At 60.5% G+C, this 57,041-nt stretch carries 55 protein-coding genes (1 of these 55 running past the window's edge); 38 read left to right on the top strand and 17 right to left on the bottom strand.

What is annotated here, in order from left to right; translation table 11 throughout:
- The 10 genes from NL64_RS06305 to NL64_RS06260 all read right to left on the bottom strand — a co-directional run.
- Window positions 1-211: the 5' portion of a hypothetical protein gene (locus tag NL64_RS06305; RefSeq protein ID WP_034147294.1), read on the bottom strand. The gene continues 134 nt to the left of window position 1, outside the view; only the first 211 of its 345 coding nucleotides appear in the window; the start codon lies at window positions 209-211; its stop codon lies off the left edge, out of view.
- On the bottom strand, window positions 212-403 hold the full coding sequence (locus tag NL64_RS06300; protein WP_034147293.1) for a hypothetical protein: 192 nt from the start codon (window positions 401-403) through the stop codon (window positions 212-214).
- A complete protein-coding gene (locus NL64_RS06295; protein WP_034147292.1) occupies window positions 394-807 on the bottom strand; it encodes a phage protein NinX family protein in 414 nt (137 codons plus the stop codon). The genes NL64_RS06300 and NL64_RS06295 overlap by 10 nt, the downstream gene beginning before the upstream one ends.
- Window positions 804-1,106 (bottom strand): hypothetical protein, encoded by a 303-nt coding sequence (locus NL64_RS06290; RefSeq protein WP_034147291.1) that lies wholly within the window; start codon window positions 1,104-1,106, stop codon window positions 804-806. The genes NL64_RS06295 and NL64_RS06290 overlap by 4 nt, the downstream gene beginning before the upstream one ends.
- The gene (locus NL64_RS06285; RefSeq protein ID WP_052321208.1) at window positions 1,103-1,456 is read right to left on the bottom strand and encodes a hypothetical protein; all 354 of its coding nucleotides are present in this window, start codon (window positions 1,454-1,456) and stop codon (window positions 1,103-1,105) included. Before NL64_RS06285 ends, NL64_RS06290 begins: the two co-directional genes overlap by 4 nt.
- A 118-nt stretch (window positions 1,457-1,574) precedes the next feature.
- The gene (locus NL64_RS06280; RefSeq protein ID WP_034147290.1) at window positions 1,575-1,970 is read right to left on the bottom strand and encodes a hypothetical protein; all 396 of its coding nucleotides are present in this window, start codon (window positions 1,968-1,970) and stop codon (window positions 1,575-1,577) included.
- A 496-nt stretch (window positions 1,971-2,466) separates the two neighbouring features.
- Complete coding sequence (locus tag NL64_RS06275) at window positions 2,467-2,859, bottom strand: hypothetical protein (protein ID WP_155292721.1); 393 nt, start codon at window positions 2,857-2,859, stop codon at window positions 2,467-2,469.
- 270 nt (window positions 2,860-3,129) lie between these two features.
- A complete protein-coding gene (locus NL64_RS06270) occupies window positions 3,130-3,519 on the bottom strand; it encodes a hypothetical protein (protein WP_034147288.1) in 390 nt (129 codons plus the stop codon).
- Window positions 3,520-3,583: 64 nt separating this feature from the next.
- Window positions 3,584-4,975: a hypothetical protein gene (locus NL64_RS06265; protein ID WP_034147287.1), complete on the bottom strand. Its 1,392-nt coding sequence runs from the start codon at window positions 4,973-4,975 to the stop codon at window positions 3,584-3,586.
- A 160-nt stretch (window positions 4,976-5,135) separates the two neighbouring features.
- Complete coding sequence (locus tag NL64_RS06260; RefSeq protein WP_034147286.1) at window positions 5,136-5,495, bottom strand: hypothetical protein; 360 nt, start codon at window positions 5,493-5,495, stop codon at window positions 5,136-5,138.
- A 444-nt stretch (window positions 5,496-5,939) separates the two neighbouring features.
- Here NL64_RS06260 and NL64_RS06250 point away from each other — a divergent pair, with 444 nt between their 5' ends.
- The 6 genes from NL64_RS06250 to NL64_RS06220 all read left to right on the top strand — a co-directional run bounded on the left by NL64_RS06250 (window position 5,940) and on the right by NL64_RS06220 (window position 12,400).
- Window positions 5,940-6,254, top strand: a complete 315-nt coding sequence (locus tag NL64_RS06250; RefSeq protein ID WP_034147284.1) for a hypothetical protein — start codon at window positions 5,940-5,942, stop codon at window positions 6,252-6,254.
- A gap of 78 nt (window positions 6,255-6,332) precedes the next feature.
- The gene (locus tag NL64_RS06245; RefSeq protein ID WP_034147283.1) at window positions 6,333-6,857 is read left to right on the top strand and encodes a hypothetical protein; all 525 of its coding nucleotides are present in this window, start codon (window positions 6,333-6,335) and stop codon (window positions 6,855-6,857) included.
- A complete protein-coding gene (terL, locus tag NL64_RS06240) occupies window positions 6,854-8,638 on the top strand; it encodes a phage terminase large subunit (RefSeq protein WP_052321207.1) in 1,785 nt (594 codons plus the stop codon). Before NL64_RS06245 ends, terL begins: the two co-directional genes overlap by 4 nt.
- A gap of 47 nt (window positions 8,639-8,685) precedes the next feature.
- Complete coding sequence (locus NL64_RS06235; RefSeq protein WP_052321206.1) at window positions 8,686-10,848, top strand: hypothetical protein; 2,163 nt, start codon at window positions 8,686-8,688, stop codon at window positions 10,846-10,848.
- A gap of 5 nt (window positions 10,849-10,853) precedes the next feature.
- Window positions 10,854-11,894, top strand: a complete 1,041-nt coding sequence (locus NL64_RS06225; protein WP_052321205.1) for a hypothetical protein — start codon at window positions 10,854-10,856, stop codon at window positions 11,892-11,894.
- A complete protein-coding gene (locus NL64_RS06220) occupies window positions 11,891-12,400 on the top strand; it encodes a DUF2829 domain-containing protein (protein WP_034147280.1) in 510 nt (169 codons plus the stop codon). The genes NL64_RS06225 and NL64_RS06220 overlap by 4 nt, the downstream gene beginning before the upstream one ends.
- Window positions 12,401-12,435: 35 nt before the next feature.
- On the opposite strand, the gene NL64_RS06215 is transcribed toward NL64_RS06220, so the two are convergent.
- Window positions 12,436-13,554, bottom strand: a complete 1,119-nt coding sequence (locus NL64_RS06215) for an HNH endonuclease (protein ID WP_034147279.1) — start codon at window positions 13,552-13,554, stop codon at window positions 12,436-12,438.
- Between the two features lie 286 nt (window positions 13,555-13,840).
- Between NL64_RS06215 and NL64_RS06210 the strand changes: the two genes are divergently transcribed.
- From NL64_RS06210 to NL64_RS06100, 22 genes are all read left to right on the top strand, one after another.
- Window positions 13,841-14,989, top strand: coding sequence for a phage capsid family protein (locus NL64_RS06210; protein WP_034147278.1), 1,149 nt, complete (start codon window positions 13,841-13,843; stop codon window positions 14,987-14,989).
- Window positions 14,990-15,041: 52 nt separating this feature from the next.
- On the top strand, window positions 15,042-15,425 hold the full coding sequence (locus NL64_RS06205; protein ID WP_034147277.1) for a hypothetical protein: 384 nt from the start codon (window positions 15,042-15,044) through the stop codon (window positions 15,423-15,425).
- A gap of 2 nt (window positions 15,426-15,427) precedes the next feature.
- Window positions 15,428-16,126 (top strand): phage adaptor protein, encoded by a 699-nt coding sequence (locus NL64_RS06200; RefSeq protein ID WP_034147276.1) that lies wholly within the window; start codon window positions 15,428-15,430, stop codon window positions 16,124-16,126.
- On the top strand, window positions 16,123-16,740 hold the full coding sequence (locus NL64_RS06195) for a hypothetical protein (RefSeq protein WP_034147275.1): 618 nt from the start codon (window positions 16,123-16,125) through the stop codon (window positions 16,738-16,740). Before NL64_RS06200 ends, NL64_RS06195 begins: the two co-directional genes overlap by 4 nt.
- A complete protein-coding gene (locus NL64_RS06190) occupies window positions 16,740-17,156 on the top strand; it encodes a hypothetical protein (RefSeq protein ID WP_034147274.1) in 417 nt (138 codons plus the stop codon). The genes NL64_RS06195 and NL64_RS06190 overlap by 1 nt, the downstream gene beginning before the upstream one ends.
- On the top strand, window positions 17,153-17,809 hold the full coding sequence (locus NL64_RS06185; RefSeq protein WP_034147273.1) for a hypothetical protein: 657 nt from the start codon (window positions 17,153-17,155) through the stop codon (window positions 17,807-17,809). Before NL64_RS06190 ends, NL64_RS06185 begins: the two co-directional genes overlap by 4 nt.
- A gap of 10 nt (window positions 17,810-17,819) precedes the next feature.
- On the top strand, window positions 17,820-18,353 hold the full coding sequence (locus tag NL64_RS06180; RefSeq protein ID WP_034147272.1) for a hypothetical protein: 534 nt from the start codon (window positions 17,820-17,822) through the stop codon (window positions 18,351-18,353).
- A 13-nt stretch (window positions 18,354-18,366) separates the two neighbouring features.
- Window positions 18,367-20,088 carry a hypothetical protein gene (locus NL64_RS06175; protein WP_034147271.1) on the top strand — a complete coding sequence of 574 codons (1,722 nt, stop codon included), beginning with the start codon at window positions 18,367-18,369 and terminating at the stop codon, window positions 20,086-20,088.
- Window positions 20,089-20,153: 65 nt separating this feature from the next.
- Window positions 20,154-27,458, top strand: coding sequence for an ImmA/IrrE family metallo-endopeptidase (locus NL64_RS06170; RefSeq protein ID WP_034147270.1), 7,305 nt, complete (start codon window positions 20,154-20,156; stop codon window positions 27,456-27,458).
- A 64-nt stretch (window positions 27,459-27,522) separates the two neighbouring features.
- Entirely contained in the window at window positions 27,523-27,927 is a 405-nt protein-coding gene (locus NL64_RS06165; RefSeq protein ID WP_034147269.1) for a phage tail fiber protein, read from the top strand.
- 54 nt (window positions 27,928-27,981) lie between these two features.
- Window positions 27,982-29,181 carry a hypothetical protein gene (locus NL64_RS06160; RefSeq protein WP_034147268.1) on the top strand — a complete coding sequence of 400 codons (1,200 nt, stop codon included), beginning with the start codon at window positions 27,982-27,984 and terminating at the stop codon, window positions 29,179-29,181.
- Window positions 29,182-29,190: 9 nt separating this feature from the next.
- Complete coding sequence (locus tag NL64_RS06155; RefSeq protein WP_034147267.1) at window positions 29,191-29,508, top strand: phage fiber-tail adaptor protein; 318 nt, start codon at window positions 29,191-29,193, stop codon at window positions 29,506-29,508.
- Window positions 29,505-31,241 carry a hypothetical protein gene (locus NL64_RS30465; RefSeq protein ID WP_034147266.1) on the top strand — a complete coding sequence of 579 codons (1,737 nt, stop codon included), beginning with the start codon at window positions 29,505-29,507 and terminating at the stop codon, window positions 31,239-31,241. Before NL64_RS06155 ends, NL64_RS30465 begins: the two co-directional genes overlap by 4 nt.
- Before the next feature lie 227 nt (window positions 31,242-31,468).
- Window positions 31,469-31,810, top strand: coding sequence for a DUF4376 domain-containing protein (locus NL64_RS06140; protein WP_253277059.1), 342 nt, complete (start codon window positions 31,469-31,471; stop codon window positions 31,808-31,810).
- The gene (locus NL64_RS06135; protein ID WP_034147265.1) at window positions 31,807-32,205 is read left to right on the top strand and encodes a DUF1353 domain-containing protein; all 399 of its coding nucleotides are present in this window, start codon (window positions 31,807-31,809) and stop codon (window positions 32,203-32,205) included. The genes NL64_RS06140 and NL64_RS06135 overlap by 4 nt, the downstream gene beginning before the upstream one ends.
- A gap of 53 nt (window positions 32,206-32,258) precedes the next feature.
- Entirely contained in the window at window positions 32,259-32,444 is a 186-nt protein-coding gene (locus tag NL64_RS06130; RefSeq protein WP_034147264.1) for a hypothetical protein, read from the top strand.
- Entirely contained in the window at window positions 32,441-32,857 is a 417-nt protein-coding gene (locus tag NL64_RS06125; protein ID WP_034147263.1) for a glycoside hydrolase family protein, read from the top strand. Before NL64_RS06130 ends, NL64_RS06125 begins: the two co-directional genes overlap by 4 nt.
- Complete coding sequence (locus tag NL64_RS06120; protein WP_052321204.1) at window positions 32,857-33,210, top strand: phage holin family protein; 354 nt, start codon at window positions 32,857-32,859, stop codon at window positions 33,208-33,210. Before NL64_RS06125 ends, NL64_RS06120 begins: the two co-directional genes overlap by 1 nt.
- Window positions 33,191-34,831, top strand: a complete 1,641-nt coding sequence (locus tag NL64_RS06115; protein ID WP_034147262.1) for a hypothetical protein — start codon at window positions 33,191-33,193, stop codon at window positions 34,829-34,831. The genes NL64_RS06120 and NL64_RS06115 overlap by 20 nt, the downstream gene beginning before the upstream one ends.
- On the top strand, window positions 34,831-36,009 hold the full coding sequence (locus NL64_RS06110) for a phage tail tip fiber protein (protein ID WP_034147261.1): 1,179 nt from the start codon (window positions 34,831-34,833) through the stop codon (window positions 36,007-36,009). The genes NL64_RS06115 and NL64_RS06110 overlap by 1 nt, the downstream gene beginning before the upstream one ends.
- Window positions 36,006-36,344 carry a hypothetical protein gene (locus NL64_RS06105; RefSeq protein ID WP_034147260.1) on the top strand — a complete coding sequence of 113 codons (339 nt, stop codon included), beginning with the start codon at window positions 36,006-36,008 and terminating at the stop codon, window positions 36,342-36,344. Before NL64_RS06110 ends, NL64_RS06105 begins: the two co-directional genes overlap by 4 nt.
- Window positions 36,341-37,165: a hypothetical protein gene (locus tag NL64_RS06100; protein ID WP_034147259.1), complete on the top strand. Its 825-nt coding sequence runs from the start codon at window positions 36,341-36,343 to the stop codon at window positions 37,163-37,165. Before NL64_RS06105 ends, NL64_RS06100 begins: the two co-directional genes overlap by 4 nt.
- Before the next feature lie 34 nt (window positions 37,166-37,199).
- Here the strand turns inward: NL64_RS06100 and NL64_RS06095 are convergent, their stop codons facing one another.
- The 3 genes from NL64_RS06095 to NL64_RS06085 all read right to left on the bottom strand — a co-directional run bounded on the left by NL64_RS06095 (window position 37,200) and on the right by NL64_RS06085 (window position 40,620).
- On the bottom strand, window positions 37,200-38,129 hold the full coding sequence (locus NL64_RS06095) for an alpha/beta hydrolase (RefSeq protein WP_052321203.1): 930 nt from the start codon (window positions 38,127-38,129) through the stop codon (window positions 37,200-37,202).
- Window positions 38,130-38,309: 180 nt separating this feature from the next.
- Window positions 38,310-39,308 (bottom strand): NAD(P)H-quinone oxidoreductase, encoded by a 999-nt coding sequence (locus NL64_RS06090; RefSeq protein WP_034147258.1) that lies wholly within the window; start codon window positions 39,306-39,308, stop codon window positions 38,310-38,312.
- Window positions 39,309-39,405: 97 nt separating this feature from the next.
- The gene (locus NL64_RS06085; protein ID WP_034147257.1) at window positions 39,406-40,620 is read right to left on the bottom strand and encodes a YbfB/YjiJ family MFS transporter; all 1,215 of its coding nucleotides are present in this window, start codon (window positions 40,618-40,620) and stop codon (window positions 39,406-39,408) included.
- Between the two features lie 112 nt (window positions 40,621-40,732).
- Here NL64_RS06085 and NL64_RS06080 point away from each other — a divergent pair, with 112 nt between their 5' ends.
- Window positions 40,733-41,629: a LysR family transcriptional regulator gene (locus NL64_RS06080; protein WP_034147256.1), complete on the top strand. Its 897-nt coding sequence runs from the start codon at window positions 40,733-40,735 to the stop codon at window positions 41,627-41,629.
- 74 nt (window positions 41,630-41,703) lie between these two features.
- Here the strand turns inward: NL64_RS06080 and NL64_RS06075 are convergent, their stop codons facing one another.
- The gene (locus tag NL64_RS06075; protein WP_034147255.1) at window positions 41,704-42,426 is read right to left on the bottom strand and encodes a pirin family protein; all 723 of its coding nucleotides are present in this window, start codon (window positions 42,424-42,426) and stop codon (window positions 41,704-41,706) included.
- A gap of 304 nt (window positions 42,427-42,730) precedes the next feature.
- Between NL64_RS06075 and NL64_RS06070 the strand changes: the two genes are divergently transcribed.
- A complete protein-coding gene (locus NL64_RS06070) occupies window positions 42,731-43,681 on the top strand; it encodes a GlxA family transcriptional regulator (protein WP_034147254.1) in 951 nt (316 codons plus the stop codon).
- Between the two features lie 160 nt (window positions 43,682-43,841).
- Entirely contained in the window at window positions 43,842-45,326 is a 1,485-nt protein-coding gene (locus NL64_RS06065; protein WP_034147253.1) for an ATP-binding protein, read from the top strand.
- Here the strand turns inward: NL64_RS06065 and NL64_RS06060 are convergent.
- Window positions 45,291-48,095: an ATP-binding protein gene (locus NL64_RS06060; RefSeq protein ID WP_034147252.1), complete on the bottom strand. Its 2,805-nt coding sequence runs from the start codon at window positions 48,093-48,095 to the stop codon at window positions 45,291-45,293. The two genes, NL64_RS06065 and NL64_RS06060, sit on opposite strands and share 36 nt — an antisense overlap.
- Window positions 48,096-48,461: 366 nt before the next feature.
- On the opposite strand from NL64_RS06060, the gene NL64_RS06055 reads away from it, so the two are divergent.
- The 3 genes from NL64_RS06055 to NL64_RS06045 all read left to right on the top strand — a co-directional run bounded on the left by NL64_RS06055 (window position 48,462) and on the right by NL64_RS06045 (window position 51,415).
- A complete protein-coding gene (locus tag NL64_RS06055; RefSeq protein WP_034147251.1) occupies window positions 48,462-49,037 on the top strand; it encodes a flavodoxin family protein in 576 nt (191 codons plus the stop codon).
- A gap of 36 nt (window positions 49,038-49,073) precedes the next feature.
- A complete protein-coding gene (locus tag NL64_RS06050; RefSeq protein ID WP_034147250.1) occupies window positions 49,074-49,898 on the top strand; it encodes an alpha/beta fold hydrolase in 825 nt (274 codons plus the stop codon).
- A gap of 74 nt (window positions 49,899-49,972) precedes the next feature.
- Window positions 49,973-51,415: a catalase gene (locus NL64_RS06045; protein ID WP_034147249.1), complete on the top strand. Its 1,443-nt coding sequence runs from the start codon at window positions 49,973-49,975 to the stop codon at window positions 51,413-51,415.
- 77 nt (window positions 51,416-51,492) lie between these two features.
- Here NL64_RS06045 and NL64_RS06040 read toward each other — a convergent pair whose 3' ends face one another.
- Entirely contained in the window at window positions 51,493-51,894 is a 402-nt protein-coding gene (locus NL64_RS06040; protein ID WP_034147248.1) for a helix-turn-helix domain-containing protein, read from the bottom strand.
- A 157-nt stretch (window positions 51,895-52,051) separates the two neighbouring features.
- Here NL64_RS06040 and NL64_RS06035 point away from each other — a divergent pair, with 157 nt between their 5' ends.
- The 4 genes from NL64_RS06035 (at window position 52,052) to ycaC (ending at window position 56,970) form a co-directional block, all read left to right on the top strand.
- A complete protein-coding gene (locus NL64_RS06035; protein WP_034147247.1) occupies window positions 52,052-52,972 on the top strand; it encodes a LysR family transcriptional regulator in 921 nt (306 codons plus the stop codon).
- An 840-nt stretch (window positions 52,973-53,812) separates the two neighbouring features.
- The gene (locus NL64_RS06030; protein ID WP_034147246.1) at window positions 53,813-54,424 is read left to right on the top strand and encodes an antibiotic biosynthesis monooxygenase; all 612 of its coding nucleotides are present in this window, start codon (window positions 53,813-53,815) and stop codon (window positions 54,422-54,424) included.
- Complete coding sequence (locus NL64_RS06025) at window positions 54,421-56,259, top strand: amidohydrolase (protein ID WP_034147245.1); 1,839 nt, start codon at window positions 54,421-54,423, stop codon at window positions 56,257-56,259. Before NL64_RS06030 ends, NL64_RS06025 begins: the two co-directional genes overlap by 4 nt.
- Before the next feature lie 84 nt (window positions 56,260-56,343).
- Window positions 56,344-56,970, top strand: a complete 627-nt coding sequence (ycaC, locus tag NL64_RS06020) for an isochorismate family cysteine hydrolase YcaC (RefSeq protein ID WP_034147244.1) — start codon at window positions 56,344-56,346, stop codon at window positions 56,968-56,970.
- Window positions 56,971-57,041 lie beyond the last annotated feature (71 nt).

Genomic DNA, 57,041 nt, shown 5'->3' with positions numbered 1-57,041 from the left:
TGCTGTTGCTGGTTGGGGTGGTGCTGAAGCTGAAGCGATACGCGTGCGGCTTGATCGCAAGCAGTGGCCCGCGTTTGTGGTGGCGCAGCGGTTCGTTCGGGTTCATCGAGCCGCGACGATCGAGCTCGCCCCGGGCTTGCAAGGCGGTGATGCGTTGGCCAATGGCCTCGGCCGATTGACGGATGTCCTGGAGCTGGGTGGAGAAATTCATTTACTTGGTGTCCTCTTTCATGAGCCGTTCGCACACCGTAGCGAGCGGTTTGTCCTTGGTGATGGTCACGCCGCACACGCTGGCTTCCATGAGGTAGAAAGTCAGTTGGTTTAGGCTGATCTCGGCGAGGTCGAGGGTGAGCTGCTTGCCTTGGGCGCCGTCGTAGCGATCAAGGGTGATGATCACGCGCACGTGAGCAACTCCTCTGGCACCTGCACCGTGTCGCCCAGCTTGCTGGCAACGATGGCGCGACAGGCGGCGATCAATGCGGTTTTCCCCCTACCGGAGTAGCGAATTAGCCCGCCGAAGTTCTTCGGGTGGTCCGCGCGCCAGTCGTGGAAGCCGGTCACTGCACAACCGCGCATCTCGATCGGGCGTTCGATGGTCAGGTTGTGTTTCTCGATCAGCGGACCACCTTGCTGCCAGTCGGTGGACGGGGCAAACACGTCGTGAGTCGCTGGGCCTACGTTGATCCAGCACTGTTTGATGCCGGATCGGCCCGGGAACGGTGGCAATGAATGCCCCTCGACTCTGGCCACTGCCCAATCCAGCGCGGGGCCTTCGAGCTCGGCGGTCGGCCGAGTGACGAGGGTCATGATGCGAACGCCAGTTGGTTGAGTTTGCGGATCTCGATGTGGCCGCTGGCCATACAGCCGCCGCCGCTTCCAGACCAGCGATTGGATTTCATCTTGCCGGTGGGGATGAACAACGTGGTGCCGTAGTGGCTGCGGACCCGATCAGGCTCGGCATAGTGCGCGTTGATCGTGCTGCGCAGCAGGTCGAGGTCGGTGCTGGCGATCAGCAGGCGTTCACTGTCGCGGCTGTCACCGCCGTCGTCGTGATAGAACTGACGGGTCATCAGGTCATAAGCGATGTAGATCGGGGGCAGGCTCATTGAATCTTCACCAAGCGAGTGACGGCGACGATGCGGTTGTTTTCTTTCACCGCGGAGTCGTTTGGGCCGGTGCCAGGGGAAAGCACATCGGGGCGCTCAATGCCTTGCTGCTTGAGGGCGTGCTGGATCAGGGAGCTGACGATGAAGGTCACACCGTCCTGGGGCTCGGGCAGGCCTTCAATTTCCTTGTACGCGGTGGTGTAGACGGGGATGCCGCCGACCGGGTCGAGGGCCACCTGTTCGTGGCGCACGCGAGCGATGTTGCCGGACTGGTGCACGCGCTGCGTGCCGGTGACACACAGCAGGACAAGCGGGTGAGGGGTCAGGTTAATCAGGGTCTGTGATTGCATTCGTCGATTCCTTGAGTTTGAAGCGGAGGCGATCGTACTCGCACAGCGATTAATACGCAATGCGTGTTTTATTTTGCGTGGAGCCGCCTAGTGAGTAACCGGGCGGATGCAGAGCGTGTTAGCGACGGATGAAGTGTTCAACATCCAGGTCGACGTACATTATCCACGCGGCATTCATAGCAGCGGAAAAGTAGCGTCCATCACTCGGGTCTTTCGCGAGGTCCACGGCGCCATTTTCCTTGCTGAGCAGTATCATGGCCCGATTTTCAAAGCGCTCTTGGGTTGCCAGAATGTCCATGCCGAGGGGCAATGGAGTATGCGTCCAGATACCTGGGGTGATGCCCTCGGGGCCTTCTTCGAAATAGATGCCCTCTCCAACGCACGCGAAGACGCTGTGCATCGGGTGCGAGGACACATAGCGGTCGAGCCATTCGGTGATGGGACCGATGCTTCCGTCGGATGGATAATTGAGATAGAAGCGGGCGTGTGGGGTAGTGATGTTGATGCGAGTCATGGTAGGACTTCCTTACTGGATCGGAGGGCAAATGATCCTCGACTGGCTTCCAATAACCTTAAGATCGGGACAGTTGTCCCGTACTTTGGGGGGTGTCCCGATCTTGAGGTGAACCGTTTTGAAGATCGGGACAGCTGGAGGCCGCGTGTTCCATGGCTTGTAGCTTTCTTGTCCCGTTGTCCCGTTCTTTTTAGGGGGGGTCAGAGTTTATAAAATGATTTGTGTATTTGTAGCATGCAATAGGGCACAGGGTGCTACCGCCTACCGAGCCCGTGGTTTAGGGCGCAAATAATCACAAAACATTAACAAATCATTTTATAGGTGCAGAGCGGAACTCAAGATCGGGACAGCGCCTTAAAATGGCTGGAAGCCACGGATTACGTGGCCTGTAGCCGATTTGGTCGAAAAACAAGATTGGGACAGCGTTTAAAGATCGGGACAAAACCCCCTGCCGACCGCCCTTCGTCACTCGCCATGCGACTTTTTACCCCGACGGCTAGCCCTCGTCCTCGATGTAGAACACCCCACCTTCGACACAGAACGAGCTGTCTTGGACCTGGAGCGTGGGCAAAGGCCGCCCTTTGGTGTGACGAGGGGCACGAGGTCGCAGGTCCAGGGAGCCGGGCAGGCGGCCACCCAACCCACGTCGCTCGCTGATCAGCACGTCGATGTCGGCCACCTCGACCGGGTGCCCGGTAGGATCGACCGATGCCAGGTGAGCACACGTCGCGTGCCAATCGCCGCGCAACCTGCGCCACAGCGCCGGGGTCAGCCCGACCTCGGTCAAGGCATCCGGGACACTGGCCCCATGGCGCAATGCCTTGTGTATTGCCGCCAAGTGCTCCCAGCGAATGTCGTTGAAGCGCATAAATCCTCCTTTGAATCGCATTGCGAGTAACTTTCCCACCCACCTCGGCTCGTGTCCAGTAACGGCCGACTTAGGGCTTTTGCTCAGTGCCCTTGACCTGTGTCGATTGACCTTCGACCTTCGACACCTCACAGCGTGCAATCACTCGTCATTGGTCCGACCACACACGACCACTCACGACTGATAGCTCTTTGAAGACCCAACACCCACACCACGACGCAGACGCAGAAGCGGTCGCGGACGCAGGGGTAGCCGCAGACGCAGCTTTCAGAGGTTATTCGGCGGGGTTAATCAGGCCGTGACGACCCAGCACACCGGCCCGGCGCCGCTCAGGCGTTTATTCAGGAAGCCCAGGTCCTTGAGATCCAAAGTGCCTTTGCCGTTGCAGCGAAAGCAACGCTCGTTGCGCGTGCTGTCAGTGTGGAAACGGTAGCGCCCGGTGCCCGAGCAATGCGGGCAGGCGCTACCGTTGCTGTGTTGCTCAGCCTTGGACTCGGTCCAGCGGGCGAGGGTGACGGCGGCTGTTTCCAAGCCCATGGCGATCTTCATGGCGAGGGCAGTGACCAGCCCGCCCATGTACACACGCAGGCGTGGTTTTGGTGCAGTGGCAGGGGCCTCAACCTGAGTGGCGAGGGCTTTGATGCGCAGTGCCGAGGCAGCGCGACGTTCGGACATTTTCATGGCTAGTTCTCCATAGTGCCCGGGGCAAATGCCCCGGGCTGATGTGGTTTGAATTTACTTGGTCTTACAGGCCCAACATGGCCTCGACCAAGGCAGCTGCTTTGACCAGCGCATCACCTTCAGCTTCACGCATACGTTGCTTGGCCATGGCGGCCTCGACACGGATGGCAGCGAGGGCATCAGCTTCGTCGAAGATCGGCCCTTGCTTGTTCCAGTACACCGGCGGCTGAGCCGGCATGGTGTCGGTGGCGAACAGCTCCCACAGCTTGAACAGCTCCAGGTCCATCATCCGCAGCTCGGTGTACAGCGACTTCAACCCGTGCAGCAGGGACTCGATGGTTTCCAACTGAGCGGTGGCCCAGCTGCGCTCGCGCTCGATCTGTGTGTCGTGGATGGCTTTGCCGGCGGCCTCCGCTTCCAGCAGCTCGGCGTAGTAGAGGAACGACTTGCGGTCGTACTCGCTTTCTTCACCGGTACCCATGCGGGTCAGGCTGGCGGGCACACCGTAGCGTTCTTCGTTCATGGCCTGGCGCTCCAGGTGCGCGAGGCGATCGCTGATCTCTTCGGCACGGATGGCCAGCATCGCTTGGTCACGGAACACGCGACGGGTGACGTGGTTGATGACCCAGCGAGCCATCATCGGCTTGGCGTGCAGGTCCTCGATCACCGCTTCACGACGCTCGACTTTCTTGGCCGCGGCCTCCTTGTCATCGGCGTACTCGATGCCGGCTTCCCAGCTATCGGCGAGGCGGTCGAGCAGGGCATCCCACAGTGGGTTGTTGACCGGCCATTGCATCCCGATCAGGGCTACGCTGGCGGCGCTGGATTCGCTGTACTTGATGTCGACCAGCTCCATGTCCCACAGCTGGCTCGCAGTGTGCACTGAGGTGCGGAACTCGCCCTCGCTCTCCGACCAGCTACCGTCACTGTCCATCATGTCGGCCTGCCCGGTGGCCTGCTTGGCCTCCTGCATGTCCATGATCTCGTCGATCGATTCCCACGACAGACTGCCTTCGCGGGCCAGCTCCTCCAGCTCCTCGCGGGTATAGGCATCGCTGGTCGATTGCAGCTCGTCGAACACACCGTCCTTAACGGCCAGGGTGACCTCGGCCACGGTCAGCTCACGGTGCGCCTCGTTACGCACGCCGGCGAACGCACTGCGCAGACCATCGAGCATGTTGTAGATACGGTTGGTCTCCTGCACCGCGCGGGTGTACGGCACCTTGCCCAGCTCAGTGGCTGATCGCAGCGCCATCGCCACGTTGGTCATAGCGAACTGAGCACCGTTGAGTGCCGAACGGGCAGCGCTGATTTCGCGACCGTTCTTGGTGGTCACGCTGTCCAGTGCAATGGACTGCGCCCACTCAGTGATGCTGGTTTCGCCATTGAGCAGCGGTAGCAGGATCTCGGTGCCACGAGCGGTTGCAACGATGTCTTTGATGGTGATAGTTTTCATGGTGTAGTTTCCTTTTCTTAGCGGATTGGGTTATTGCGAGTGGCCTGCTCACGGGTGCAACCGTGAGTGGGCTTTTTATTGCGTGCGCGTTCGATCCATGCAAGGACGAAGGCGCATGTAGTCAAGATGCAGAGCACCTGGAACAGCAGGGCTTCAAGGCTCATTGTTTGGCCCCTTTGGCAGCGACTGCGGCCTGGGCAACAGCGAGCTCATCGAGGAACGGTTGACGCATGGCGTGCAGTTCAGCCACCCGTGCCTCATACCGTGCCTGTGCGTAGTTGCCTGCCGCATGCTGCCGTGCAGCCAATGCCAAGGCGTTGTCGTAGATACCAACGATGGGCGTGACACGCTCGATGGTCTGCTCTGGTGTCTCCCGCATCACGTACATCATGAATGGCATGAGCACCATGAAGATGAATGCCATGAACAGGGCCATCGACAGGGGTAGCAGGTGCGTTGCGTTGTACTCAGCGTTGAAGCTGATGACGGTGCTGATGAGAGCGAGGATGTAGTCGATCATGGGTACGTCTCCGAAGCCCCCCGGTGGGGGGTTAAACAAGGTTCCTTGGGTTTGAAACTGGAGTCGGCCGGAACAGAAAACCGAATCCCTTTGGGAGTCCCTGACCGCGAGCCCCCCATACCCCCCTGCCACCCTCGACCTGTGTCACTTGCCATTGGGCTTTTGTCCCGCTACCTTTCGCGCATGGCAAAGCGCCACTCGCTAAAAAGCGAAAGGAAAAAATTTCTATAAAATTCAGGAGCTAGGTGCGCGAGCTATGACGTCGATGAAGGAACGCAGGGAGAGGGCGCAAAAGCGCATTGACGAGTTACTCGAACGGGCGCCTGATGGCGTCGACAGAGAAACCTGGCTCCGTGACCAACTAGGTCTGGAGGATGTCGATTCGCCCGATGGCGTCGAATTCGACATAGCTGAAAGCTTGAAGCGCGCTCATTAGGAGGCCGTATGAATAGGATCGCACTGCTCGCCGCACTGGCCCTGGCTCCGCTGGCGAACGCCGCAGGCCCCATTCCCATGACGGTGGGACTACCAACTCCGAGGGCGATCGAATACGCCCCGATGCCTCAGATGGCGACTTACACACCGCTGCCGTCGATGGAAGACATGACCCCTGGCCCTGACCAAAAGACCCTGGGCATCTACAACATGGGCAACGGCGAGCTTCAGTTCCAAGAGACCTACGGGGATGGCAAAGGCGGGGTCGAGTACTACGACTACAGCGGCTACGACGCCGACTATCACGACCACCACGACTACTGAGCCCTTAACGGGGCTTCTTTTTGTGATTAAATAATCGCATTGCGTATAATTGCAGTATCTCTCTATCCCGGAACTGCCATGACACGCCCCTTGATGGACCTCGATGCCCAAGTTGCATCGATCGACGCGGATGAGCGCACGGGGGCGCTCGACCTACCGCGAATTACCAGTCAGCAGAAGATGTTTGTCGCCGCCTTGGTGGGCGGACTGCCAGTGCGCGGGGCCAGTGAACAGGCCGGATGCAGCTACAACACAGGCCTTTTGTGGGCCAAAGACGAGGTGATCGTCGGCTACCGGGAGAAATACGAGGCCGAAATGGGCCGTTCGCTCCAGCGAGTGAAGTTCGGCATCGATGACGCCCATGCGATGTACATGCAGGCGTATCACATGGCCGGCACCTCGGCGGAAATGACCAAGGCCACGGACTCACTGGTGAAATTGCACCGGGTGAATGAGGCGCCAGTGGTTGAGGTGCCGAAATCGGTGACGGCTCGCCAGTTGGCGGACCTGCCGGTGGCTGAATTGCTCCGACTTGCCGGGCTGAAAGTGGATCAGCTCGCCCCTGGCGCCATCGACGGTGAATTTGAGGAAGTTCACCCTTGATCAATGCCCGGTCCAAACCGCTGATCCTGCGCAAATGCGCCAAATGCTCCAAAGAACATCCCGCGACACTCTTCAACGCCGCCGGCACCTGCGTTTATTGCCAGCAGGGCGAGGCCTTGGCCCGCCAACTCGCGGCAGCGCCCCGGGGGCAGGCGGAGGCGCAGAAAGACGACCCGTTACGGGCCAAACGCCGTGAAATGCAGCGCATCCGCAGCGAAAAAGCCAAGGCGCTGGGCAGGGTCGAGGCGGCCAAGCTCGAAAAAACTGCGCTCAATGAGGCGATGGACGCTGTTTCGGCGGCCAAACAGGAGCTAGCTCGCCGTGAATTGGCGAAAAAGCACCTGTTGGCGTTCATCCTGCGATTCAACGACAAATACGAGGCCGGCTGGGTCCATAAAGACCTGTGCGACAAACTCGAATGGTTCAGCGCGGCAGTGGCGGCCAAACAATCGCCGCGGTTGATGGTGTTTATGCCTCCGCGACACGGGAAAAGCGAAATCGGCTCTCGGTCGTTCCCAGCTTGGCACCTGGGCAACTATCCAGATCATGAAATCATCGGTTGTTCCTACGGTCAGGACCTGGCCAACGGCTTTTCACGCAAAGTCCGTGATGTGGTCAAGGACACGTCGTACACGGCGGTGTTCCCGGACTGCGCGGTAAACAAGGACAGCCAGTCGGTCGAGCAATGGCTGACCACGGCCGGCGGCGGCTATTCCGCAGCCGGTGTAGGGGGGCCGATCACAGGTAAGGGGGCGCACGTACTTACCATCGATGACCCCATCAAAAACCGCACGGACGCTGAGTCCGCGACCAACCGTGAAGCGATCTGGGACTGGTACACCTCGACGGCGTACACCCGTCTTGCACCAGGTGGTGGTGTGCTGGTGATTCTGACCCGCTGGCACGACGATGATCTGGCTGGCCGACTGCTGAAAAAGCAGGCCGAAGGCGAGGGCGATGAGTGGGTGGTGGTTGAGTACCCGGCGCAGGCCATCAGTGACGAGCTGTTTCGCAAGAAGGACGACCCGCTGCACGCCGAGCGCTATGACAACGACGCCCTGGAGCGGATCAAGCGCGCCGTCGGCCCGCGTGACTGGCAGGCCCTGTACCAGCAGAACCCGACCCCGGACGACGGTGACTACTTCGAGAAAACCATGTTCCAGTGGTACGGCCCTCAGGACATCCCGGCCTACTCGGAGCTGAACTTCTACACCGCGTGGGACTTTGCGATCGGCCAGAAAGAGCAGAACGACTTCTCGGTCGGCATCACCGTGGGCGTGGACAAGAACGACAACACCTACGTGGTCGACATCCAGCGCGGGCACTGGGGGACGATGGAACTGGTGGACAAGGTGCTGGAGGTCTACAAAACCTGGCGTCCATCGATCACCGGCCTGGAGCGTGGGCACATCGAAATGACCCTGCGGCCGTTCCTCGATGCGCGTATTCGCGAGGAGCGTCTGACCAGCTTCTATATCGAGGAGCTCAACCCGGGCAAACGTGACAAGGTCGCCCGCGCCCGCTCGATTCAGGGCAGGATGCAGCAGGGTCTGGTGTTCTTCCGCAAGAATTGCAACGCCACGGCAGCACTGGTCGCGGAAATGATGCGCTTCCCCAACGGCCTGCACGACGATGGCGTTGATGCCATGAGCTGGATCGGCCAGATGCTCTCGCTGCTGGTGCGCCCGCGTGAGTCCAAAGCGCCGCCGAAGAAGAGTTGGAAGGACAAGCTGGGTAAATTGGTGAAGGGGGGCGGGCGAAAGTCGCACTTGGCTTCATGATGGGATAGAATAAACGCATTGCGTGTATTAATGAGGTTCAACCGCCCGTGTCCGCCGCCAAAGATCCCGCTTCTGCTGCCCGGCTCAACCATGCCCGGTATGTGCGCGCCCGAGACAATGGGCACTCTGCCTACGTCGTACAGGCCGACAAATTCGACGGTTTTTACACCGGCGAGAAACAGTGGGACGAGAAGACCATGGCGAAGCTGGAGGCCGAGGGCCGTCCGGCTTTGACCTTCAACATGATCCTGGCCGTGATCAACACGGCGCTGGGCGATCAGCTCAGCCGCGAAGTGCAGGTGGCGTTCAAACCACGCCGCGATGCCAGTCGTGAGGTGGCGTTCACCCTCAACAAGCTGACGATGCAGATCATGCACGCCAACCGATACCGCTACGTGGAAATGAGCGTCTTGGCGGACGGCCTGATCCAAGACCGCGGCTTCTTCGACGTGCGCATGGATTTCAGTGACCACATGCAGGGCGAGGTCAAGATCAGGTCTCTAGACCCGCGCTCGGTGGTCCTCGATCCGGACGCCAAAGAATACGACCCGAACACCTGGTCCGAGGTGATGACCAGCGAATGGCTGAGCCTGGACGAAATCGAGGGCATGTACGGCAAGGACAAGGCGGACCAGCTGCGCAGCGCCACCAGTGCCGGCGACAACATCCGCTACGACTCGGTGCGCTTCGAGGAAACCACCTTCGGCGGCAAGAACGGCGCCGGTGCGCCGTATGCCTATGGTGGCTCGGACGCGGACAACCGCGACATCAAGTCGATCCGGGTCGTCGAACGTCAGTATTACAAATGGGTCAACGAGCGCATGTTTGTCGACCCAGCGACCGGCGACATGGCCGAAGTGCCGAGCGGCTGGGACGACGCCAAGATGATCGCGTTTGCCGAGAAGATGCAGCTGTCGATCCACAAGCGCCCGGGTCGCCGCGTGCGCTGGACCGTGAGTGCCGACTCGGTGACGCTGTATGACGACTGGTCGTTGTACCGTACCTTCAGCATCGTCCCGTTTTTCCCGTACTTCCGCCGTGGCAAGCCGTTCGGCATGGTCCGTAACCTGATCAGCCCGCAGGAATACCTGAACAAGACCCGTAGTCAGGAGCTGCACATCGTCAACACCACGGCCAACAGCGGCTGGACGGTTGAAGAGGGCACCCTGACCAACATGACCGAAGACGACCTGGAGGAGCGCGGTGCCGAAACCGGCCTCGTGCTGGTGCATGCCCGTAATTCGAAACCACCGCAAAAGATCCAGCCCAACCAAGTCCCGAGCGGTCTCGACCGCATCAGCGAGAAGGCAGCGGTTTCTATCCGCGAAATCTCCGGCGTCAACAATGGCATGCTCGGTCAGGTGGCCTCTACGGTATCGGGCGTCGCGATCGATCGCCAAACGGCGCAAGGTTCGGTGCAGCTCCAGGTGCCGACCAAGAACATGGAACTCACGCGTCGCATCGTCGCCGAGAAGATTCTGGAGCTCATTCAGGACTTCTACACCGAGGAGCGCGTGGTCCACATCACTTATGACCAGGACCCGAAGAAAGCGGATGAGCAGGTACTGATCAACACCATGAATGCCGCCGGCCAACTGGTCAACGACGTGACCCGCGGTGCTTACGATGTGGTCATCACCACCTTGCCGAACCGCGACAACTTCGACGAATCACAGTTTGCCGACCTGATGGGTATGCGCGAGAACGGTATCGCCATTCCGGACACCGTGATCATCCGCCACAGCAACCTGGCCGAGCGCGACAGCATTGCCGACGCCGTGGAGAAACTGCTGGGTCAGGCCGAGCCGTCCGAGCAAGAAGTGCAGATGATGCAAATGCAGCAGCAGCTGGCGATCCAGACCACGCAGGCCGAGCTGCAAAAACTCATGGCCCAGGCCGAAAACTTCCAGTCCGCCACCGCACTCAACGTCGCCAAGGCCAGCCAACTGGCCGGCGGCGAGCGTGCGCCGACCATGGATCTGGAGCGCGACCGCCTCGAATCCCAGATCGCCCTCAAGCGCGAAGAACTGCAAACCCGTATCGCTTTGGCCCAGCTCACGCATCAGGCCCGCGCGCAGGGCGAGCAGCTGCGCACTGCCACTGATTTGGCCCGCACCCGCTTCCAGGGTGAGGTCCAGCTGGAGTCGTCGCAACACAAAGCGACCCGGGACAACAAAACCAAACCTACCCCCCGTAAAAATCAGGAGTAATCCACATGCCCCGCGGTGAACTAAGCCTGGACGAATACACAGGCGCCCCTAGCTCACTGGAAGCTCTACCCGACGGACTCGATTTTGGTAATGACTTTTCGGAGACGGAAGATGAAAGCGATGCAACGGATGTGGCGGATCTTCCAGACGTTGATAGTGATGCCGCTGATGATGCCGGTGATGGCGACGGTACTGATGGGGCTGAACTGGATGACGCCGCTGACGGTGACGAAGCAGCCGACGAAGCTGACGACGCCGATGCAGATGACGCCGACCCGGAACCAACGCCGGCTCCAAAAGAAAAGGGCTCGAAAGAACCTAAAATCCCAAAGTCTCGCCTAGACCAGTCGATTCGCAAGCAGCGTTTGGCCGAACAGCGCGCCGCCGAGCTGGAGACCGAACTCAACGCATTGCGCCGCAGCACCGCCGAGGCAGCACGTCCGAAGCCACTGACCGGCGAGCAGATCAAGGCGAAGATGATCGAGGCGAATAACGCCCTGATCGGTGGTGACACCGACCTTGCTGCCGCGCTGCAAGCCGAAGTGTTCAGCGCCTTGACCCCACAGCCCGCCGAAGTACCGGTCGAGTCCGAACCGGTGGATCTGGCGTCGCAGGTCGAGGAGCGCCTTGAGTTCCGCGCCACGATCAAGGAGCTGTACGCCCGTTTCCCTGAGCTGGACGAGAACCATGAGTCGTTCAACGAGGAGCTGGGCAGCGAGTCGGTCGAGCTGCAAAAGAGCTACATGAAGCGTGGCTTCACGATGGTTGAAGCGACCCGCAAGGCTGCCGAAGCCGTGGCCAAGCTGCACGACCTGGAGGATCAGCAGGCTGAGAAGGAACCAACGCCTGTACCAAACCGTGAAAAGGCCCTTCAGGCGACCAAAACCGCTGCCAAAGTGGCCAAAGCGACGAAAGCACCGCCGGTGCTGTCCGGCAAGGCCAACGGCGAGGGCAGCGACAAAGTGAACATCAACGAACTGAGCCCTGACGAATTCATGGCCCTACCACAGTCCGTCATCGACAAAATGCTGGGGAACTCGGTATGAGCCGCACCTATATTGGCACCAAGCTAGTCGTCGGCACGCCCATGAGCCGCATCGACTACAACCACTACCGCGGCTGGGAGCTCCCGGCCGATGAGAACGGCGCCGACGAGGGTTTCCTCGTTGAGTACCTCGATGGCGGCCAGAGCAACCACCCGGGCCATGACGGCTACATCAGCTGGTCACCGGCGGACGTGTTCGACAAATCCTACCGCGACACCGAAGGCCTGCCGTTCGGCCTGGCCATCGAGGCCCTGAAATCCGGTGCCAAAGTGGCCCGCGCCGGATGGAATGGCAAAGGTATGTGGTTAGTACTGATTCCAGGAACACGCGAAGCACAGCTTCGTGATGGCAGTCCCTACCATACTGCGCTGAACATGGAATCGTGCGAGATCCTGCCCCATATCGATATGTGGACAACGAATGCCGAAGGGCGTCGAGCAATGCTGCCCGGTTGGCTAGCCTCGCAAACCGATATGCTGGCGGATGATTGGCAAATCATCACGTGAATCCATAAAAAGCCCCTTTTTCAGGGGCTTTTTACTTAGCCTCGCCGCGCGGTTACTCGCGCTAGCATGTAGTCTTCAATTGCGTATTCTTGTCCCTTGTTCAAGGACTTGAAGAGTGTTATCACCTTGCCTTCCCCGATTTTGGCCTTGTCGGCGTCGGTTAGCTCCGCCATTGGAGCCATTTCGATGCTCCAAAAGTGCTTCTGATGTATGCACAGGTTTAGCGATAGCTTGTCATAGTTTGGCATTACCACTACGGATACAGCACCTGGTTCGCAGAGAAACTCTGACAGCATTGGTTCCGGTTCAGAATTATACGGGCGCGCCCCGCTTATTGCTGGCGGTTCTCCCTCACCTCTGTACCACATGCCTTCTTTCAATTCCCTTGCATGAGGGCTGTCAAAAACCCTGTCTCCAAACAATGCATAAGAAACCCCTAGCGCGAGTTTGCACATGAACCTTGTGTCGAAGTCTTGGCGGTTTGCAAGCTTACTGTTGAGTTCGACCCCAGACATCGCATTCGCCCAAAGGTACTCGATCGTGAGGGCGTCACTAGCATCAGGCGATGTAAAACCGTGCTGTGTGACATCTACACCAGTAACGGTCGTAGCCATGACCTTGCGAACTTTCCTGTCTCGAAAAGATGCTTTGAATTCCGATAGTGATTTGCCGTGGTCGGCGCCGTCCATGAGAAAAAAGTACGCCCGTGCATTGGCCGATTTTTCTTTCATAGTCCTTGGGTTGCCACCCATATACCAATAGAGATTTTCGTCCGCGGGCCGTATCAAAATCACGTGCTCGCCTTGCGACCCCATCCACCATTCACAAAGCTCTGTGTCAATCATGCCTGGCGGGGAAATTTGTACGTTCCCCATGCTAACGAGAGGGGAAATTATCTCAGGGTTGGACTCGGCTAAAAATCGTGTTGCTTGAGCCAGCGCCAGCGATGTTATCCACGATTTTTCAAAGCTGGCATCTACAAACAGACCCAAATTACTGTTGCATTGCTTGCAGGCGTTTCGAATTTTATAGTTGTCCGGAGCATGAGCCCCACCGAGACATTGCGGTATCGCATGTTCGAGAGTCATTTCCGAAACGGCCTTCGGATACCAACAATAAATGCACTTTTTTAATGAATCTGTCTGATTTTCCATTTCACTTCTTACTTAGGTGGTTTTCCAGGGCTACGCTGGGCGCATGAACCTTACGCGTATGGCATGGGTTTGAAAATGGCATCGCCCGAAGGACTTTTCCTTGCCTATAAATAAACGCAATGCGTATAATTGGGCATCGCTCGCTTCTGCGACATGAAGCACAGGGTCGTCCCCTTCAACAGCGGTTTTACCTTCGGCGCTCCCACGACACGGGGCAAGGCAATCGATGAACACACCATTCGACTAGCCGCGCCCGAGGTGCGGCGAATAAGGGGACACAGCCACCATGGCTAAGACCAATTTCGCGGCCCTGACCGACGAACAATACACCGCGTGGGGTATGGCCTTCTGGCACCACGCTCGCAACAACGCTTTCATTTCCCGCTATATGGGCACCGGCCCGAACGCACTGATCCAGCACATCACTGAGCTCACCAAGAGCAAAAAAGGCGTCCGCGCCGTGATGACCCTGCTCGCTGACATGACCGGTGACGGTGTGGTCGGTGACGCCCGTCTGGAAGACAACGAAGAAGCGCTGAACAGCTACGACACCGTGATCACCTTCGACCAGATGCGTAACGCAAACCGTCTTGAAGGTCGCATGGCGGATCAACGTTCGATCGTCAACTTCCGTAACGCTTCCAAAGACGCACTGGGCTACTGGCTCTCCGATCGTATGGACCAACTGGCGTTCCTGTCGCTGGCTTCCATGCCGTACACCCTGAACACCAACGGTTCCAAGCGCCCGGTTCTGGCCGCAGGCAAGAACTTCAACGACCTGGAGTTTGCACCCGATGCAGGCACCGTTGCGCCATCTGCGCGTCGCGGCTACCACCTTAAGTCCTCGGGTATCACTTCCGGTACCGGTTTTGACGCGGCCGACGGCTCGCTGGTCCCGATGGACTACGCCGCTCTGGTTCGCCTGAAAGCGCTGGCCAAGGACAACTACATCCGCCCACTGAAAGGTGCCGGCGGCTCTGAAACCTACCAGGTCTTCGTCACGCCTCAGGGCATGGCCGACTTGCGCCTCGACCCGGACTTCCTGGCCAACATCCGTAATGCCGGCGTGCGCGGTGACAGTAACCCGCTGTTCGCAGGCGTGGATTCGGTCAACGTGGATGGCCTGATCGTCACCGAGTACCGCCATGTGTTCAACACCGTCGGTGCAGCAGCGGGTGAAGGCTTCGGTGCGGTCACCGGTAACGGTAAAGGCCAGCGCGCAATGCTCTGCGGTGCTCAGGCACTGGGTATGGCTGACATTGGTAGCGCTGAGTGGGTCGAACGTGACTTCGACTACGGTTCCGAAAACGGTGTCTCGATCGCCAAGATGGTTGGCTTCCTGAAGCCACAGTTCAAGGGCAACCTGTCCAGCCCGACTTCCAAGGAAGACTTCGGCGTCATCACGCTGGACACCGCGCTGTCCTTCTACAACTAACGAAACGGGGTTTGGGTGGTCCTTCGGGACCACTCCTTTTTAGGAGAAACAGATGGACCTTTACGTTTCCGATGAGCAGATGGTGATTGCCAACAACGGCGTTTCCGCACTGTTCCAGCCCGGTGTCCCGCGACCGATCCGAGAGTCGCTGATCGGCCCTGCTTTGACCCGTGGCGCTCGCCTGTATGACGAAGCTGCCGAAACCGGCGCTGCCAAAGAGCCGGTGAAAGAGCTCGTTAAAGAACTTGTGGAAGCCCCGGCGCTTGAGCTGGTGGTCGCTGCAATCAAAGAATTGATGGTCGAAGGTGACGCGAAACTGTTCGCGGTGACCGGCGAGCCGAAACTGACCCCGTTGCGCGGCAAAGCCGGCAAAGGCGTGACCGAAGCCCTGCGCGACGAAGCTTGGGCATTGATCCAAGCAGAACCTGAGGTCTAAGCATGACTATTCTGGCCAGCGACATCATCACCCGAGCACAGACGATTGTGCAGGACACCACGGGCGTTCGTTGGCCGTTCAGTGAAATGCTCCAGTGGCTGAATGACGGCCAGCGCGAAGTGGCGATCTATAAGCCGAGCGCAACCGCCGTCAACGTGGCACTGACCCTCACACAAGGCACGCTCCAGAGTATTGGTGCCGGTGGCTTGGCGCTGCTGCGGGTGATGCGCAACCTGAAAACCCCAGTCACCACGCCTCGTGTGGGTACCCGGGCGGCTCGGGTAGTGGACCGTGAGGTCCTCGATTCGCAGCACCCGTCGTGGCATGACCCGTCGGTGTTTACTTACGCCAAAGAGGTCAAGCACTTCTGTTTCGATGACGTGGACCCGACCAATTTCTATGTTTTCCCAGGTAACGACGGCACCGGTGCCATCGAGGCAGTGATCTCCCGTGCGCCGGCGGATGTCGTGGCCGTGGGTGACCCGAACGTGCTGACGTCGTATCGCCAGGCAATCTCCATCCCGGACATCTATTCCAACGTCCTGCTCGATTACGTGCTGTTCCGGGCGTACTCGAAAGATGCCGATTTTGCCGGCAACGGCGAACGCAGTAGCGCGCATTACACCTTGTTTGCCGGTTCGCTGGCCGCCAAGGCGCAGAACGAAGCGGTGGTCAATCCGAACGTGCGGGCCAAGGCATGAATTACCTCGAAAGCCTACTGGCCGAAACCCTCATCGCGGCGCCGGGTTGCCCGGAAACTCTGGTGGAGCGCGCACTGCGCGTCTCTGCCACCGAGTTCTACCGCGACAGCGAGTCGTGGCGAGTGACCCTCGACCCGGCCCCGGTGATCAAGGGCCAACGCGACGTGGAGCTGGAATACCCGGCAGGTACGTTCCCTGTCCGCACCTTCTGGGCGCGACTGGACGGCAAGGTGCTGGAAGCGATCAGCGAGCGCAACATCACTGATGGCACTGGCACCCCACGTGGCTATGCGATTCTTGGTGCTTCGGCGGTTGCCCAGCTCGATGTGATCCCGACTGAAACCTACCTGCGCAACGGCCTGGTGATGCACGTCGCCGTGGCCCCGGGTAATGAACTGACTGAACTGCCGGACGAGCTGTTCGCCATGCACCGCAACGGCATTTTGTTTGGTGCGCAGGCGGTATTGCTGGCCATGCCTAATGTGTCGTGGGGCGACCTGCAACTGGCCTCGGTGTATTCCAGCATGGCCAACGCAGAAAAAGCCCAGGCGATGCGCACCTCGAAGGCCCAGCAATCGCCGGTGGTGCGCAAAGTACGTTATGGGGGGATCTGATGGAGGTGGCAAAAGTCACCAGCGCCGAGGCGCTGCGTGAGCATTACTGGCTCCTGGAAGAAGCCTGCGAACGACTGACGGCCCGCGAGGGTCGTTTGCACTTCGCCCCGGATATTTACGGCACCTTGATGCGCGGCGATGCCCAGATGACGGTCATGGTCGAGGACCAGCAACTGGTGGGACTGTTCACCACCAAAGTCAACGGTGATGCCCTGCACGTATGGCATGCCTATGTGCGCCCCGGAGCTGCCCGCGACACCTTGCAGCGTGGGCTGGCCGAGTGCGAACTGCAAGCTGGCGAGCGGGGCTGTACCCGCCTGACCTTCGGCACCCAACGCCGTGGCTGGCTCCGACTGGCCCCCATGCTCGGCTATGAATTAGCCGAGTTCAAGTTCACCAAAGAGGTCCGGTCATGAGCAGCGAACCCGATAAACCCGATGCCGTTGAGGTGTCTGAAGGGGAAAAAATCCAGACGGCGTTGGCCAAGGACCAGATCAACTACTACCGCTCGACGTACGCGCCGCTTGAAGGCCAGTTTGCCGACGAAGCAGGCCGTGATTATTCGTCCCGACTGTCCGCGCAGGCGGGCAGTGCCGGTATGCGTGAAGCCACTCCAGGCCTCCAGCGTATGGCCCTGAGTTCTGCCCCGGTGGACACGGCCGCGATTGGCGGCGCGGTGGCTTCGGCGCGCAACGATGCAACGGCCAAAGCGGTGCGCACCCGCGATGACGGACGCCTGAGTGCGCTTGGTGTGGGTCTTGGGGTCACCGCGGATGCGGGCACCAGCTTGTCCACCGCCGCGCGCAGCCAAACCAGTGCAGCGATTGACACCGTCCGCACGCAGATGACGAAGCAAGAGGCCGAGTTGAGCAATCAGGCGGCGTATGCCGGTGCTGCGGGCACCTTGGCGGGAGCAGGACTGACGTATTACGGGATGTCGAAAGGCGGCGCAACTCCGGTGACCACTACTCCACAGCAGTCGCCTGCTGGCAACACGCAGCAGTCTCCGGCCAGCTTGAACAACACGCAGCGGTTCCTGGCCAGCCGCGTCCAACCCATGTTTCGGTAAGGAGTAGCCCATGAGTACCACACCCCTTGCCGACGAGCTGGCGACGATCTCCAAAGAGGAGTTCGACCGCTACCTCCAGCAGTTTCGCCCGTTGGAACAGACCACGATTGCCTCGCTGAGTGATTCGACCGTTGGCCAGGCCATGGATCGCGCGGGGACGGATGCGGTGTCCGCACGAGCTTCGTTGTCACGAATGCGCGAGCGCTATGGCACCACGACCACACCTGATCAGGCGGCAGGCGAAGCTCGCCAGAATGCGTTGTCGGGCTCGCTGTCTCAGCTGTCGGCGGGCAACAACGCCATCGTGACGGACCGGGACAACCGTACCCAGACCTTGGCGGGTTTGATGAACGTCGGTGGCACGATCCGCAAGCAGGCACTGGGCACCTACAGTTCGGCTTCCGGACTGGAAAGTGCGCGAACCAGCGCGGATACGGCGAACCAGAGCGTGTACACGCAGCAGAAGGCCACGACGAAGAACAACAACATGCAGGCGGGCGCGTCCCTGGCTGCCACGGCGGCAATTGCCGCCATGATGATGTGATTAGGGGTACGACATGTCTGATTCGTTAAGTGGGTTGCTCGCCGGGCTGAACCAAGGTGTTCAGTCGGGGCTCGACCTCTACAAAACCGTGGAGGGCGAGAAGCGTGCCCGCCGGCAGGAAGATTACCAGCGCGAGCGTGACGCCAAGGCAGACAGCCAGTGGGACAGCATGTACTCGTTTAACCAAGACAAATTTGGTGAGGAAAAACGCCAGTACAACGCAACGCTGGGGGAGAACCAACGTCAGTTCGATGTCAATTCGACGCAGGCTAAAAATGAACTGGCCTCACGGGATCGCTACCAGCGTGGCGCGCTCGCCAATCAGGCGGCATCGGTAGCCAACGACACTCGCCGGATCAATATTTCTGAAGAAACCTACAAAGACTCGAAGTTGGCCGCACAGATGCAGCGTACCCAGCAAGCAGTCATGACTGCCATGTACAGTCCAGATGGGCAACTGCGGGGCACTCCCGAGGAGATCAACCAGCGTCTGCGCGACTCTGGGCTGGACAAGGATGCCGGTAAGTTGCTGGCCTATCTGGCGCCTGAGCGGTACGGCAAAGGCAACTACACCGACGTGCGTGCGGTAGCCACGCCGAAGGGCCTTGTTCCGTTGGTTGACGGCCATGACATGGAAGGCCAGCCGATCAAAGCTGGCGGTGCACCGGCGACGGCGAACGGCTCGGCGAAAGACACCGATGTCACGGCTATCAGCTTCGACAACGCGGCCTTGGCCCTGTTGAATCCACACCTGATCTCCGAACGCCAGGCTGATTTCCTGGCCAAAACGCAGACCGAAAAGGCGGCCACCGACACCCGCGGCTATGTCGACAGCGGTGTTCGTGCCGCCAAAGGCACCGATGCGGACGTTGCGGCGCTCAGCAATGAGCTGAGCAAATCCGAAGCCCGTCTCACCGAACTGAAAACCCAACGCGAAGCATTGACCGCCGGGCTCGATACCCAAGCACCCAAAGAGCAGTCATTTGGCGACTGGCTGACGACGCCCAATGCCAGCCTCGGCGGTGCCCAAGGCGGGGTTTCGTTGGCGGATCAGAAAGAAGCACAGCGGTTGGATAAGGAGATCAAATCCCTGAGCCAAGGGCTGGACGGTCCCGGCGGCCTACACGAGAAGATGCGTGCCACAGCGTCGGTCAAACCGGGCTATCAGGCACGCGGCAACGCCATGTTCGGCGCGCAAGCCGATGCGATCGAGCGGTCGCGTAGTACCCAGTCCGGTGCGCAGTACCTGAGCAACGCGGCTGGTGCGCCGGCCGCGCAGGTGAAAGCCCAGGAGGCCAGCCAAAAGGCGTGGGACGCATTCGAGAAAGACGCAACCGGCGTTGTTGAGCTGCCGAAGATCAAGAATTCCAAGACCGGCAAGACGGACATGCCGGTCACCAAGGCCCATTTGACGGCCCAGTTGCGTAACCTGCCGCCGGAGATCAAGGCTCGGGTGGCCAGCGATCCGCGAGCGCAGGCGGCGTTGATGTCGACCTTGCAGACCATGGCTAATAACGGGCAGTCCACCGGGCTGGCACGTTTCGCCGATGCCGCCTCGAAGATCGACGACCTGGAGCTGTACTCCAAGCTGGTCAATGACCCGGCGATGAGCAGCGGGGCCAACGGGCAGGTGATGACGGACGATCAGCGGCACCAGTGGGCTATCAACGCAGTGCAGCAACGCGAGCTTGGCGAAAGCTCGGCCATGTCGCTGGGGCGTACTATGCCAAGGTAAACGCAATGCGATTAAACCCCGTGTGCCGGTGATATACTGACCAGCATCTAACACGGGGTTTTTTCATGCCTAACAGAAATGAGTGGTACGACGCGGATACCTTCTATGACGAGCATGGCGTCGGCCATCGTCTGTACGGCGCGGATGCCCCTGAGAAGAAAGCCAACCAGCCGGGTTGGTCGCAGGCCTTGGACGCGACCGAGTTGGCGAGCGCGGAAGGCTACAAGCTCGGCGAGGCAGACCCCCGCGAAACCTACGGCCGGCAGATCCAGCCGATGCGTGATCCAAAGGGCACCGGCCCTTCGTTCGAAGCCGAGCTGTTGGGGGCAGGGCTGGCATCCGGCATGTCCTCGAAGATTGCCGGCGGCACCGGGCAGGCGGAGTATCTGGCCGGCGCGCGAGCACTGACCGGGAACCAAGGCACTGCCTTGTCCAACCATCCCGAGTTCCTCCAGGCCGCCGACGATGCCCGTTTTCAGCGACTGGAACGGCTGAACGATGGCCTGCGCAACGGCACGCTGGGTTCGCGAATCGATGCCCTGAAGGCCATCCGTGACCCGCGGGGCGACAAAAACGAACGGGGCTTCGGCGACCAGGTACTCGATCACGAACTCGTTGGTCGGGCGGTTGGCCGTGGCACCGACAACACGCAGGCAACCTTCTTCGGCTTCATCAACGCGTTCGGCGAGCTGACCGGCATCGATGCAGTAGCCAAGTATGGCGAGGAGGGGATTGCCAGCAACCTCGTGGAAGCGATGCGCAACCCAGCCACCGTAGGTACCTACGAAGACGTGCATGGCTTGGCAGACGCAGGCCTGTACGCCATCGAGGCGCTGGGTGAGTTCGCTCCGCAATTGGCGATCGACGGTGTGACCGCACTGGGCACCGGCGGTGTGGCGCTGCTCGGCAAAGAAGTCCTGGCAGGCATTGGCAAGGCAGCCATGCGCAACATGGGCGGCTCGTTGGCCGTTGGGCAGGCCCGGCAGATGGCCGCGCGCGGCATGGCGGGCGCTGCTACCAACTTCGGCTTTGCAGACGCGGCCAAACTGGGGGCACTGGGCAGCATCTACGCGCAGTCCACCGGTGAGACTCAGATGGAATTGCAGTCACAGGGCATCGATGCGCCGGAGACCGCGTTTTTGGTCGGTGCGGGCAAGTCGGCGCTGGAATACGCCGGTTTGCACTCCCTGCTGAGTGGTGTGACCAAGGCCGCGACTGGCAAAGCCGCTGCTGGCTTACTCCCGACCTTGGCCGGGGTGGGCAAGGCAGTGGCTGAAGGTGCTGCCACCGAAGGCACCACCGAAATGGCCCAGACCCTCATGGATGAAATGGCCAAGCAGCACCACAAGCCGGATTACGAAATCAGCGAGACCAACATCATCGACGCGGGCCTCAAAGGTGCGGTGGCGGGTGCGGGTGTCAAAGGCGCCGTGAGCACCGTGGGAGGTGTAGCATCGGCGGCGGATTACACCGGCCAGGCGAATGACAATGTGACTGCTACGGCCGCCGAGCCGCTGAAAGACCTGCATGCGCAGATCCAGCAGATTCCCGAGGGCCAGCTGCGCCACTTCACGGCGGAGAACGCCGACGCCGCAATGCAGGTGGCACAGAAAGCGGGCAAAGTGGCCCGGGTCATCGATGGCGGGCATGTACAGGTCGCCAATACCCAGGCTGAGCTCGATGCTGCGCCGGTGGCACCGACTGAAGCCGACAACCAGCGCCTGCTGGGGTTTGCCCAGACCAAGGCAGAGGCGATGGCCGACCCAGCTGGGGCAGTGGTCGTCCAGGCCCATACCGCCGATGGCGCGGTGGTCGGTGAGCAATTGGTCGGCAAATCCATGGCCGCCCAGGTTGCTGAGCGCTACAAACAGCAGTTTCCCGAAGCCAGCATCGTTGAAACCACTCCGGAGCAGGTGATCGCGCGTCGGACCGAAGAGGGCAAGATCGAGCAGGCCGCGAAAGCCAAAGCGGCACCGCGCGACATGAGCGAGGATCTGGCCCAAGCGGCAGAGCTCGGCATCGACCTCAAGCACTACGTCAAAACCGGTTTGGGCGAGGCAGTGCTCGACCGTGCCAAAGGCGGGTTGAAAGCATCGGTACCCGGCAACAAACAGCGCCGGCTCGATTCGCTGGAACCGCTGGCCGAGCTGCTGGATGTCCCGCCGGCGGAACTGACCCGTGAATACTATGACTCGCGCAGTGTGATCCGTGGCCGCGACCTGCTGCACGATCGCTTCAACGAGCTGGTGACCGACAAGTTTGGCAGCCCGGCGGCGTTTGCCAAAGCCGTGGATCAGTTGCCAGCAACTGAGGCGCAGAAGATCCAGCGCGCCTTCGAGCTGAAGCACGAGGGCGGCGTGGCCTTGGGTGCTTTGCGCGAGGCGATTAAGACCCGCAGCTCTACCCCGACAGCGCTTCCCACCCCGGCGGTGGATCTGGATTCCGCACCACCAGCTGCTGCACAGAAAGCGCAGCCTGATGTGATTCGTGATGCCGTGTTCAACACACCGTTGCTGCGCCGGTTGATTGCCACCCCCGAGGGCGAGGTCGGCAACCGGGATCACATCGAGAGCGCCATCGAGAAACAACCAAACGGCGAGCGCGTTCTGCTGGAGCAGACGCTGAAGAACATGGACATCGATGTCGGTGGCAAAAACCGCGAATCGTTCCTGTCCTTGTTGCATGACGCTGTGGCAGAAAAAGCCGCTTACGGTATTGGCAAGAGCCGTATGGATGACAGTGACGAGGAGGGCACCCACGAGACCGTCGGCACCGTTGAGTTTGATCCGTCCGTGCTCGATTCCGAAGACGCTCGCCTGCTCCAGTTGGTGGCTGCGACCCCACTGAGCGATAAGGCCAAGAATGGCTGGCCTTCGGGTGTGTCACTGTACATGGAAGCGCTGGCCAAAATCGTCAAGGCCGGTGAGCCGGAGGCAGTGCCGGTTTTGTCCGAGCAAGAGTCGAGTACCTTGCGCACGGCGCGGCAACTGGGCGGCCTGATCAATGCGGCGGTGCAGTTGGACCCGCGTATGGAAGCTGGGCCGCTGATTAATGCCGTGGCAAAAGCCGCCGGCGTGACTGATGAGCTGATGACCAAGGCCGCCGGCCAGTCGCTGGATGTCGCGCGGGGCATGCAGCAACTGGTGAAAAACACCGATGGGCGTGCCGCGCGTGGGCTGCTGACTGTGCTGTCCCGGCAGAATGATCTCGCGGCGACCGATCAGGAGAATTTGCAGGCGACCATGAAGGCCTTGGCCACCAACCCTGACGGTGCGATCCGTGGGCTGGTAGACACCTTGCAGCGTATGGCCAGCACCACGGCGCTGGATGACCTTTCACTGGTAACGCTGTACGAAGACCAGAGCTCTGGTGAGCGTCAATTGACGGCCACCACCAAAGGCCACGATGCCGGACGCGGTGACAGCGTGGCGGTCAACGAACACGAAGGCATGATCCTGGGCGAGCAAGCAGGATCTGATGCGACGTTCTTCGGGCGTATGTCGGCCTTGGCGGTGCGCGGTTGGACACTGGCCGTGCTGCCATCGGCTGAGCAACTGAAGGCGCTGGAATTCGGCAATGCGCTGGCCAAGACCATCACTCAGCGCTTTGCCGGCAAGAACCTGCTGGCCCTGCCGATGTTCGACGGCACCATGTTCGGTCGGGTAATCGATGCCGTGGGGCTGGCCAATTTTGCCCAAGGCGGCGAGCGTCCACCGAGCAACCCGGCGGAAGCGGCCGCCAACCTGCTGGAAAATATCACGCGGCTGATGACCGGTGCACAGAACTCCCACGATGCGCTGGGCGACACGCCGCGTGCGGTGGTGCGCAAGATCCCGGACGACCTGGTGATCTTCGTCGACCCGGTGACGGGCGGGGCGGTGACCTTTGGTGAGGCTCTGGCCGACCGCCGTGCCGAGTCCAATGCCAAGCTGCGCCAGGCCGAAGTGCAGAAGCGCCTCGATACCTTGTCCAACGAGATCGACACCTTGGCGGATGACTTGGCCGACGCGGCGAGCGAGTTCGAAGTCCACGCGGCTGACTCGATGCACCTGCCGTCGGTGCGTGAGGCCATCACCTTGTGGCGGCAGATGCTCACCGGCGCAAAGTACATGACGGCCGAGGGTCGGCAGGTCTACTACCGCAAACCGGATCGCAAGGTGAATGCGCCGCTGCGCGCCGCCGTGGATCAACTGGGTCGCTTGAAAGCGGGCAAGGGCTCCGTGGATGAGGCGTTCAACCAGTACAAAGCGTTGCTGGGCGAGCGTTCCCGACTGGCCAAAGAATCGGCGCAACTCGCGGCGGACGGTGCCAAGCGTGAGGCACCGACTGATGAGCAGATCGTTGCAGCCAAGCTGGGCGATGAGGCCACCCCGCGTGCCATCGAGAATACCCTGCGTGGCGGGCAGCGCACCGCCGGCATTCAGCAGGACCCGGACAGCGTGGACACTCCCGGGCGTGGTGCGTCGTCGCTGAACGACATCGACCCTGAATTCAATGTCTACGACCAAGGCCCTTTATCGCGCTTCGGCGATGAGGCCATCGGTGATCTTGAAGACCGTATGCAGGATGCCCGACTGGAAGCCTTGATCGCAGAAGCCAAAGCCCCCGGTACATTGGCCTCGACCAAGTCGCCGACGGAGCGCCCGAAAGTGCTCACTGCCAAACAGGCCCCCGATCGTGTGGCCGACACCCGTTTCCGCGACCTGATCAATCAACTGCGCAAAGTGGGTGTGCCGCTGCCGGAACTGCGCGTCATGGTACTGGGCAAAGGCGCCACGGTAGACAGCGAGATCCGCCGTCTGGACCTGGACGACAGTGCCGCGCACCGGGTACGCGACAGTGCACTCAGTGGCGATTCGTTCTACTTCATGCAAGACGGCGTTGCGCACCTGGTGGTCGCCGAGCGTCAGGGGGCGATGGCCCGCGCGCATCAGTTGGCTGATCTGGCGCACGAACTGGGCCACGTCGTGAAGGACACGGTGTGGAACGATCTGCAAACTGAACACCACGATGAGCTGTTGGCAGCGATCAAGGCAGATGTGGGGGTGGATGCGAACGAGCACTTGCAGCACGAGTGGTTCGCTGACCAATTTGCCAAGGCGGTGATGGAGAACGCCGACACCTTGACCAAAGAGGACGCCGGGCTGATCAATCAGGTGTTGGTTTCGCTGCTCAAGCACCTGAAAAAAGTCTGGACCACGCTGATCGGCACATCGGCAGAAACCAATCCCGCGTTCCGCAATTTCGCCAAGAGCCTGTTCGCAGGTCAATACGAAGCGGTGAAATCGCCGGGGCCGCTGGTAGGTGGCACAGTCCAGGAAGCGCGCCGCTCGGTACAGTGGAATGTGGTGCGGTATGCCTCTGGTACGCAGGACGTGCGTGCAGCTACAGCGCAGACGCAATTGCTCAAGACTCGGGCCAATGCGTTCTGGAAGAAAGGGGTATTGCCACAGGCTGCGCCGTTGTTCAGCATGGTCTACAGCCGCATCGCTCGCTACAACGAGACCCTTTCGCGTGCGTTGTTCCAACCAGCGAATGCCGCGCCTTCGGTGCTTGGCCAGAGCTGGGAACAGCGCAGCCGGGCGATTAAAGGCCGGATGATGTCGCAGGTCGACGCCCTGTTGGGCGCTCTGCACTCGGAGCACAAAGGTTCGCGCGCGGAGCGCGATCTGGCGGTGCAGGCGGCGTTCGAAGATGCCTATACCGGCAGGCCAACCACGGCGGGTGGCCAGAAGATCCGCACAGTCATCGATGCACTGGTGGCCGAAGCGAAGCGCAGCGGCCTGCGCTCGGTAGACCTGGGCCAAAACTTTGCCCCGGTGGCCTTCGACCGCAAGATGGTGGGCGATCGCCAGCCGGAGTTCAGCCAATTGCTGGCGGACAAGCTGAAGCTGGAGCCCACTGAAGTTCGGCAAATGGTGGACCGGATTCTGCACGGCCCGGGTGTACTGGAGGGCGTGATCGCGCCGGGGCTGCCGGTCGGTGTGCACCAGACGACCCGCCAGTTGGTTGAGGCCGTTGGCCTGGATCAGTTGATGAAGGGTGGCTGGCTGCTGAAAAAGCACGATGCGGCCTTGTTCCACTGGGTCGACGGGGTGGGCAAACGCGCGGCGTGGGAGTCTGTGTTCGGCGGCCCGGTGGCGGGCGAGTTCGAGTCGGTGGACGGTAAGGTGCGGCCCAAGTTCGGCCCGAACACCAAGTTCCACGCGTTGCTCGATGAGGTGCGCAAAGATCATGGTGAACCGGCGGCCCAGGAAGTCATGGCGCTGGTCAATGGGGCGCTGGGTCGTCACCCGGCAGGGCAGTCGATGCCGAGCTGGTGGCGCAACACCCAAGAGTTCATCACCGGCTGGGTCGGCATGACCGTGCTGGCATTCTCCGGTGTGGCCTCGATCCCGGAACTGGCGCTGCCGCTGGTTCGCGGCGGCGGAAAGGTCGGTATCGCCGATGCGGTGGGTGACTACCGGCAGGCCAAGCAACTGGCCCGCGACATGGGCATTGTGCTGTCCGAAGCGTCGGAGCAGGTCATGTGGCAGATGACGGGTGAGCAGTACCAGAGCTCGACGATCAGCAAGATGCAGAGCTGGTTCTTCCGCCTCAACGGCAACGAAGCCATCGTCCGCACCTCGCGCACCTTGGCCACCAGCATCGGCGTGCGTTACCTGCTGAATGCGGCAGCGAACAACGATAATGCAGCGCTGAACCAGTTGAACATCGATGCCGGTTCTGTGCTGGCGTGGGATGCAGCAGGGCGCCCGGCCTGGAGTCCGGAATTGGCACCGGATCAGCAGGCGGTAGCAGCCAAGATGGGCGAGGCGCTGAACCAGTTCGTTAACGAAGCGACCCTTAATCCGAGCAAGTTTCAGGCAACCCACTGGGGCAACAATCCCTACCTGAAGATGGCCTGGCACCTGAAGCATTTTCTTTATACCTATGGCGACACCGTGCTCGGCGGTATGTATCGCGAAATGCGTCAGCGTTGGAAGCACCTCGATCCCAAGCAGTTCGGGCAGGCGGTGGCGATCGCCATGCCGGCGATTATCTTCGGCATTGCAGTGATGCCGCTGGCCGCTGCGTCGCTGGAGCTGCGTGACTGGCTGCGTCGGCTCAACGGCCGCCCCGGTGAGGAATACGCCGACAGTCTCGAATACCTGAGTGCGACTTTCAGCCGCGCCGGCGGCCTTGGGCCATTGGAATTTTTGAGCAACCTGCGTCAGCAGCAGGAATGGGGCATGAGTATCTGGGGCTCGATTTCTCCGGTGGCGGGCAAAGTGGACATGCTGTTCGGCGCGCAGGATGACGGTGAGAAATTGCGCCAGATGATCCCGATCTGGAGCCAAAACAAAACGCTGTTTGGGGCGCTCAAATGAGCTAAAATAAACGCACTGCTATTAATATGCGCACGGTCGCGCCTTCCTTTACTTGGAGTGCGCGATGTCGGCTTTTTCTGATTACCTCGAAAACACTTTGGTCAGTGCCACCCTGCGCGGCGGCACTTACACCGGCGGCAGCGTCTACGTGGCGTTGTTCAAATCTGACCCAACCGATGCTGGTACCGGCGCCGAACTGAACGACAGCTCGTATGTCCGCCAACGCGCGCACACTACTGTGGTGTCGGATGGCTTTACTGCACCGTCGAACGGCGCGACCAGCAATACTCGTAACCTGGTGTTCCCACCGATTGTCGACGTGCAGGTCAACATCACCCATTGGGGTATTTTCGACGCGCAGAACTCTGGCAACTTGCTCTATCACGCGCCGATGCTGAACCCGAAAACTCTTGATCCGACCGACGTGTTGTCGTTCCCGGTCGGTTCGCTCACCGTCACCCTGGCCTAATAAGCAGTGGTCTTCGGGCGGTCGTTATTTGGTGGCGTACTCTCGGGACTGATTATGGTCTCGGGCGTCGCTGCGTGCGTCGCGCAAGCGTCGGCTGTCCCGGAGGTTCGCAAGATTTTCAGTGGTGCGGCGATTGCCCGTGCCACGAGCTCTACCCTCGCATTCAAGACAGTGGTACCACCGGCGAAAGTGGCAGCGGCGAAAGCCACGGTCACTGGTCGGGCGCATGTCAGCTTCTTTGCACGTTCCGCGCTTGGCACCGCAGTTGCCTCGATTGCAGGCTATGCGAAGGCAGATTACTTCGCCGCCGGTGAAGCGCATGCGTACCTCACTCCAGTCGCTGTTGCTTATCGCAAGACCCGGGCGCGGCCTTTGGCCGCGTGGTCCTACGCGACCGGCGAGGGCGAAGGCTTTGTATACCAACTGGCCTATGGTGTTCCGGCGCGGGCGATTGCCAAAGGCGTGGGCACGACATACCACGTCGGCGTCGGCGACACCTTGGCATCCGCTGCTGGTGTAGCAACGGCGACGGCGTTCATCGGTGCCAAGAGCTCCGGTTTGGCCACCGCGGAAGTCACCGGCTTCGTTCTCCGCACGGCGGGCGCACAAGGCTACGGTGCGGCCACAGCCGCGTTGTTTGGTGACGCTGCAATTACCCGCGCCGGCGTTCGCGAGTTCGAGGCGGTAGGCAACACAGTGTGCTTGGCCACCGCCAAGGTCAGCACCACCACCGTTTACCAACTGCAAACCCTGCATTGCGCAGCACAGGCCTCGGGCTATGCGTTGCAGCAGTTCGGTGGCAAGGGTGCGGCCACGCCAAAAGCGGTCCTGGTTGGCGACGGCCTCGTGATTGCGACCGGTGTCACCGGTGCCCCGGGGCAGACGAAAGCTACTGCGACGGGCAAGTGCAAATTGAGCGCGAATGTACGTGGCAGTGCATCGGCTTCCGCGAAGGTGCGGGCGGATGCGCGGCATACCTTCGGGGCGCAGTCAGCAGCTATGGCCAAGGCCACCGCAGTACAGACACTCGCTGAGATCCGCATCAGCGCGGCCCTGATAGCAACGGGGCGGGCAGTCGACACGGAGGCCGTCCGAAATCGTGTTGGTGGCGGTTCGGTACTTGGCACCGCGACGGCATCGGGATTCAACCTGGTTAATGAGGTCGGTCCTGCGCCGCTCAGCCGGACCCACTACGAAGGCCCGTTCTCGCGGCTTGTAATCATTTCTTCGGAGGTGCGGCTGCTAGCCGCATGAGGACACCCCGTGACGACATTTACCAAACAGCCGAACGATGTCCTCGACTACGACGTGGACATGGCGGCGTGGTTTAGCGATGTACCCGGCGACGACATCCAGCGGGTGGACATTACGATCCGCAGCACCAGCGAGCCCGTTCCGACACTGATCCTCGGACCGATCCCCCATCCGAATTACACCCTGTTCGGGGATCAGCCGGTGCGCTTCAAGCTTTGGCTTGGAGGGGGCACCGAGTATGTGGATTACATCGTGACCTGCGTGGTGGTGACCGAGCAAGACCGCCAAAAAGAAGTCGAATTCAAAGTGAAGGTGCGCGACAAATGAGCTATGCAAACTTCGTCCAGTGCCAGCTGACGCTGCCATTGAGTGCGGCCGCCACCGAGATCACGGTGCTTGCCGCAGTAGCGCCGTTTCAGTTGCCACCGACTACTGGTGGTGTGCTGATCCTGGCCGACAGCCCGACCAAACCGAGTCAGGTCGAGATCATCCGTTACACCGCGCGCGCTGGCCTTCAACTGACCGGCGTTACGCGCGGGCAAGAAGGCACCGCGGCGGTGGCATGGTCCGGCGTTGCCTTCTGCTATCAGGCGCTGACGGCGGGTGATCTTCAGGCGCAGCTGGACAGTAAAGCCAATCTGGCTAGTCCCGCGTTCTCGGGGATTCCAACGGTGCCGACAGCGGCACTGGGTACCAACTCCCAGCAGGCATCGAATACAGCGTTTGTCCAGGCGGCGATTGCCAACCTGATTGCCTCAGCACCGGGGGCGCTGGACACGCTGAATGAACTGGCCGCGGCCATGGGCAATGACCCGAATTTCGCGGCCACTGTGACCAACGCACTGGCCGGCAAAGAGCCGACCGTTGTGGCGGACACGGTGAACAAGTTCTATGCCGGCACCAAGACCTGGCGCGACCTACCAACAGACGTACGTGCGATCACGCTGACCGGCCTTTCGACGGCTACTAACGCGGTCATCACAGCAACGGACACTGTGCTCTCCAGTCTGGGCAAGCTACAGAGCCAGATCAGCGATGTAGCCAGTAACTTTGCGACTAATGTCCGCGGGACGGTGCTTGCTGGTTATCTGGTCGGGACCAACACGGCGGTGGCAGCGACTGACACGGTAATGGGTGCGTTTGCAAAGGTCCAAGGGCAGCTCAATAGCTTGGCCAACTCGGCGAGGATTACAGCGGTTTACGTTGCTACCCCAAATACGATAGTAAGTCGTGACGTGTCTGGTGGTATCTCCGCCAACCACATAATCGGGACAGGTTCAGGAAACGACTTCTCTACTGGAGGGGTAGAAATTCAAGGGAACGGCGCCGCTAACACGGTGTTTCCTACGCTTGGATTCCATCAACCGGGCGGGTACGCAGGTAGTCTTCAGTTAAGGGCTGCTAACGAATTCAGGCTGTACAACCAAGGTTTAGCAGCGTATGCCAACCTTACTCTGGCTAGTCTTAGCGCTGCGGTTAATATCAGTGCGCTCGGTAATATCTCTGCACAAGGCGCACTTAGTGGCACTAACATATCTTGTTACGGCAGCAACATAGCTGCCATCACGGACGGCGTGACCAGTATCGGGACTATTAACGCGGCTGGGAATGCCTGGCGTGGTTCTATGACCATGAAGGTCAATGATACCACCCTGTATTTTGATAACGGGGGGAACGCTAGCAACTTCCGCATTCTAGCTGATGGAACCTGCGCCGCCAGAACCCACCTTTGGGCCGGAGCATCCGTCTACCAAAACGATGGGAATGTGAGCGGTGCTGTATGGGGAGGTTACCTAAGTAACTTCTTGGTGGCCAATTACATGCAAATCGGCAATGTAATCACCAAGGTTTCCGAGACTGCCCCTCTTGGTGTGGGTGCGTATGCCTTTATGAAAAACATCACCGGTACTAACTATGGCGCGGGTACTTATTTCGGTGGTAACCAGGTCGCCTACACCGATGCTGAGAGCCAGAACTATGGCACTCCAAACTTCGGCAGTTGGAAGGCAATGGGTCCAGCTAATAACAACTGCGGTACTATAATGTTGAGGGTTTCATGATGAGTGAGTTACCTGTATCGCCCCCACAGGAAGTTGGAGTTCCTCAACCCACCTTTGTGGGGGTTCGTAACTTACGGCATGGTAATGGGGGGGCTATTGACTGTGAAATCCAGCATGTTGCGCATGGGTGGATTCCTTTCACCGCCTCCCCGCATGACTGTGAAGTCCACGGGGTCGAACTATACGAAGCAATTATGGCGGGGGTGCATGGCCCCATTGCAGCGTCATTGCAACGTACTCCCGAACAACTCAAGCACGACATCGCCGATCGCCGTTACACCGAGGAAACCAGAGGGATTACCTTCAATGGTTTGGCCATCGACACCGGACGTGACAGTCAGGGTTTGATCACCGGGGCCACACTGGCTTCGGTGCTCGATCCCAGCTACGTCTGTAACTGGAAAACCCCGGTGGGGTTTGTCGAGTTGAATGCCGCCACCTTGGCCGCTGTGTCACAAGCGGTGCGAGCGCACGTCCAGTCCTGCTTTGACCGGGAAGCGGAGCTAATCGCCGCAGTGCAGAGCGACACCTACACCGAATCGATGCTCGAAGAAGGGTGGCCTGAATGAGTAAGTTCCTGTCTAGCCTGCGCACCGAAGAAGTGGCGCAGTGGGACCACAAGTTGCTCGATGAATTGATCTTTCTCGATGATTTGGTCGGGGTGGTGAAAGTGCCGGCTGGCTTTGGCACCGACTTCGCCAGCATCCAGTGCCTGAACACGCCACTGTTGTTCTGGCTTTATGCGCTGTTGGTCGGGTACGGCAACAAGGCCGCCACGGTGCATGACTACCTGTACCGCAATGGCAAACACACCCGGGCGATTTGTGATGAGGTTTTCTACCGTGCACTGATCGCGGAAGGGGTGCCGAAAATGCGAGCGATCTTGCTGTACCAGGGTGTGCGCATCGGTGGCGGGTCGAGTTACAACATCGCGCGCCAAGTTCCTTCGATTGGGGTAAAATAAACGCAATGCTATTATTCTAGCGCGCACGGCTGCGCCCAACCAAGGGTGCAGCCATGCGATTCCTCGCTCTATTCCTACTCAAGTTCTTCTCTGACCGCCTCACTCAACAGGTGGTCCTTATCGGTCTCGAACAGGCCGCTGCTCGCACCACCAACACCGTGGATGACCAGGTTGTCGCGATCGTGCGTCAAGCCCTCGGCAACCGTGTCAATCCAATCCAGCGCGTGGTGGGCAAATGAATCTTCAGCGCGTATACGCGCGCCTATCCATCGATGAGGATCGGCGCAAGCGGATCTACACCGACACGGTCGGCAAAATCTCCGGCGGAGTGGGTCGGAACTTGACGGATCGCGGCTTCCGCGATGACGAGATCGACCTGATGTTGGTCAATGACGTCAGCGAAGCGATTGGTGAATGCCGCCGCATGTTCCGCAACTTTGATGCGATCGCCGAGGCTCGCCAAGAAGCCTTGGTGAACATGATGTTCAACATGGGCTACACGAAGTTGGCCGGCTTCAAAAAGATGATCGCCGCGGTGCTCGCCAACAATTGGGAAGAAGCTGCGCGCCAGATGCTCGAATCCAAATGGGCAGACCAGGTGGGTGATCGGGCAGATCGTTTGGCCTCCGCCATGCGCAAGGGTGGCTGGTAATGGACGGCGCATATCTGGCCGCCAAAGCGGTATCGCTGTTGGATGTCGTCGGCCTCAGTTGGGTGTGGGTCCTGTGCTTCGCCGTTTGGGGCGGCACGGCCAGCTACATCGCCCGGGTCCGTCGCACCAAGATGCCGTTCAGTTTCGTCGAGCTGATCGGCGAGTGGACGATCTCCGGTTTTGCCGGTGTCGTCACTGGCTACTTCTGCCTCTCTGCCAACTTCCCTCCGTACCTGACGATGGCCTTTGCCGGTATCTCCGGGCACATGGGTGGGCGCGCGATTGCCCTGTTGGAGCAACGCGTGTCCAGTTGGCTCTATCCCGGGAAAGCAGATGAAAATCGCCCTGAATGAATTCGGGGGCATGGCCCCCGGCATCGAGCCGCGCGCCCTGGCCGACAAGTTGGCCACTGACGCGTACAACGTCGACTTTTCCAGCGGTGTGCTGGGGGAGAGCATCGTCACGGCGCAGCCTTCACTGCCGTTCTCTCCATTGGCCGCGCAGTGCATGAGCATTCTGCGGCCCGGCAACGACGACACCCGTTTACAACTGACTACCGCAACCAACGGCGTGGCTTTTGCCTCGCTGTTGTCGGTGTCGGATCAGTGGGGGCGGGTTTACTACACCACGGCCTCAGGTCCGCGTTACACCGTGGCGGACAACTACCTCAAGGGTGGCCTGTCACTGAATCCGGTCAGCTACAAACTGGGTGTACCAACACCGTTGTATCCCGCAGTAGTGGGTACCCCGGCGTTCACCGTGCCTGCTGGGCAAGCGGCGGACCTGTCCTACGTGGCCTACATCTTCACCTTCGTCGATAAGTATGGCCACGAGGGTGCGCCGTCGCCGCCGAGTACCCAGGCGCAGTTGCCCAACAACCTGCCGTTCACCTGCAACCTGAATTTCACGGCTGAATCGCTCCCTGAGTTTCCAATTTCTGGTGCGGTGCGCCGGGTGTATCGGGCGGCGTTCGACGGTTCCTCTTCCGAGTGGCAATTCCTCGCTGACATTCCCATTGCGCTGGGCGGCTGGACCGACAACGTGCCGATGGGCAACGAAGGGGAGGCGCTGGTTTCCACCGACTGGGTACCGCCGCCGGTGGGTTTGCAACGCATGACCCCAGTGGCGTCCAACTTCGTCGCCGGGTTCTACAGCAACTACCTGTGTTACAGCGAAGCGTTGCTGCCGCATGCGTGGCCTGAAGCGTATCGGTTCCCACTGAAGTACCCCATCGTCGGAATGGCCGCGACCCAGAACGGGTTGTTGGTGGCGACCCTCGGCAAACCGTACTGGTGCTCGGGTGCTGATCCAGCGTCGGCCACCCCGGTGGAACTGGATGCCAACCATCCGTGCCTGTCGGCCAAAAGCATCGTCGACATGGGTGGTTATGTGATTTATGCCAGCCATGACGGGCTGGTAGCGGTCGCCGGCAGCGATGTGAAGGTCATCACCAAGGACTTCATGGACCGCCGGACTTGGCTGCGTGATTTCGTCCCGGCCAACATCGTGGCGTTTGCCCACGAGGGCTACTACGTGTTCAGCGTCGGCAACCAGTGGTGGATGTTCGACCCGGCCGGCGGCGGTTTTGTCGTGCTCGGCCTGAGCGCCGTGTTGCCATCCACTTTGCGCCAAGCCTACTACGACGCCATGCGTGACACCGTGGTGCTGCTCAACAGCGCTGGTGTGGCATTCGACATCGTCTCCGGCCCAGGTGGGGCGTTCCGCTGGAAGTCCAAAGTGCTGACCACGCCGCCGGTGTCGTTCAGTTTTGCCCGTGTGCTCTCGACCGTCTACCCGGTGACGCTCACGGTGACCGCCGACGGCGTGGCGCGCAGCTACGTGGTTACCGGCCGGCAACCGTTCCGTTTGGCGGGCGGGCAGCTCAATTGCGAGTGGCAGCTGGAAGTCGCGGCACCCAGTGGTGCGCGCGTCACTGAAATCGGCGTGTGCCAATCAACTCAGGAGCTGCGCTGATGGCAGGCAAGAAGGTCACGTTTACCATTCCAGAGCCGCCGAAGGATGCCTCGCCGCAGATGCGGCAAATGCTGGCGGCGATGAAAGAGGCGGTGGAGGTCCGTCTGGGCCGCCGAGGCGATCCGCTGGAAGAAGGGGTGACCCGTCGCGACCTGCTCGAAGGCGGGATCGCGCGGCTCGGCGGGCAGGGCAACGGCCAACTGGTACCGGTCACGGTGGAGTCCGCCGAAGCGCGGATTATCCCACCGATGCCAGTGGCATTAGGGGCAGAGGGTGTTTTCGGCGGGATCTCGCTGACCTGGGACACGCCATACCAGCAGTACAACGTCCATGCCTTTGCGGAAATCTGGCGCAGCGACAAGCCGGACCCGACCACCCGCGTGCTGCTCGACAGTTCGCGCGGGCAGTTGTACTTCGACCGTATCCCGGATAGCAACGCGACCAAGTATTACTACTGGGTGCGTTTCCTGTCTGAATACAACCGGGAAGGTCCGTTTTCCAATGTCGTGTCGGCCACCAAGCAGGCGGACGTCGCCGAGCTGATGGCGGATATTTCCGGGCACATCGATGAGGGCGACCTGTCGGCGTCATTCCGGGGCACGGTTAACGGGATGAAGACCAGCATCACCCAGACCAGTCAGGTGGTTGAGGGGCTCAAGGCGCAGTACACCGTGCGCCTCGATGTGAATGGCTATATCTCCGGCTTCGGTTCGTACAACAACGGCACCACGTCGGAGTTCGCCATCTTGGCCGACACCTTCTGGGTGGCCTCGCCCGGCAGTACTGGCAAGATCAAGCCCTTCATCCTCTACAACAATGTGCTCTACCTGGACGCCGCGGTGATTCGCGACGGTACGATCCAGCAGGGTAAGTTAGGGCCAATCAGCTTCGGAAAGTTGGTCGACGGCGCCGGCAATCCGGTCACCACCGTGGCGGGGCGGCTGCGCGTCGACATGATCGACGTGAACTCGATCCAAATCACTGATGCCAACATCGCCGGGGTCATCCGCTCCAATCAGGTGGCGAGCAATGGCCAGCCGCGCTGGATTCTCGACAAGAACGGTGGCATGGCGATGAACAGCAGCAACGGTAACGGACGTTTCGAAATGCGCGACAACGTGATGAAGTTTTTCGACAACGCCAGGCTGCGCATCCAGTTGGGGGACCAGACGTTATGAGCGTGATGGGGCTCCGGATTTGGGACAAGGACGGGAAACTCATCTTCAGCGAGACCGACTTCACCATGCGGGTGCTGGGCAAGGTGCAGATTCGTCTCGGCAATCGTTCCGGCGTGGTGCGTGTAGCGACACCGCTGGCCAAGCCGGGGGTTCACGCGATGGTGAATGTGCTGCCCGGGTCGTACACACAGTGGGGTACATATTCCGGGTACAAGAATGGGGTGCGGGCCAGTCTCCCTACGGTGACAGTTGGTGACGGCGAACTCATCTTGAGCGCGTCTTCTGGCAGTTCGTACCGGGCCAACATCGACGTCATTATGGTGGGATCGGCATGAGTAACTATGGCTTCAAAGCGTTCAATGATTCTGGAGCAGTGACGATCGATGCTGACTTCGTGACGATGGCGGTGGCGCGTCGCGGATCGTTCGGCCCCTATTTGGATCGGTGTCGGCAGTTCCCCGACAACCGCCACGGGGTACGGGCGCAGATCACCTACAGCTCGGCGATCATCAGTGACGCTCCACCCATTGTTGCCTTCCTCCCGCGAGGTATCGTCAATGGGCATTGGCATGCGTTTCAGCACACCGGTGGTCCGGGAGGATGGACTGGGTTCGAGGTCAGCTACGCGGAGTTTTACCCAGGGCAAGTAGTCTCGAACTACTATACCTTTCAGGCACCGTCCTCACTCCCTCTGTGGGATTACGCAGCGGCAGACATCGAAAGCTGCCCGCCCTCGAACGAAGCCTACGGGATGCGCATCTGGGATGAGAACGGCCGACTGACATTTGACTCGGGCACACCGGTGATCAAGCTGTTGGGCGTTGTCGGTGGCTGGAGCGCCGTCGGGAACTACCCACAGTGGCGCTCCTATGTCGCGGCGTGGCCGTACCCGGTTGGACAGAACTACGGCTTCATCGCGTCGAACCTGCCGATGCAGGCGATCAAAACGTCCTATGCTCCCTCGGTGAGTCCGCGGTTCGGATTTACCCAGGGTTCGATGGGTGCCGGCCAGATCATGTGCACGGTCGGTGGTGCGGATCGCAATAGTGAAGAAGGGTTGTATGCGATGATTGATAGCAACCAGATGCCGGATGACGTTTTGCCGAATTGGCTGGCCTACAACCCTATCCAGTTGTTCGCGGTGCAGGTCGAATAATCTCGTACCACTTTTTATACCAGCGATGCGGTTTTCAGCGTAAGCATGGCGTGGCTCTAGCACCTAACTCATTGAAATAACTACGCCACACGCATTGCGAGTACGCAAATAACATGCTGTTGTTGTGCGTCCCGCCAGGAACCAGCAACAGTCGCTTGGGCTCGTTGGCCGCATTGAACAACTGCTGGCTGAATCGCGATGGCATGAACGGATCGGCCAAACCGTGGACCACCAACAGCGGCATGTCGATGTCGACGATCTTGTCGATGGAGTCGAATTTCTGCGACAGCAGCCAGCGCACCGGCAACCAGTTCACGGGCAGATTGTTGCCGGCGACTTCCGCCACGGCATCGCCCAGCGAGGTGAAGGTGGATTCGATCACCAGGCCGCGCACCGGCACGGCGACGTGCTCTTTTTTTGCCTGCGCCGCCAGGTCCGCGGCGAGATCGATGGCGACCGCGCCGCCCAGTGAGTGGCCGTAGATCAGACGCTTGCTGGCGTCCGGTTGCATCGCGGTGAAGCGCTCCCAGGCGGCTCGGGCGTCTTCATAAACACTGGCTTCCGACGGCAAATCACCTTTGCTTTGGCCAAACCCACGGTAGTCGATCGCCAGCACCGAATAGCCCATGGCACGCAATTGCTCGATGCGGAACGCCTGGCCGGTGAGATTCCAGCGCACGCCGTGCAGGTACAGGATCGATGGCGCATCGCGACGCGCAGCCGGCCACCACCAGGCATGCAGGTTTTGCCCGGCCTTGAAACTGGCAGGCTTGATGTCGAATTCCTGAACGTCCTGGGGCAAACCGCGATACCAGCCCGCCGTGCCCGGTTCAATGCGGAACAACAACTCGCGTTCCTTGTACTTGAGCGCGCCGCAACTCACGGGCAGGCCGACGACCAGCGCGGCCATGCACAGCAGCGGCAGCCAGCGTTGGCGCAGACGAGTGAGGAGGGCAGTGGGCATCGGGTGGTCCATTGGAACAGACATGAAGTTCGCGTTTTAACAGATGCGTGCGCGGGGCGGGGAAAAATGCGACTTGTGGGAGTGAGCCTGCTCGCGATAGCGGAGTGTCAGCCGACGTGAATGTCGGATGTGCAGGCCTCTTCGCGAGCAGGCTCGCTCCCACAGGGAATAGCGTTGCTATCAGTCCACGCGCAATACAATCTTGCCAATGTGATCGCCCGCTTCCATTCGGGCATGGGCCTGCGACGCTTCGGTGAGTGCGTAGACCTTGTCGATGATCGGCAGGCAACGCCCTGCCGCCAGCACTGGCCATACGTATTCGCGCAACTGTTCGGCAATCGACGCTTTTTCTTCCCGGGTGCGCGAGCGCAGCAGCGAACCCGTCACCACGGCGCGTTTGGCCATGATCGCCAGCAGGTCAATGTCCTTGGCGTGAGCGCCACCCAGGAAGCCCAGCATCACCAGTCGACCCTCCATGCTCAATGCCGCGATATTCTGGTTCAGGTACGAACCGCCCATGATATCGAGGATGACATTGACGCCCTTGTTGGCGGTTTTTTCCTGAATGACCTGAACGAAATCCTGATCGCGATAGTTGATCGGCTCGGCCCCCAACTGGCGGATCACCGCACACTTTTCCTCACTGCCCGCCGTGGCGAATGCCTTGACGCCAAACTCGCGGCACAGCATCAACGCAGTGGTGCCGATGCCGCTGGTGCCGCCGTGAATCAGCGCTCGCTGGCCTTTACTGGCGCCGCCCATCTCGAACAGATTGGCCCACACGGTGAAAAAAGTTTCCGGGATCGCGGCGGCTTGCACCCAGTCCATGCCTTCGGGAGTTGATAGGGTCTGGCTGGCCGGGACCGCGCAATATTGGGCATACCCGCCTCCATTGGTCAGCGCACAGACCTTGTCGCCTTCGATAAAGTCGCTGACGCCTGCGCCAACGGCGACCACTTCACCGGCCACTTCCAGGCCCGGGTTCGGGTTCATGCCGGGTTTCATCGGGTACTTGCCCGCGCGTTGAAGCACGTCGGGGCGATTGACGCCGGCAGCGTGCACGCGGATCAGCACTTCACCAGCGTCTGGTGTAGGAACCGGTACCTGGCGTGGTTGCAGGACATCAGGAGCACCGGGTTGGGTGATTTCGATCAGGGTCATGTCTTTAGGTAAGTTCATTTCGTATACCTGAGGAGAAGTGTTGTGTAGATAAGACCGCGCGTTCGCGCGGAGAATCAAAAGATCGCAGCCTGCGGCAGCTCCTACAGGGAAATCTTCATGGGCAATTGGCCTGAACAAGTTGCTCGGGACGATTCAATAAGCGCACACCCAACTCCAACAACAACGCCACAACAATCGCCCCGGCCGCAATCACGAACATCAACGCATGATGACCACCGCTGGCATTGAACAGCGCGGAATAAGCGAACCCGGAAATGGCCTGGAAGGTGGCGAAGGACACCGTTGCGCGACTCCACACGACCTGTTGCTGATGGTGCCCGGGGACCAGTTCGTGAACCCGAGCCAAGGCCAGCGGCACGATGCCCGGTGGAAACGAACCGAGGATCACCGCCAGCAACGCCAATGCCGCGAATGAGTTGCAGATCGACAGCAGACCCACAGCAATCGCCTGAACGACCAGCACCAGGCGAATACTCGGCCTCGCCCCCAGTTGATCCGCCAGAAAGCCATAACTCACCGGCCCGACAATCGCGCCGATGCCGTACATCACCCAAATCAGCGCGCCGACGTGTTGCCCGGCGCCGAGGCCGCGAGCCACGTAATCCACCAGGAACACCATGGCCGGCACCAGTCCTGCCGCCATGAGCGCGTACTGGGCAAACAGCAAGTAGACACCCGGGTTTGTCCGGGGCGACGCGACATTGGCCGTCGTTGCAGTCGTTGCATGGGGCGCCGCCGACGGCCAGCCAAACCAGCTGATGGCAGTCAGGATCAGCGCCAGCAAGCCGAGGCCGAGCCAGGTTTGTTGCAAGCCCAGGGTCAATAGCGGCGGGACAATCGTCCCGGACCCGGCAATGCCCAGCCCTATGCCGAGAAAGATCGCGCCACTGGCCAAGCCTTTGCGCGAGGCCGGCACATGCGGCAACACCGTCGCCGCCACCAGCACCATGATCGCGCCACCGGCAATGCCCGAGAGCAAACGCCAGCCGAAAAACCAGCTCACCGACAACGGATACGCACAGGCGAAAAACGACAATGTCACTGCCAGCATCATCAGCCGCAGCGCGGTTTTGTTCGATGTCCCTCGTGCCAACGGGTGGCCGATCAGTGCACCGATGAGGTAGCCCACCAGGTTGGCGGCGCCGAGGTACACCACGTCGCTGGCGGAAAACCAATGGGCCTGGATCAGTGACGGAATCAGCGGTGTATAGGCAAAACGCGCCAGGCCGATGCTGACCAGGCTGGCGCTGAGACCGGCGAATATAGGCAGCCAGATTGCGCTGCGTGGGTTGTGCGTTGCGCTGGGCATGAGGGGCGTCCTGCAGGTTTGATTGGAGCCCAGCATAACGAGGTTTATTGATGCGCCGGCGCAGCGATTTCACGCTACAGTGATGCATAAATGCATCATTGAGGAGAGGCCAATGAATTGGGATGACGCACGGGTATTCCTGGCGGTCTGCCGCGAATCAACGTTGCGCGGCGCAGCGCGGGTGCTGGGTGTCGATCAGGCCACTGTCGGCCGGCGCATTACGGCGCTGGAAAAATCATTGAGCGCGACGTTGTTCCTGCGCACTTCCGAAGGCTATGCACTGACTGCGGTGGGCGAGGCGGCGATGCGCGCCATCGAGAAAATGGAGCATTCCGCACTGGAGCTTGAGCGGCGTATCCAGGGCCTCGATGATCGGCTGACGGGCACCGTGCGGGTGACCACCACCGACTCCATGGCCATCGACTTCCTGATCCCGGCCATCGCTCGTTTGCATCAACGTCACCCCGACGTGCGGGTGCAGCTGGACGCTTCGACACAAATTCTCAGCCTGGCCAAACGCGAAGCCGACATCGCCGTTCGCAATACCCGGCCAGAGAACCCTGACCTTATCGCCCGGCGAATCGCTCGTTGGCCGGTGGGCCTGTTCGCCTCGCAAGCCTACGTGGATGCCCGTGGTGTGCCCGAGCCGGGATCGGCGTTCGAAGGGCATGATCTGGTGGTGTATCAGCCGTATTTGCAGAGTGGCAAGGACCTGACGCTGGTTAGCGAACCGCCGGGTCGCGGGCGGATTGTTGCCAGCCTGAGTTCCGGCCTGCTGGTGCGTCGCTCCATTGCCGCGGGGATCGGGATCGGGGAAATTCCGGTGTACGTGGGGGAGAAGGATGGACTGGTGAGGTTGTGGCCGGAGCGCACCCGGCCGCTGCCTTATGACGTGTGGCTGGTGACTCACGCGGATTTGCGGCATACGGCGCGGGTTCGCGTGGTGATTGATGAGATTGTCGAAGGCTTTTGTGGGAGCGAGCCTGCTCGCGATGGACTTCAACGATAACGCGTGCTCTCTGGAAACAACGCGTTTTCATTACTTCCATCGCGAGCAGGCTCGCTCCTACAAGGGCCGGTTGCTTATGGCATTTCCGGCAGCTCTTGCGGACGCAGATCGAACACCAATACTTCGGCATCTACCCCGTTGCTCAGGGTCAGCAACTGTTCTTCGCGAACCCGCACGCCGTCGCCTTCCTGCAAGGCCACGCCGTTCAGTTCGACCTGGCCGCGAGCCACATGCACATAGGCATAGCGATTGGCAGCCAGTTCCAGCGTGGCGCTCTCCTTGCCATCGATCAGGCCGGCATACACCCGCGCGTCCTGGCGGACTTTCAGCGAACCCTTGGCGCCGTCGGGGGAGATGATCAATTGCAGGCGACCGCGTTTTTTCTGCGTGCTGAAATGTTCTTGCTGATAGCGGGGTTTGGCACCGCTGACGTCCGGGACGATCCAGATTTGCAGAAAGTGCACGGGCCGCGAGTCCGAGTGGTTGTATTCGCTGTGCGCCACGCCGCTGCCGGCGCTCATCAACTGCACATCGCCGGGACGGATCACCGAGCCGGTGCCCAATGTGTCCTTGTGTTCCAGTGCACCTTCGAGCACGTAGGAGAAAATCTCCATGTCGCGATGCGGGTGCTGGCCGAAACCTTTACCGGCCGCCACCCGGTCATCGTTGATCACCAGCAGATCGGAAAAACCCTGTTCTTTCGGGTTGCGATAGCCGGCGAAGGAAAAGGTATGGAACGACTTCAGCCAACCGTGATTGGCCAGGCCACGATCCGATGCTTTGCGAAGGGTCAGCATGATGAAATCTCCTGTGGGGACGTTGATTCGTCCGAGTGAGGAGAAGGTTAATGGTTACTGGTGGGTGTAATAAGTAGATGGAAATTGAAATACTGTCTCCTTCAGGTTGACAGTAATGAACGACGACGCTGACGCTACACTTCGCCATAATGCCCATCAATGCCGAACACATAATCTGTAGGAGCGTGGCTTGCCCGCGATGGCGGCCTCGCAATCGATGCAAATCCCGCTGGCCCCATCGCCAGCAAGCCGGCTCCTACAGGAATGGGTGTTTTTTTCCTAAGATTCCAGTGATTCTGAACCCATGAAAACCGTGGCAATGGTGCTGTTTCCCGACTTTCTCCTGCTCGACATGGCCGGTCCGATGGAGGTGTTTTCCATTGCCAACCGTTATCTCAAACCCGACGACCACTATGTGCTGACGACCCTTGGCACCGAGCCCGGCGCACTGCGGGCGTCCAATGGCGTGAGGGTGCTTGCCGATATGCCTGTCGATCAGGCCTGCGATGGCTTCGATCTGCTGCTGGTGCCTGGCGGCCCCGGTGCCTACAACGAAAAACATCCGCCGTTGCTCGAGTGGCTCAAGCACAACGTCACTCGATCGACGACTTATGGCTCGATCTGCACCGGTGCGTTTGTGCTGGGCCACGCCGGTTTACTCGATGGCTACCGCGTGACCACCCACTGGCATTACACCGAACGGTTGATCAAGGCATTCCCCACGGCGACGGTCGAGACCGATCAGATTTACGTTCAGGACCGCAACCTCATCACCTCCGGCGGGGTCACCGCCGGCATCGACCTGGCGCTGGCAGTGGTCGCTGCAGACCATGGCAAGAAAGTCGCTCAGGACGTCGCGAAGGTGTTGCTGGTGGTCATGAAGCGCCAGGGCGGCCAGGCGCAGTTCAGCCCGCTGATGGCAGCGGTAGCTCCGAATGAAACGGCGATCACCCGCGTGCAGAACCATGTGCTCGAACACCTGGACGAAGCCTTCAGCATCGAACGCATGGCCAGTCTGGCCAACATGAGCCCCCGTCATTTCGCCAGGGTCTTTTCCCGGGAAGTGAACATGACGCCCATGGAGTTTCTGCAAAACGCACGCATCGACTGCGCCCGAAACCTGCTGGAAACCGGTGACTTGCCGCTCAAGACCGTAGCGTTCAAAAGCGGCTTCGGCAGCGTGCGGCACATGCGTTTTCTGTTCAGTGAAAAGCTCGGCCTGACCCCGACCCAGTACCGCGAGCAATTCAGCTAGCGCCTTTGTCCGTTGTGCGCACCGTAATGACCGTGACGCTCCCCACGTGGTGGTTGAACCGTCACCGGGGGCTGCCAAGATACCTGTGAACTCATTGCAAGGAAGGTACGGAGCCTGGATGGCCTCGCGTGCCGAGCAGGTTTCCAGCGGGTGACGACGCATGAATAGCCTCAGAGATTTCAACAGCGACACGGTGCTGCACTTCGGCCCCTTCGCGTTCCACGTCAATCAACGACTGGTGCTGGAGGGCGATCAGCCGCTGCGCCTGGGCGGGCGCGCGCTGGATATCTTGCAGGTGCTGGTCGAGCATGCAGGCTCGGTGGTCAGCAAGGACGAGCTGATTGCTCAGGTCTGGCCGAGAACGGTGGTCGAGGAAATCAACCTGCGCGTGCACATTGCTGCCCTGCGTCGGGCCTTTCGTGACGGACAGAACGGGCACTGCTACATCGTCAACATCCCCGAGCGTGGCTACAGCTTTGTCGCGCCGGTGCAGCAGGCGATGACTATCACGCCTTTCGCCATCGACGCCCCTCATGAAATCCCCCACAACCTGCCGGCGCGACTCACGTCTGTCACCGGTCGCGATGCCGTCGTTGGCAGTCTGGTGCGGCAGTTGCCGGTACGCCGCTTCATGACCGTGGTCGGGCCGTGTGGCATTGGCAAGACCACCGTTGCCTTGCGTGTCGCTGAATTGCTCTTGCAGCACTACCGCGACGGTGTGTGGCGGGTGGATATGGCGATGATCGATGACCCGGCGCAGGTGCTCGATCATTTGACGCGTACATTGGAATTGGACGTCGGCACTACCTTCGACACGCTGGGGCAGTGGCATGCGTTGCTGGTCCTCGACAATTGCGAGCGCCTGCTTGAAGGCTGCCGGACACTGGTCGAAGGGTTACTGATTTCAGCACCTCATCTGTCGATTCTCGCCACCAGCCGTGAACCGTTGCTGGCCAACAACGAAACACTCCTGCCTTTGCCGCCGCTGCTGGTGCCACCGACGTCGGCCTTGCGTAGTATTGACGAGGTCATGGGCTATTCAGCTGTGCAGTTGTTCGTCAGCCGTGCCCGTGCTCGTCAGCACGGCTTTGCCCTGCGCGAGCAGGACCTTAAGGTCGTGCGCGAAATCTGTCGGCGACTCGATGGCTTGCCCTTGGCGATTGAGCTGGCGGCGGCACAGATCGACGCGTTGGCGCTGGTGGGCCTGCAAGCGCAACTGGATAACTGTTTTCAGATGCTGACCCAGGGGCGGCGTACGGCAGTCCCACGACACCAGACCCTGAAAGCGGCTCTCGACTGGAGCTATGAGCGGCTGAGTCCGATGGAGCAAACCGTGTTGCAGCGCCTGGCGGTATTCAAATCGGCGTTCACCCTGGACGCGGCAATGGGCGTGATCAGTTGTGCGACGCTGGGGTCCTCCAGTCTGATCAGCGTAATGGAGGGTCTGGTGTTCAAATCGCTGCTGTCGCTGGAGCTAGTCCGCGGCGTGACCCGCTATCGCTTTCTCAATACCACTCGCTGTTATGCGCTGGAAAAACTCGAACAGAGCGGAGCCTTGCGCGCCTTTGAAATGCGCTACGCCGGCTACGTCAGTCACACACGCCGGCCATCAAACCGGCAGGTGACCCTGCAGCTCGCCGAGTAAACATTTCACGGCGACCAGGTCCGGCGTGGCATGGCCTTCGGTGAATCGCTGGTAGATCGGCGTCAGCAACACATGGGCTTGCCGGTAGCGGCCCTGACGCTGCCAAAGCCGCGCCAGCGAGGTGGCACTGCGCAGTTCCCAGGCCAGGGCGCCTTGGGCTTTCGCCACGTTGAGTGCCTTGAGCAGCACGGTTTCGGCGGCACAATTTCTGATCGGGCAATCCGCGGCCAACAGCGCATCGGTGCTGGCGCGCAGAATCTCCGCGGTGCTCCAGCCCGCCGCGCCGCTCTCGGCGCGTTGCAGCAAATCATAATCGACGAAGCCGCTGTCGAGGGTGACCATGATGTCCTTGACCAAACCCATCTGCGGACGAGGAAGCGCATCTGCCTCGGCACCGTCGATGACCTGTGCGTAGTGCCGGGCCCAAGTGTAGAAAAGCAGCACCGAATGTTTCTGTGCTTGCTCCAGCAGCAGGCGCAAGAGTTCGCGGGCGGTTCGGCTGTCGCCGTTGTAATGGGCGATCAGGCAGCCTGACAGTGCCAGTGTGTAGCAGATGGACGAGCCGTGGTTGATCTGCAGCGCAATGTCCAGCGCCTGCCGGGCAGTACGCCAGGCTTGTTCCGGTTGGCCCTGTATCCAGAGGATGCGGGCAAGGATGGTCAGGGCGGCGACGCTCTGGTCGTATTGCACGCCAAATCCATGAGTGAAACGATTGAGATGGCCGCTGTGGGCCATGCGCTGGATCACCTCTTCGGCGTTCATCCGCGCCCGGTGCTGATCGCCGGCAAAGTGCAGGGTCAGCACGCGCAAGCGATGGGCGCTCAAGGACAGTGCTGCATCGCCTTGCGGCCCCAGTCGGTCGAATTGTTCGCTCTGTTCCAGGGCCATTTGATAGTGGCCGCAACCGAGGTTGACCGCCAGGTGCCCGGAGACAGCGCGAAGTTTTCCGGCCAGGTCATTGCAGTGATTGGCCAGGGTATGCGCGCTGACAAAGGCTTCGATGGTTTCGGTTGTGCCGCCGTTGGTGTGGTAACAGGTGCTGCCGAGGGCCAGTTTCAAGGTCATTTTCAGACGTGGGCAGGTCTCGGGCGCAACGTCGAGGAGCGCCAGCGCCTTGCGCACATAACCGCCGTACTCGTTGAGCAGCGACAGTTCCTGCCACAGCGGCGTGGACGTTGCGGTCAGGCGGATTGCCAGCGCATGCGGCCCTTGTGCAGACAGCCCCCAGTCGAGCGCCGCACGGATGTCTTCAAGGCTGCGCGCGTAACGATCTATCCATACACCGGTGGGGATGTGTTCCCAGTCGTTTTGCGCCTGCTGCATTAGCGTCAGACACCGTTCGGCGTGGCGTTTGCGGGCGGCAGGCAGTTCGTCGGTCTGTTCGAGTTTTTCCAGGGCATAGCGGCGGGTGGTGTCGAGCAGGCGGTAGAACACCTCTTCGTCGCCGACGTCCACGCTCAGCAGCGACTTGGCCACCAGTTGCGTGATGGAGCCGAACACTTCTCGCGGTTCGATGTGTTCGCCAACGATCACCGCCGCCGCCGATTCCAGGGTAAAGCCACCGCGAAAGATGCCCAGTCGACGCAGGCAGGTTTGTTCACAGGCATTGAGCAGTTTGAAGCTCCAGTCCAGCGTTGTGCGCAGGGTTTGATGCCTGCCCAGGGGCGACTGGCTGCTGTGGGCAAGCAGCCGAAAACTTTCTTGCAACTGCGTCAGCAAACCGCTGAGGCCAAGGTTCGCGACTTGCGCGGCCGCCAGTTCGAGGGCCAGGGGAATGCCATCGAGGCGCCGGCAGATATCGATGACCAGCGGCAATTCGGCATCGGTCAATTCAAAGCTGTCATGGCTGGCCATGGCCCGTTCGACGAACAATTGCAGTGCGGAAAAACTCAAGGCCTGAGCGCGGTCCAGCACGGCAATGGGCGGCGGGCAGTCCAGTGACTCCAGGCGCTGGACGAATTCGCTTTCGGCTCGCAGGCTCTCGCGACTGGTGGCCAGGATATGCAGCTGCGGCGCGCCACGCAGCAGGCTTTCACAGAGCAGTGCCACGCTGTCGATCAGGTGTTCGCAATTGTCGATGACCAGCAACATCTGCCGTTCGCGCAGGAACGTGGCGAGGCTGTTCAGCGGTTCACCGTCGTGCAGAGACAGGTCGAGCAACGTCGCCAGTTGACCGGTGATCACCGAAGGATCATTGATCGGCGCCAGGTCCAGCAGGCGAATACCGTCGCGGTAGCGGCCGATCAGTTGCTCGGCGACGCGCAGGGCGACGGTGGTTTTGCCGATACCGCCGGGACCAACGAGGGTGATGAAGCGCTGGCGCGGCAATTGCGCCATCAGACTGTCGACCAGCACCTGGCGACCGATCAGGCGGGTGTGGCGCAAGGGCAGGTTATGGCCGTTCGATTCAATAGCGCCCTGTTGCGGGCCTTGCTTGATGTGCTCCAGCGAACAAGGCGCGACAAAACTGTAGCCACGTTGGGCCACGGTGACGATGTAGCGCTGGCCGGCCTGACCGTCGCCGAGGGCTTTGCGCAGGGCAGCCATATGCACCCGCAGGTTGATCTCTTCGACCACGCTGTCGGGCCAGATTTCGGCGATCAGCTGTTGTTTGCTGACCACTTTTCCGGCGTGTTCCAGCAGGATCAACAGGATGTCCATGGCTCGCCGGCCCAGGCGCAAGGGCCGATCGGATTCCATCACCAGACGTTGTCCGGGATAGATCTTGTAGGGGCCGAAATGCACAGCCTGTTCGGGGACAAGGGTCAACGGGGTGCTCCTGTATGCATGCGTCTGGACCGTGGTTTTCGAGCATATTCCTCAGCTTTTTGCTGCTGTGCAATGCGCTGCGCGGGTGACTGTCGGCCGCGCCCATTGAATGACGCGTATCAGGCAATCGCTCGCGGTCCCGTGAACATTGGACGAGAACGCAGAACCCGGGCTGTCAGGATTTTTAGCATGGCAGGGAAAATTAACAACGTTTAACTCGTCGTGCGTCCGCTCTGGACGAAGACTCCCACCTGTAGGAGCTGCCGCAGGCTGCGATCTTTTGATCCTGTTTTTAAAAAACCACATCAAAAGATCGCAGCCTGCGGCAGCTCCTACAGGGATTTTGTATGTCTGGAGGACGCCGGAATGAGCAGGGTGGTGGTGGTTTATCACAGTGGTTACGGACACACCCGAGTCATGGCCGAAGCCGTCGCCCTGGGTGTGGAACGGCACGCGGGCAGCACCTGCCGGCTCATTGCGGTCGAAGACGTCGACCAGCACTGGGCGTGCTTGCACCACGCCGACGCGATCATTTTCGGCGCGCCGACCTACATGGGCAGCGCTTCGGCGGCCTTCAAGACCTTCATGGAGGCCACGGCGGCGTTTTACCTGGCGCAACCGTGGCGCGACAAACTGGCCGCCGGCTTCACCAATTCCGGCAGCCTGTGCGGCGACAAACTCAACACCTTGCTGCAAATGGCGGTGTTCGCCGCCCAGCATTCGATGATCTGGGTCGGCCTCGACCTATTGCCCGCGCGCTCCGCCACGGGCGTGTTCGACGGGCAGATGAACCGGCTGGGCAGTTCGTTGGGCGCCATGGCCCAGTCCAATGTCGAGCAGTCCCCCGATCTGGCCCCGCCCGCCGAGGACCGCTGCACCGCCGCGCACCTCGGCGAGCGCGTGGCGCGGCTGGCCGAGCGCATGGGCCGCGCATCCGATTGATTCACCCCCCACCTCACAAAAAAAGGAGCACGCCACATGAGCACGTTCACCACCCGCGACGGCACCGAGATTTACTTCAAGGACTGGGGCACTGGTCAGCCGATCATCTTCAGCCACGGCTGGCCGCTGAATGCCGACAGCTGGGAATCGCAGATGTTTTTCCTCGCCTCCCAGGGTTACCGCGTGATTGCCCACGACCGCCGTGGGCATGGTCGGTCCAGTCAACCGTGGTTCGGCAACGACATGGACACCTACGCCGATGACCTCGCACAACTGATCGAACACCTGGATTTGCACAACGTTGTGCTGTTCGGCTTCTCCACCGGTGGCGGCGAAGTGGCGCGTTACATCGGTCGTCACGGCACCGGTCGGGTAGCCAAGGCCGGGCTGATTTCCTCGGTGCCGCCGCTGATGCTCAAGACCGAAGCCAATCCCGGCGGCCTGCCGATCGAAGTGTTCGACGGCATTCGCCAGGCGTCGGTGGTGGATCGCTCGCAGCTGTACAAGGACCTCGCCAGCGGGCCGTTCTTCGGCTTCAACAAGCCTGGCGCCAAACCGTCCCAGGGCATGATCGACTGGTTCTGGATGCAGGGCATGACCGCCGGCCACAAAAACGCCTATGACTGCATCAAGGCCTTTTCGGAAACCGACTTCACCGAAGACCTGAAGAAATTCGACGTGCCGACATTGGTGGTGCACGGCGACGCCGATCAGGTGGTGCCGATCGAAGCAGCAGGCATCGCTTCGGCAGGATTGGTGAAAGGTTCTACGCTGAAGGTCTACCCCGGCGCGCCCCATGGCTTGACTGACACCCACAAGGATCAGCTCAACGCCGATCTGCTGGCGTTTTTGAAGGGTTGACGTACCCCGGCGCGGGCGTAGATCCGCGCCGGACCTTGCTCCTGATGAGCAACCATCCATCGAGAAGAAGGCCCATGAAAAAGCTGACCAATGCCACCGGCGCCCCGGTGGCCGACAATCTCAATATCCAGACTGCCGGGCCCCGTGGTCCGGCGCTCTTGCAAGACATCTGGTTGCTGGAAAAGCTCGCCCATTTCGACCGTGAATTGATCCCCGAACGGCGCATGCACGCCAAGGGCGCTGGCGCCTACGGCACCTTCACTGTGACCAATGACATCACCCGATACACAAAAGCCAACATTTTCAGCTCAGTGGGCAAGCAGACGCCGTTGTTCGTGCGTTTTTCTTCGGTGGCCGGTGAACGCGGCGCTGCGGATGCCGAGCGCGACATCCGTGGTTTCGCGGTGAAGTTCTACACCGACGAAGGCAACTGGGACATTGTGGGCAACAACACCCCGGTGTTTTTCTTCCGCGACCCGTTGCGTTTTTCCGACCTCAACCACGTGGTCAAGCGCGACCCGCGCACCGGCCTGCGCAACGCCACCAGCAACTGGGATTTCTGGAGCCTGCTGCCCGAGGCGCTGCACCAGGTCACCATCGTCATGAGTGATCGCGGGATTCCTACCAGTTTCCGTCACATGCACGGCTTCGGCAGTCACACCTTCAGCTTGATCGACCGTGACAACCAACGGGTCTGGGTGAAGTTTCATTTTGTCTGTGAGCAAGGTATCGAAAACCTGTCGGATGCCGAGGCCGCCGTGGTGGTTGGCAAGGACCGTGAAAGCAACCTGCGGGACTTGTACGAGAGCATCGAGCAGGGGCATTTCCCGCGCTGGAAGCTGTGCATTCAGGTCATGACCGAAGAGCAGGCCAACAATTGGCGGCACAACCCGTTCGACTTGACCAAGGTCTGGCCACACGGCGAGTTTCCGCTGATCGAAGTCGGCACCATGGAGCTCAATCGCAATGCTGAAAACCACTTTGCCGAAATCGAGCAAGCGGCGTTTTCCCCGGCCAACGTGGTGCCCGGCGTCAGTTTCTCGCCGGACCGTATGCTCCAGGCGCGGCTGTTTTCCTATGGCGACGCCCAGCGTTATCGCCTGGGGGTGAACTTCAATCACATTCCGGTCAACGCGCCGCGCTGCCCGCATCACAGCTATCACCGCGACGGCGCCATGCGCACCGACGGCAACCTGGGCGGCACTGCCAGTTATTTCCCGAACAGTGTGGGCGAGTGGGAGGATTCGAAGGAGCTGTCTGAGCCGCCGCTGCCGCTGGAAGGCTTTGCCCAGCACTATGACCACCGGCTCGAAGAGGACCACTACGAGCAGCCAGGCAACCTGTTCCGCCTGCTCGACCCGGCGCGCCAGCAATTGCTGTTTGAAAACACCGCGCGGGCCATGAACGGCGTGCCGCAACTGATCCGCCAGCGGCATATCGATAATTGCACCAAGGCTGATCCGGCTTATGGACGTGGCGTGGCCGAGGCGTTGGAGCGCCTTGTTCCGTTGGGCTAAAAAACACACATGACCCGTAGGAGCCGGCTTGCTGGCGATGGCGCCCGTGAAAACGCCATCGCCGGCAAGCCGGGCTCCTACAGGGCGCGTACTTCCCGGCAGCGCCAGGCAAACGGGTTGATGCCTTCGCTGCGGGTGAACATGTGGCAAAAGTGCGCCTGGTCGCAGAAGCCGCATTCCAGGCTGATTTGCGTCAGGCTCAGGTCGGTGTGCCGGATCAGCAGCTTGGCCCGGGCGATGCGTTGTTGGCGAATCCATTCCTGAGGCGAACAGCCGGTGCTGCACTTGAACGCACGGGAGAAATGGCTGCGCGACAACGAACAGGCCTGCGCCAGTTCGGTCACTTGCAGGGTTTCGCCGAGGCGATCAAGGATCAGTCGTTTCACCAGCCGTTCACGCTGCGGACTGAGGCCGCTGGCGTTTTTTCCTGGTGTTTCTGCGACTGTCGCGCGGGCGGCGTTTTGCTGGAATTGAGCCATGGCGAATGTCCGAGTCGGTAGGATTCATTCTTGAACCCCAGGGCATTGGCTTGCGAGTTAAACGTTGTTAATTCCTCGTCCATGGCGGGCAGTCTGGCGAAAAGTCAGACACAATCGTTGCCCTCGCGCCTGGCCAACACACAAGGGAACCGTGCCTATGAACCGAAACGATTTGCGTCGCGTCGACATGAACCTGCTGGTGATTTTCGAAGCGCTGATGTTCGAGAAGAACCTGACCCGCGTCGCGGAAAAACTGTTCATGGGCCAACCGGCGGTAAGCGCCGCGCTGGGCCGTTTGCGCGATCTGTTCGACGATCCGCTGCTGTTGCGCAATGGTCGCGGAATGGAGCCGACGGGGCGGGCACTGGCGATTCTCAAGGAGCTGCAACCGGCGATGGACACCATCTCCGGCGCAGTCAGTCGGGCCAAGGAGTTTGATCCGGCGACCAGTTGCGATGTGTTTCGCATTGGCCTGTCGGACGATGCCGAGTTCGGTTTGTTTCCGCCACTGCTGAGCAAGCTGCAGGAAGAAGCGCCGGGCATTGTCGTGGTGGTACGCCGGGCCAATTATTTGCTGATGCCAGCGTTGCTGGCGTCGGGGGAAATCTCTGTGGGCGTCAGCTACACCACTGACTTGCCGGCCAATGCCAAGCGCAAGAAACTGCGTGATATTCCCTGCAAAGTGCTGCGCGGCGACAAGCGCCCGGGGACGCTGACTCTGGATGAGTATTGTGAGCGGCCCCATGCGATGGTGTCGTTTTCCGGGGATCTGAGCGGCAATATCGATCTGGATCTGGCCAAGGTTGGCCGGACCCGCCGGGTGGTGTTGGGAGTTCCCCAGTTCAGCGGTTTGCGCGCGTTGCTCGCCGGGACCGAGATGATTGCCACGGTGCCGGATTATGCGGCTTGCGCATTGGTGGAGGGGTGTGGGTTGCGGGCTGAAGATCCGCCGTTCGAGATTGAAGCGGCGCAGTTGTCGATGGCGTGGAGTGGGGTGCATGACAATGATCCGGCGGAGCGGTGGTTGCGCTCTCGGATCAGTCAGTTCATGTCGGAGCCGGTGGCGGTTTTGGCTTGAACGTGGCGGCCTGGTAGCCGACCAGGTTCTTGGTTGGTTGAGTGCATATCCGTTGCTGCGGTAACGGCTACTTAGGGTTCCGCTCTTACAGCGGGTTACTTGGAAAAGCGCCAAGTAACCAAGCGCTCTTGCCCCTGTCGTTCGGTGCCTCGCTGTGGCTCGGCATGCCCTCGCTCCGGTCCTGCTCCGTGGGCCCGCCGCCATCGGCCATCCATGGCCGGGGGCGGCTACCGCGGCATCCTTGCCGCGGTGCCCACTGCGCAGAACCTCCACTCGGCCTCTCGATGGGGCGTACACCTCAAGATCAAAAGCTGCAGGCGAGCTAACGCTCGGCCTGATGAGTGGTGAAAAGCGGATGGGTATACGCCGCTTTGCTTTTCTCTGTACGAGCTGGCTTGCCAGCTCCACACGGGACTTGTATCGATCAAAATATACGGCAACACCACCAATCCCTGTGGGAGCTGGCCTGCCAGCGATAGCGGCCTTCCAGGCAACCATTCACTCACGAATGCCCCCGATCCACTGTAGGAGCTGGCTTGCCAGCGATGGCGGCCTGACAGCCGACCAGATTTTCACGGAAGTCCCCAATCCCTGTAGGAGCCGGCTTGCTGGCGATGGCGGACTGTCATTCAACAGCAATGTCGACTGACACCCATCCATCCCAAGCTATGCCATTCCCACAACGATCTATGCTGTCCTGTGGATCCGGGGCCTCTCGCAAAAACAGCACGTACATTCAATTTTTTCCTTCCCCACCCCGGCACTATCCAAACCAGTACGGCGATCAATGCCAGTGGTTTTTTGTTCACCCTTAATTTTGTCTCGCCGGAGCCCTCCGATATGCCTGATTCCAATTTGCCCGACTCGCCGGCAAGGGGTTTCGAAGAAGTCGTGACCCTCGTCATCAAGCACCGGGTCAAGTCCGGTTTTGAAGCGCCTTATGAAGCCTGGCTGCGCAACATTGTCAGTGTCGCCGGGCAGCAGGAGGGGCACTTGGGTGTCGATGTGATGCGCGGCAAGAATGCCGGCCTCGACTCTTACACCTGCGTCTTGCGTTTTTGCTCCACCGAGGCGATGCAGCGCTGGCTCGATTCGCCGCAACGCCAGGCGCTGGTCAGTGAAGCCACGCCGATGTTGGCCGACGGCGATCAGACCGAGGTCAACCCGGCCAACGAATTCTGGTTTACCCCACAGACCGAATCGGGTTCGCCACCGCCGCGCTGGAAGCAGGCCGTGGTCACGCTGTTGGTGATTCTGCCGCACACGTTGCTGGTGCCGCTGCTCTGGGGGCCGTTGTTGCAACTCAACGCCGTGCTCTCCAACTACGTGGTCGCGACATTCCTGATCACCCTGACCATCGTGCTTTCGGTGGTGTACCTGTTCATGCCGATGGCGACGCGCTTGTTCGCGCCCTGGCTGTCTTCTTCTACTGCGCCCAAGGAAACGCGATGAACGCCGATCTGATTCTGTTCAATGGCCAATTTCATACCGTTGACCGTGAGAACCCATACGCCAGTGCGGTCGCTATCCGTGATGGCCGCTTTGTCGCGGTGGGCAGCGATGCCGAGGCCATGGCGTTGCGTGGTTCCGGTACGCAAGTGATCGATCTCAAGGGCCGCTGCGTGATTCCGGGTCTCAACGACTCGCACTTGCACCTGATTCGTGGCGGTTTGAATTACAACCTCGAACTGCGCTGGGAAGGCGTGCCGTCGCTGGCCGATGCCTTGCGCATGCTCAAGGATCAGGCCGACCGCACGCCGACGCCGCAGTGGGTGCGCGTGGTCGGTGGCTGGAATGAATTCCAGTTCGCCGAAAAACGCATGCCGACGCTCGAAGAGTTGAACCAGGCCGCGCCCGATACTCCGGTGTTTGTCCTGCATTTGTATGACCGCGCCTTGCTCAACCGCGCCGCGCTGCGGGTCGCCGGTTACACCCGCAACACGCCGAACCCGCCGGGTGGTGAGATCGTGCGGGACTCGAACGGTGAGCCAACCGGCATGCTGGTGGCGCGACCCAACGCGATGATTCTGTACTCGACGCTGGCCAAGGGGCCGAAGTTGCCGCTGGAGTATCAGGTCAACTCGACGCGTCAGTTCATGCGCGAACTCAATCGCCTCGGCTTGACCAGCGCCATCGACGCCGGTGGCGGTTTCCAGAATTACCCGGACGATTATCAGGTGATCGAACAGTTGGCCAAGGACCAGCAACTGACCGTGCGCATCGCGTACAACCTGTTCACCCAGAAGCCCAAGGAAGAACTGACCGATTTCAAGAACTGGACCAGCAGCGTGACCCTGCATCAGGGCGATGACTACCTGCGCCACAACGGCGCCGGGGAAATGCTGGTGTTCTCCGCGGCGGATTTCGAAGACTTCCTCGAACCGCGTCCGGACCTGCCGCAAACCATGGAAGACGAACTCGAACCGGTGGTGCGCCATCTGGTCGAGCAGCGCTGGCCGTTCCGTTTGCACGCCACTTACAACGAATCCATCAGCCGCATGCTCGACGTGTTCGAAAAGGTCAATCGCGACATTCCGTTCAACGGTTTGCCGTGGTTCTTCGACCACGCCGAAACCATCACCCCGAAGAACATCGAGCGGGTGAGGGCGCTGGGGGGCGGCATCGCGATTCAGGATCGCATGGCCTTCCAGGGTGAGTATTTCGTCGAGCGTTATGGCGCCAAGGCGGCCGAAGCCACACCACCGATCAAGCGCATGCTCGCCGAAGGTATACCAGTCGGCGCCGGCACCGACGCCACGCGGGTGTCCAGCTACAATCCTTGGACTTCGTTGTACTGGATGGTCAGCGGTCGCACGGTCGGCGGTCTGGCGTTGCACGCTGAGGGCTTGTCGCGCCTGACCGCGCTGGAATTGTTCACCCACGGCAGCGCCTGGTTTTCCTCCGAGCAGGGCAAGAAAGGCCAGATCAAGGTTGGGCAACTGGCCGACGTGGCGGCATTGAGTGCGGACTTTTTCAGCGTCGAGGAAGAAGCGATCAAATGGATCGAGTCGGTGCTGACCGTGGTCGGCGGCAAGGTGGTGTACGCCGCCGGCGACTTCGAAAAACTCGGACCGGCCAGTGTACCGGTGCTGCCGGACTGGTCGCCGGTGGTGAAAGTGCCCGGGCATTGGCGGCCGAATTCGCCGTTGCAGGCGCAGGTTCACCAATGCAGTGGACCTTGCAAGGTGCACTCTCACAGTCATGAGCGGGCGCGTCTGTCGAATGCGCCGGTCAGTGATTTCGCGGGTTTCTGGGGCGCCTTTGGCTGCTCGTGCTTTGCCTTCTGAAGAATACAAAAAAGCGTCGGTGCCAAGGCCTGCAGTGGCCGGCACCGGCGCAATCAGCGACAACCATCCATCAAGGAGTTTTTTATGAGCAATGTTCCGTACAAACGCCTGAACAAAGACGATGCCGTGGTCTTGCTGGTCGACCACCAGACCGGTCTGATCTCGCTGGTTCAGGACTTCACGCCCAACGAGTTCAAGAACAACGTGTTGGCCTTGGGTGACATCGCCAAGTTCTTCAACCTGCCGACCATTCTCACCACCAGTTTCGACAGCGGTCCGAACGGCCCGATCGTGCCAGAGCTCAAAGCACAGTTCCCGGACGCGCCGTTCATTGCGCGCCCTGGCCAGATCAACGCCTGGGACAACGAAGACTTCGTCAAGGCCGTGAAGGCCACCGGTCGCAAGCAACTGATCATCGCCGGTGTGGTAACCGACGTGTGCGTGACGTTCCCGACCCTGTCGGCTTTGGCCGAAGGTTTTGATGTGTTTGTGGTGACCGACGCTTCCGGCACCTTCAACACCACCGTGCAACAAGCGTCCTGGGCGCGCATGTCGGCCGCTGGTGCACAACTGCTGAACTGGTTCTCCGTGGCTTGCGAACTGCAAGGCGACTGGCGCAACGACATGGAAGGCCTGGCCAACCTGCTGTCGGAGCGCATTCCGAACTACCGCAACCTGATCAACAGCTACACCACGTTTACTGCCAAGTAAGACCACAGTGCTCCCTCTGTAGGAGCCCGGCTTGCCGGCGATGGCGCCCGTGAAATCGCCATCGCCGGCAA

Origin of the sequence: Pseudomonas fluorescens (assembly GCF_000802965.1) — a bacterium.
Taxonomy (GTDB): Bacteria; Pseudomonadota; Gammaproteobacteria; order Pseudomonadales; family Pseudomonadaceae; genus Aquipseudomonas; species Aquipseudomonas fluorescens_A.
The sequence above is the reverse complement of the archived record's forward strand: the minus strand, read 5'-3'. Positions and strand labels throughout refer to the sequence as shown.

Excerpts from the sequence above, each read along its gene's own strand:
- NL64_RS06085 (WP_034147257.1), bottom strand. The coding sequence starts at position 40,620 with ATGCCCAGCGCAACGCACAACCCACGCAGCGCAATCTGGCTGCCTATA.
- NL64_RS06180 (WP_034147272.1), top strand. The coding sequence starts at position 17,820 with ATGAGTACCACACCCCTTGCCGACGAGCTGGCGACGATCTCCAAAGAG.
- NL64_RS06070 (WP_034147254.1), top strand. The coding sequence starts at position 42,731 with ATGAAAACCGTGGCAATGGTGCTGTTTCCCGACTTTCTCCTGCTCGAC.
- NL64_RS06215 (WP_034147279.1), bottom strand. The coding sequence starts at position 13,554 with ATGGAAAATCAGACAGATTCATTAAAAAAGTGCATTTATTGTTGGTAT.
- NL64_RS06280 (WP_034147290.1), bottom strand. The coding sequence starts at position 1,970 with ATGACTCGCATCAACATCACTACCCCACACGCCCGCTTCTATCTCAAT.
- ycaC (WP_034147244.1), top strand. The coding sequence starts at position 56,344 with ATGAGCAATGTTCCGTACAAACGCCTGAACAAAGACGATGCCGTGGTC.
- NL64_RS06170 (WP_034147270.1), top strand. The coding sequence starts at position 20,154 with ATGCCTAACAGAAATGAGTGGTACGACGCGGATACCTTCTATGACGAG.
- NL64_RS06260 (WP_034147286.1), bottom strand. The coding sequence starts at position 5,495 with ATGATCGACTACATCCTCGCTCTCATCAGCACCGTCATCAGCTTCAAC.
- NL64_RS06045 (WP_034147249.1), top strand. The coding sequence starts at position 49,973 with ATGAAAAAGCTGACCAATGCCACCGGCGCCCCGGTGGCCGACAATCTC.
- NL64_RS06130 (WP_034147264.1), top strand. The coding sequence starts at position 32,259 with ATGCGATTCCTCGCTCTATTCCTACTCAAGTTCTTCTCTGACCGCCTC.
- NL64_RS06290 (WP_034147291.1), bottom strand. The coding sequence starts at position 1,106 with ATGAGCCTGCCCCCGATCTACATCGCTTATGACCTGATGACCCGTCAG.
- NL64_RS06210 (WP_034147278.1), top strand. The coding sequence starts at position 13,841 with ATGGCTAAGACCAATTTCGCGGCCCTGACCGACGAACAATACACCGCG.
- NL64_RS06100 (WP_034147259.1), top strand. The coding sequence starts at position 36,341 with ATGAGTAACTATGGCTTCAAAGCGTTCAATGATTCTGGAGCAGTGACG.
- NL64_RS06160 (WP_034147268.1), top strand. The coding sequence starts at position 27,982 with ATGGTCTCGGGCGTCGCTGCGTGCGTCGCGCAAGCGTCGGCTGTCCCG.
- NL64_RS06055 (WP_034147251.1), top strand. The coding sequence starts at position 48,462 with ATGAGCAGGGTGGTGGTGGTTTATCACAGTGGTTACGGACACACCCGA.
- NL64_RS06165 (WP_034147269.1), top strand. The coding sequence starts at position 27,523 with ATGTCGGCTTTTTCTGATTACCTCGAAAACACTTTGGTCAGTGCCACC.
- NL64_RS06115 (WP_034147262.1), top strand. The coding sequence starts at position 33,191 with ATGAAAATCGCCCTGAATGAATTCGGGGGCATGGCCCCCGGCATCGAG.
- NL64_RS06195 (WP_034147275.1), top strand. The coding sequence starts at position 16,123 with ATGAATTACCTCGAAAGCCTACTGGCCGAAACCCTCATCGCGGCGCCG.
- NL64_RS06270 (WP_034147288.1), bottom strand. The coding sequence starts at position 3,519 with ATGAAAATGTCCGAACGTCGCGCTGCCTCGGCACTGCGCATCAAAGCC.
- NL64_RS06050 (WP_034147250.1), top strand. The coding sequence starts at position 49,074 with ATGAGCACGTTCACCACCCGCGACGGCACCGAGATTTACTTCAAGGAC.
- NL64_RS06175 (WP_034147271.1), top strand. The coding sequence starts at position 18,367 with ATGTCTGATTCGTTAAGTGGGTTGCTCGCCGGGCTGAACCAAGGTGTT.
- NL64_RS06265 (WP_034147287.1), bottom strand. The coding sequence starts at position 4,975 with ATGAAAACTATCACCATCAAAGACATCGTTGCAACCGCTCGTGGCACC.
- NL64_RS06090 (WP_034147258.1), bottom strand. The coding sequence starts at position 39,308 with ATGAACTTACCTAAAGACATGACCCTGATCGAAATCACCCAACCCGGT.
- NL64_RS06295 (WP_034147292.1), bottom strand. The coding sequence starts at position 807 with ATGACCCTCGTCACTCGGCCGACCGCCGAGCTCGAAGGCCCCGCGCTG.
- NL64_RS06205 (WP_034147277.1), top strand. The coding sequence starts at position 15,042 with ATGGACCTTTACGTTTCCGATGAGCAGATGGTGATTGCCAACAACGGC.
- NL64_RS06285 (WP_052321208.1), bottom strand. The coding sequence starts at position 1,456 with ATGCAATCACAGACCCTGATTAACCTGACCCCTCACCCGCTTGTCCTG.
- NL64_RS06075 (WP_034147255.1), bottom strand. The coding sequence starts at position 42,426 with ATGCTGACCCTTCGCAAAGCATCGGATCGTGGCCTGGCCAATCACGGT.
- NL64_RS06080 (WP_034147256.1), top strand. The coding sequence starts at position 40,733 with ATGAATTGGGATGACGCACGGGTATTCCTGGCGGTCTGCCGCGAATCA.
- NL64_RS06030 (WP_034147246.1), top strand. The coding sequence starts at position 53,813 with ATGCCTGATTCCAATTTGCCCGACTCGCCGGCAAGGGGTTTCGAAGAA.
- NL64_RS06245 (WP_034147283.1), top strand. The coding sequence starts at position 6,333 with ATGACACGCCCCTTGATGGACCTCGATGCCCAAGTTGCATCGATCGAC.
- NL64_RS06035 (WP_034147247.1), top strand. The coding sequence starts at position 52,052 with ATGAACCGAAACGATTTGCGTCGCGTCGACATGAACCTGCTGGTGATT.
- NL64_RS06095 (WP_052321203.1), bottom strand. The coding sequence starts at position 38,129 with ATGCCCACTGCCCTCCTCACTCGTCTGCGCCAACGCTGGCTGCCGCTG.
- NL64_RS06185 (WP_034147273.1), top strand. The coding sequence starts at position 17,153 with ATGAGCAGCGAACCCGATAAACCCGATGCCGTTGAGGTGTCTGAAGGG.
- NL64_RS06225 (WP_052321205.1), top strand. The coding sequence starts at position 10,854 with ATGCCCCGCGGTGAACTAAGCCTGGACGAATACACAGGCGCCCCTAGC.
- NL64_RS06250 (WP_034147284.1), top strand. The coding sequence starts at position 5,940 with ATGAATAGGATCGCACTGCTCGCCGCACTGGCCCTGGCTCCGCTGGCG.
- NL64_RS06105 (WP_034147260.1), top strand. The coding sequence starts at position 36,006 with ATGAGCGTGATGGGGCTCCGGATTTGGGACAAGGACGGGAAACTCATC.
- NL64_RS06110 (WP_034147261.1), top strand. The coding sequence starts at position 34,831 with ATGGCAGGCAAGAAGGTCACGTTTACCATTCCAGAGCCGCCGAAGGAT.
- NL64_RS06065 (WP_034147253.1), top strand. The coding sequence starts at position 43,842 with ATGAATAGCCTCAGAGATTTCAACAGCGACACGGTGCTGCACTTCGGC.
- NL64_RS06125 (WP_034147263.1), top strand. The coding sequence starts at position 32,441 with ATGAATCTTCAGCGCGTATACGCGCGCCTATCCATCGATGAGGATCGG.
- NL64_RS06275 (WP_155292721.1), bottom strand. The coding sequence starts at position 2,859 with ATGCGATTCAAAGGAGGATTTATGCGCTTCAACGACATTCGCTGGGAG.
- NL64_RS06190 (WP_034147274.1), top strand. The coding sequence starts at position 16,740 with ATGGAGGTGGCAAAAGTCACCAGCGCCGAGGCGCTGCGTGAGCATTAC.
- NL64_RS06025 (WP_034147245.1), top strand. The coding sequence starts at position 54,421 with ATGAACGCCGATCTGATTCTGTTCAATGGCCAATTTCATACCGTTGAC.
- NL64_RS06120 (WP_052321204.1), top strand. The coding sequence starts at position 32,857 with ATGGACGGCGCATATCTGGCCGCCAAAGCGGTATCGCTGTTGGATGTC.
- NL64_RS06220 (WP_034147280.1), top strand. The coding sequence starts at position 11,891 with ATGAGCCGCACCTATATTGGCACCAAGCTAGTCGTCGGCACGCCCATG.
- NL64_RS30465 (WP_034147266.1), top strand. The coding sequence starts at position 29,505 with ATGAGCTATGCAAACTTCGTCCAGTGCCAGCTGACGCTGCCATTGAGT.
- NL64_RS06135 (WP_034147265.1), top strand. The coding sequence starts at position 31,807 with ATGAGTAAGTTCCTGTCTAGCCTGCGCACCGAAGAAGTGGCGCAGTGG.
- NL64_RS06040 (WP_034147248.1), bottom strand. The coding sequence starts at position 51,894 with ATGGCTCAATTCCAGCAAAACGCCGCCCGCGCGACAGTCGCAGAAACA.
- NL64_RS06200 (WP_034147276.1), top strand. The coding sequence starts at position 15,428 with ATGACTATTCTGGCCAGCGACATCATCACCCGAGCACAGACGATTGTG.